Origin of the sequence: Paraburkholderia solisilvae (assembly GCF_902859875.1) — a bacterium.
GTDB lineage: Bacteria > Pseudomonadota > Gammaproteobacteria > Burkholderiales > Burkholderiaceae > Paraburkholderia > Paraburkholderia solisilvae.
The window spans coordinates 1-57,671 of the sequence record NZ_CADIKF010000045.1 but is presented as its reverse complement, the minus strand read 5'-3'; the positions used below and the strand labels follow the sequence as shown (position 1 = coordinate 57,671).

Genomic DNA, 57,671 nt, shown 5'->3' with positions numbered 1-57,671 from the left:
GCGCCGGGGCGCTTGATATGCAGGTCGCTGATCTGGGCTAGCAGCATGAAGGTCTCGAGTGTTCAGGAAAAGGGACGAAGCTCGTCGCAACGGATGTCCGCCGCTTCAGCAGGGAGTGTTGCGTAGGTTCGGTCACGATAGCGCAATCAGCGCATCCTGCGCGATCGAGATGCCGACCGCGGTGCCGCGCGCCAGTTCGACGCGGCCTGCGACATCGACGATCAGCGCATCGGGCGCCGCATCGCGGATCGTGAGCCGCGTGCGTTCGCCGAGAAATGCCGCATGCTCGACGGTGCCGCGCAACTGCGCATTCGACGGATCGGCGAGCCACGCAGCTTCGGGCCGGAAGAACAGTTCGTGCGTTTGTTCATGCACGGCTTCGGGTGCTGCTTTGTGCATGGTTTCGTGCGCGGTTTCGTACGTGGCCTGGTGCGTTTCCGCGCAGCCGTTTCGCACCGCGCGGGCGGCCGTGTGAGGCGGCGGCGCCGGCACCGCGCCGCCGCGCGTCGTGAGCATGCCGTCGCGCCATGTGCCCGCGAGGCGGTTGAGCGTGCCGATAAACTGCGCGACCGTGCGATTGGCCGGACGGTAGTAGATCTCGCGCGGCGCACCGATCTGCTCGATGCGCCCGTGGCTCATCACGACGATCCGGTCGCCGAGTTCCATCGCTTCGGCCTGATCGTGCGTCACGTAGACGGTCGTGATGCCGAGTTCGCGCAACAGCGCGTTCATCTCGCCGCGCAGTGCATCGCGCAGCCGCGCATCGAGCGCCGTCAGCGGTTCGTCGAGCAGCAGCACGCGCGGCTGCGGCGCAATCGCGCGCGCGAGCGCGACGCGCTGGCGCTGGCCGCCGGAGAGCCGGTCGACCGGCTGGTCCGCGTGCCCGGTGAGCCGCATCATCGCGAGCAGTTCGTCGACGCGCCGTCGTGTTTCGTGCGCCGGGACGCGCCGGATCTTCAATCCGTAGCCGATATTGCCGCGCACGGTCAGGTTCGGAAACAGCGCGTAGTGCTGAAACACCATGCCCACCGCGCGCCGCTCGATCGGCAGCGCCGTTACGTCGTCGTCGCCGAAACGCACGCGGCCGCCCGCGTCGGGCGCTTCGAGGCCGGCGATCAGCCGCAGCGTGGTGGTCTTGCCGCAGCCGGACGGCCCGAGGAGCACGAGCGTCTCGCCGGCGCCGATTTGCAGGTCGAGCGGTTCGAGTACGCGTGTGCCGCGAAACGTCTTCGCGCAGTTCGACAGGGTGATCGGTACGGGGGCGAGCTTCATGATGGGACGTCGTCGGAACGGGCAGGGCGCACGGGCGCCTCGCGCGATGCAATGGCTCGGCGGCGCTGGCCGGTCGCATCGACGCCGAGCCATTGCATCGCGACGAGCAGCGGCATCGTCATGATGAAAAACAGAATGGTGTACGCGCTGCCGACTTCGATGCGCATCGACGCATACGCGTCCGCGAGGCCGACCGGCAGCGTTTTGGTGTCGGGCGTATGCAGCATCCACGTGAGGTTGAATTCGCCGATCGACAGCGTCAGCACCGCGAGCGCGCCCGCGACGATGCCCGGCCGGATATTGGGCAGGACGATCGTCACGAAGCGCTGCGTGAAGCTCGCGCCGAGGCTGGCCGCGCCTTCTTCGAGCGTGCGCAGCCCGGCGCTCGCGCAGACCGCCGCGACCGCGCGCACCATAAACGGCAGCGTGAACACGACATGCCCGGCGACGATAAACGCGGCGCTCATCCGGAACGCGCTGAAGCCGCCGTACACGACCAGCAGCGCAAGCGCGGACGCGAGACCCGGCAACGCGACCGGCATCACGAGCAGTTCTTCGAGCACGCGTGCAATACGCGTATTGCTGCGTGCGAGCGCATAGCCGGCCGGTACGCCAGTGATAAGCGTGATCGCGAGCGTGGCCGCGGCCACTTCGAGCGACAGGAACACCGACGCGTGATACTGCGTCCACACTTCGCTGAGCCAGCGCAACGTGAGGCCGCTCGCGACGCCGCGAAAGTAATTGACCGTGAGCCCCGCGACGATCGACATCACGACCGGCACGATCAGAAATGCGCACAGCGCGAGCGTGACGAGCCACTGGCCCGCGGCGAGCCAGACGCGCAGCGACGGCCATGCGGCGAACGCACGGCGGCCTCGCGGCGCGGCTGAGTCCGGATGGGCGTCGGGCAGCGGGATCATTCGATGCGGCCCGTCGTCATGCACGCGCATCACGCCGTCGCCGCGACGGCTGAGCCGGTCGCGCTGCGCGCCGCCGCCAGCACCGCCCACGTGACGATACCGAGGATGATCGACAGCCCGGCGGCCGTCACCATGTTCGCGCCCAGCGTGAACTCGGTGTAGATGGTCATCGGCAGCACGTCGATGTCGGTGGCGAGCGTGAAGGCGGTGCCGAATGCGCCCATCGCGGTCGCGAAGCACACCGCGCCCGCCGCGATCAGTCCCGGCGCGAGCGCGGGCAGCACGATGTCGCACAGGATGCGCCACGGCGACGCGCCGAGCGAACGCGCGGCTTCTTCGAGCGATGCGTCGAGCTTCGTCGCCGACGCCATCACGGTGACGATCACGCGCGGAATCGAGAAGTACAGGTAGCCGACGAAGAGCCCCGCCATCGAGTACGCGAACACCCAGCGGTCGCCGGTCAGCTTCAGCGACAGCATGCCGGTCAGGCCTTGCCGGCCAGCGAGCATGATCACCATAAAGCCGACCACCACGCCCGGAAATGCGAGCGGGAAGGTCAGCAGCGCGAGCAGCGTGCGCTTGCCGGCGAACTCGCGGCGCGCGAGCAGCAGACCCGCGATGACCGACAAAACCAGCGTGGTTACGGTGACTGCCGCCGACAGCACGATGGTTTCACCGAGGCTTTGCATATAGCGCGCGTTGGTGAGCAGCGCCGCGTAGGTCGCGAACGGGTGACCGCCCGCGCTTACCTGCACGAGCACGGCGATCGGCAGCAGCCAGAACGCGATGAACACCGACAGCGCCGGTGCGACAAACGCGATGCGCCAGCGCCGCGGGAACGTGATGTCGTTCAATGCATCACCTGCAGATATTGTTCGCCGAAGCTTTGCTGCTTGCCGGCCATCGTCGCGAAGTCGACTGCTTTGGCGCGTGCATAGTCGCTGGCGGGCAGGAAGCGGCTCGCGGCCTCTCCGCTCATTCGGTTGGCGCGCACCGGGCGCAGATACGCATTCGCCCAGAGCGTCTGGCCTTCGTCGGACAGCACGAAGTCGAGCACCTTCTTGCCGTTCGCGTCGTGCGGCGCGCCCTTCACGAGGCTCATCACATACGGCACCGAAATCGTGCCTTCCTGCGGAATCACAAACTCGACGTTCGCATGGTCGTTGTACTTCGCGCGGTACGCGTCGAAGTCGTAGTCGAGCAGAATCGGAATTTCGCCGGACAGCACGCGTGCGTAGGCGGTCTGCCTGGGCACGATCGGATGGTTCGCCTTCAGCTTGCGGAACCAGTCGAGGCCCGGCTTGAAGTTGTCGAAGCTGCCGCCGAGCGCCTGGTTGACGGCGACCGCGCCCGCATACCCGACAAATGCGCTCGACGGGTCGAGGTAACCGATCATCCCCTTGTATTCGGGTTTGAGCAGATCGGCCCATGAACGCGGCACGGGCTTGCCTTCGAGCGCGTCCTTGTTGACGAAAAAGCCGAGCGTGCCCGAGTGAATCGCGAACCAGTAGCCTTGCGGGTCCTTCAGGTTCGCGGGAATGTCGTTCCAGTGCGCGGGCTTGTACGGCTGGATCACGCCCTTGTCCTTCGCCTGAAAAGCCGACGATATGCCGAGATACACGACGTCGGCGACCGGGCTCTTCTGTTCGGCGATCAGCTGTGCGATGGCCTGGCCAGAGTTCTTGTTGTCGAACGGCACGCGGATGCCGGTCTTTTGCTGGATCGCCTTGATCTGGCTGGCCCAGTCCGCCCACTCGGGCGGGCAGTTGTAGCAGATCGCCGTTTCGTCGGCGTGCGCGAGCGCGAGCGGTGCTGCGGCGAGCATGCCGAACATGGCGGCGGCTGCGAGCGCGGCGCGGAGAACGGCGGCGGTGCGTTGTACGAGGCGGTGCAGTTGCGTGTGCGGTGGCGTGTTGTTGTTGATCGTTTGACGCGTTGGGCGGGGCGGATGCACAGCGATCTCCAGGGCGTTGTGAAAGTTGTCGAGCGTGACGCGAAGTGCGGTGTGTCGGGCCGGCCGGGTGAATCGGTTCGGTGGCTGCATCGGGCGTTGTCCGGCGGTGCATGCGTCGCCGGACATGGGCGCGATACGGAGTCCCCTGATCGTGAATCGCTAATCCGGCAAATGCGCGGTCTGGGTTGTCGGATCCGCGGCTGAATACGGGCTGGATGGCGCGGCCGGGTGCGTCGCGCCCTCGTTCACCTCACGTGCGCGCGGGACCAGCGGCGCCTGCGCGCCGTTCGAGATCGCGGCGATCGTCGCGCCTTCGCGCAGCGTGTGCGGCAAGGTCAGCGATAAAGACGCGTCCGCGTAGCTGCCGTCGATGCGCGCGATCAGCCGGCGCCACGCCGCGCAGCCGATCTCGCGGTTCGGCGAGCAGATGCTCGACAGCGGCGGCGCGAGCAGTTCGCCCATCGCGAGGCCATCGAAGCCGAGAATCGACATGTCGCGCGGCACATCGAGATGTGCGCGGCGCAAGCCGCGCATCACGACCATCGCGAGCAGGTCGTTGCTGCAGAAGAGGGCGGTGGGGCGCTGGCTGCCGGTCAGATGCGCGAGCACCGACGGCGCGAGCTCGTCCGCGTTGAAATCGATTTCCAGTGCCGGCGCCGGCGCGAGTCCGGCCTGTTGCATCGCTTGTGTGTAGCCGACGTGGCGCAACCTTGCGCGATCCGACGCGGCGAGCGTGCCGGCCAGCATCAGGATGTGCCGGTGACCGTGCGCGATCAGCATGCGCACGCCCTCGAAGGCGGCGAGCCGGTTGTCGACCGAGACCGACGGACGGCGCACCGTGTCGTTGTGCATCAGCACGTACAGCATGCCGGAGCGGTCGAGGTCGTCGAGCAGCGCGTGGGTGTCCGCATCGGCGACGGTCAGGATCAGGCCTTCGACGCGCTGCTCGCGCAGCGTTTCGATCGCGTGGCGTTCGCGTTCGGTGTCGTATTGGGTCGTCATCAGCATCAGCCGGAAGCCTTGCGCGGCGGCGAGCTCGTCGATCCCTTGCAGGCATTCGGCGAATACCGGATTGGCGATGGTGGGCAGCACGACGCCGATCAGACGGCTGCGCTCGCCGCGCAGCTGGCGGCCAAGCGGACTCGGACGAAAGTCGAGCGCTTCGATGGACTGGCGGACTTTTTCGAGCGTGACCGGGTTGACGGTATGGGGCGCGTTGATGGCGCGCGACACGGTTGCGATCGAAAAGCCCGCATGCGCGGCGACATCCTTGATGGTGGGCGTCATCGTGTCGGCACGGTTCGTGTAAACGTTTTCGGCGACGACGATTATGGGTAACGGATGTGACCAAACGGTGACGTACAAATGGCTGACAAGCTGTTTAGGTGCGGCTCGCCGGGCGATGGTAGAATCCCGTCCGCCCTGCCGGGGTGATGAAATTGGTAAACATAGCGGACTTAAATGATTGAGTGCCTGGTCGGAAACGGCCGGTGCAGAACCCCTCAAATTCGGCGAAACCCCTGGCCGGCTGCAAAAGCCGCCGCGGCAACGCCGAGCCAAGCCCGCCGCCGCTCACAAGGCGAACGCGCGGAAGGTGTAGAGACTAGACGGGGGGCGCCTAAGGCGGCGCGCAGCATGGCCGATGCTCACGAGCAGAATCGGCGCTGCGGCGCGCGGCGATGGCGAAGGCATAGTCCAGCGCACGAACGGCCATACCGCCCTGGTATGTGTCGGCGTCGAAAGACGTGGTGTGAAGAAAATCCGCCGCTTAACGGCTTGCCGGTTCGAGTCCGGTCCCCGGCACCAGTTGGCTACCAAAGGTCCTTGGAATCAACCTAAAAGACCGCTCAGTCAAGGAGTTGTGGGGTTCTGCTTGCCAGCGTTCACCGATACTTCCCATTGACTGCAAGCATTTTTTTGGGGGCATCTTTGGGGGCATTTCTCGATGATTGGGGCATGTCGATGCCTCTCCACACTTACTTATGCATTGCGACTCTGCGATGGCGAGTTATCTCGCTCCGCATTGGACCTGTAAGTCATACGTCTCAGGCGTGACACTCACGAGCGCTTGAATGGAGGCGGTGCCACGCCCAATGTGCGTGGTTTCTCGAGCGTTCACAAAAGGAAAAGAAACAAGATGACGACTTACACCGCAAACAATCCTGTCCCGATGTCGGCACTGCCGACGACGTCGGGCGTCAAACAGCAATTTCTCGTCGCCGCGACCAATGATGGGCCGTCGACGTATGCGCCCGACGGACTCGCCGCGGCTCCGATCTTCGGCCTCGGCGGTCAGCAACTGCAGGGCAATGAGATTGTCGAAGAGGGCATCGCAACGCTTGTTTCGTTCGTCGGTCCGCTTCTGAATTCGGGCGCCCTCTGTTGGGTATTGCTGTCGTGCGATGGCGGTGCGCAGCAGGTCGGCACAGCCACGCAGACTCAGCAGGCAGCGACATACGAGCAAGCTCTTATCGCGAGCGCCGGCGCTTTCAGGCTATCGTTTGCATCGCCTAATCTGGTCCTCAAGCCTTACCGTGGGACTCAGGTACTTCTCCCCGGCATAGGGGTTGTTACTCTTCCGGCCAGTTTGACGCTGGCGCCTTCTGGTCTTACTGCTTCGACGTTGTACTTTATTTACTTGACGGTGGCCGACGGTACCCCAACGCTCGTAGCATCCACCACGACGCACACAACTGATCCGACAGGGGTCGAAGTGATGAGCGGCGACAACACAAAGCTGCTCGTTGGCATGGAGTTCGCAACGTCGCCAACGGCATGGGCTGGCCTCTGCCGCTCATGGCGAAATGATCTGGGGTACGCGTCTGTAGTCCCGTTGACTGTTAGCACAGGGACGGCTAGTGAGACGTATGTGGAAATATCGGCAACGCTCAGAGTTCCGTTTCTAATTTGGGCCGGGGAAAGCATCAGGGCGGGCATGAGTGGATCGACATTTTCCACGAACGCGAACGTCTCCTCGATTAGCGCGATGGCCCTGGACGGAGCCGTCGTGGATGGGTATTCCGTTAATACTCCTACAATAGCGGGAGGAGCAAACTCCCTACCGGCAGCAGTCAGTACGCTTATCAGTGGCGTGACCGAGGGTTTTCATTTCGTGACACTTTTCGGCGCATCCGGCAACGGCGCGTTTTCGGTTGAATGGGTTGGCAGCGGAAACATAGGTTTCAGAACCACGACGAATGTCAGCATCGCTCCGCACGCTTAAGGCAGCAAGCAAAAACGGCCTCGCTGCACGGCGAGGCCTATAGAGGAAAAGCGGTCGCTCCACTTGGATTTACCCCCGTACTTTCTGACACCGTCTCACACTAAGCTTGAATCGGTTCTACGTCGGAACTCGCGCGGCGAGCGGTATTTCAGCGCACCATGTGGGTGCCTTTCGTTGTAGTGTTCGAACGCGACAGCCAGATTGCGTACAGCGGTCACCGCATCAGGCTTGGGCATGAACGCAACACAACATAGTCGCGCTTCATCGTCTTCACGAAGCTTTCTGCCATGCCGTTGCTCTACGGGCTGCATGCGGGTGTCGTTAGCGGCTTCAGACCAATGTCCGAGGCGAACGCGCGAGTCTTTTCGGTAATGTAACCCGAACCGCTGTCGCTGAGCTATTCGATTTGCGCAGGTGCTCGCTGTCCGTTGCCAAAGCGCTCCTCGGCGGCTGTCAGCATGACGTCACGAACAACACGCCGCTATGCCCGCTAGTCGTCGCTGCCCAACTTATGGCCTCGCGGTCGCAGCAATCGAGCGCGAACGTCCCACGCAGCGGCTCGCCCTTGCCACAATGGAATTCGAGGGGAGTTTGCCAGCGCGAACGATCATCTCTCGCCTCACTGCGGCGAAGCGTTCTGCGTCGCACTTTTAACCACAGGGCAGCCAGCAGCGGCATTTGACAATTCTGCGTGCAGTTCTCGCACATCTTCGTTGTCACCTGAGAGCCGATTTTTGGGATCGGTACCGATTCGCATTAGGATATCGGTGAATGCGTCTACACACATCTCGTATGCAAATATTCTCTTATATATGTTGGTCGGGATGCCGGAATAATCACTATTTGAATATTTCGGACACTCGTCAGACAAGTCAGACGTCGAATATTTCATCCTCGTTAGATAAAAATCAACGACACATTCATCCACAGAGCTAAGCAGAGGAAGCAGGCGATTTTGAGAAACATCATTTACGTCATCTCTTAGCGACTGGAGTTCGGGACTTAAATCTTGTACTCGCATCACTTGCCTTGTATCTGCCACGTAGCTTGTTGCCACTAGCGAAGATACGGCTTGCGCTGCAGCTTCGTCGTACATTTTTGCCGTTTGAAGCAGGTTCTCTTTCGGAAGTCCGGTTGATATTTCTTGCTGAAACTTCGTTGCGTAGCCAGCGAAGAGCATCAGATCACGGTTGACTGCACTAATTGCCGTTCGACGCTCAGAGATACGCGAGATGGCGTGCTCGCGTTTGGTCGTTAGATAGTTCACGCCAAACGTGACCGCAGCCCCTAGAAGACCGGTCAAGACAAAGGCAAGAAATATCCCAAACACCGGGTGATGACTCCAGTGCTTTTTGTCAGTCTTACACGAACAAGGCGCGCTCATGAGCAGATTCCCAGGGAGAAGACGTGAGTGACGCCAAAAGCTGCCTTTTTCACCAGGCATGCTCATAACTACATCAACCAAATTCTTTTGAATGTGGCTTATCCCACTTCTGCTTCGTTACTTCCGGTCGATGCAGCCGTCTTTCGTGGAGGGGGCGGGTGCGCCTGCGCCTGCGCAGGCATAGACTCGGACGGAAGTGGGTTGAAGAACCACGTGCCTTGTCAGTATTCTTGGAGGACAACCAGTCGGCATAGCCGACGCGTGGCACGATGACCACCGATCGTTTTTACGGCCGGGTCGGTGAAATCGCTTCATAAGCGGGTGCTCGTTCGCGTTGACCGAGCATGATGAACGACAGTGCCTTGTCTTCTGATTCATTCCATTCGTGCCACAGGCCGGCGATCGCGAAAGGCAACCATCGGCCATACCGATTTTCCAAGCGCACAGCCTTTCCCTTTCGTAGTTCGGCTCGAAGAACGATTTGCACAGAACCAGGCAGAACTGCAGGTGCTTCGCTTTCATGTGCCGCTAAAGCCGCGGCAGGCCGCCGACGCGGTAACGTCGCCACCTCACGGTGGCGCATGTCTAGGCCCCTTTCCGTCGATGATCCGCCGCGTTGCACGTCGATCATCGTTTGCTGTCGGAGCGCAACCGGCTACCCGTCGCCATACACGCGGATACACAAAATTGTTCCGCTCAAAGTGAGCGTGTGTCTAATTACACACTAGACGACTAGGGGTGACGATGAATTCATCGCTGCTCAGGCACGACGAAGAGCACCCTGAAATCCGCCGGTCTGCAATGACTGGCGGTTTTTTCAAACCGAAGATGCCGTCAGCGGAATCACCTCGAAGGAAGAGTGAAATGGAATTTCCCATCGCAGTTCATAAGGACGATGGGAGCGTCTACGGCGTGACCGTTCCGGATATTCCGGGCGTCCACTCGTGGGGCGACACCATCGATGATGCGATCAGAAACGCGAGGGAGGCGATTGTCGGTCACGTTTCGACGCTGGTTGAACTCGGCGAAGATGTCGGCTTTACGTGTTCAACCGTGGAAGAACTGGTCGCGAGGTCTGAATATGCAGGCGCGATATGGGCACTGGTCGAAGTCGATCTGACCAGGCTCGATTCAAAGCCGGAGCGAATCAATATCAGCCTGCCGCGGTTCGTGCTGCACAAGATCGATGCATACGTCGCGGCGCGACACGAAACGCGCAGTGGTTTTCTCGCGCGCGCCGCGCTGGAGGCCTTGGCGCACTCATAACGCTTGCGCCTGTCTCGACGCCCGCTTCGGCGGGTTTTTCATTTTCGGGCCGTTCGATCCGGCACGCCGTTTCCCCTCCCCGCCGTCGTCCCTAAAAACGACACCCCCTCAAGACCCGCGACATTCTGCCGTTATCAACAGACAAGCACTGACAGGTCGCCGTTTTGCGGCGGCACGCGGTATCCGGACACTTACTTTTCCGACTTCCCCTTATGTCGACTCCGATCAGCGGCAGTACCGGCACCAGCTTGCTCAATTCGCTGCTTTCTCCCAGCACGCACGGCCATACCGCCAAGGCCAAGCCCGGGCAGGCTGGCGCGTTGTCCGACGCCTCGCTGCCGACTACGCCCGATGCGGCAACCGCCGCGCTCCAGGCCGCGGTCGCGAGTGTCAACCAGCTTACGCAAGCTTTCGATCAGGCGTTCCAGGGCGCATCGACCGTCGATCCGACGACCGGGCTGAGCGAGTTGTCATCGAACGCCAGCAGCCAATTGGACTCCGCGCTGACCCGCTTCCTCGAACAAAGCGGCTTTAGCCAACAGCAAGCCGAGGCGGCCGCGACAGGCTTCGCCACGCAACTGGCCAACGGCGGCGGCGGCCCGGTCGAACTGGACGCGAGCTACGACGACGCGAATACCTTCGCCACGTCGATGTCCGCCAGCTACGGTGCGACGACCATGTCGGCATCCTCGGTGGCGCTCAATGAGCGCTCCGGCTCGGTTCAAATCCAGTTCGATCCGACCTCCGGCAAGCTGTCGATTTCGCTTCAGGAGCAGCAGGTTTCCGCGGTGACGTCGGTCACTCAAATTACGAGCGCAAATCCGTTGACGCAGGCGCAACTGGCGCTGCAGCCGCTGACCCAGCCACTCGGCATTCTGAATCTGCTGCCAAGCGACAGCCACGGCCACGACTCCAGCAATGACGGCAACGGCGCGGGCAGTAACAACGGCCAGAATGCTTCCGGGCAGTCCAGTGGCAACCCTGCGAATGCGTCGTCCAACGACGACACGTCGACCGTCGCCGACGCACTCACCCTGTTGAACGGCCTGCTCGCCGGATTGGGCGTGCCGAAGCTGCACAGCACGCAGGACGCGCTGGACCAGTTGAGCCGCATGGCCAACGCGGCACAACAGAATGGCGCGCAACCCGCCGACGATTCAACGGACGGCACGCAGGATCCGTCCGCGCTCGCTGTCAGCATCGGCTTTACGCAGACGCTGTCCATCTCGCTGCTCGATCTGAACGGTCACGGCACGACGCTCTTCAAACGGCCCGATGGCAGCACCGGCGCCATGTCGTTCGAGCAGACGCACGTCGAGGCATAAACAGGCGTGATGCGCGCGGTACGCCGGGGTCGTGCCGCGCGAAGTCTGATTCACCGAACGAACGCGATTCGTCGAATTCGATTACCCCGCGAGGCGTTGTCATCATCGGCTTGACGCCTGGGTCTGCGGCGCCTGCTCGAGATGCGTTGGCATCGGCGCGTCGGAACCCGCCGCATGGGCGAGCGGCTGCTCTCGCCACGCATCCTCCATTCGTCTAAAGTATCCGCTCCGTCGTATCGTCGCGCCGATCGCGCGTGCAGGCGACCGATCGGCATAACCATTCCAAACCCGGTGGAGGAGTGCAAACCATGCAACTGATCGGCATGATGGATTCGCCGTACGTCCGTCGCGTCGCGATTTCGCTCGCGATATACGGCATCCCGTACGAGCATCGCCCGCTGTCGGTGTTTCGCCACTTCGACGAATTTGCGCGGATCAATCCGGCGGTCAAGGCGCCGACGCTGATTCTCGACGACGGCACGATGCTGGTCGATTCATCGCTGATCCTCGACTATCTGGAGCGCCAGGCCGCACCCGAGCGGCGGTTGATGCCCGACGACCTTGCCGCGCGCGCCAAAGCGCTGCACCTGATCGGCTGCGCGCTCGCTGCGTGCGAAAAGACGATGCAACGCGTCTACGAAGACATGCTGCGGCCGGCGGAAAAGCGTCATGAGCCGTGGGTCGAGCGCGTGCAGGCGCAGTTGCGCGGCGCCTATGATCTGCTGGAAGCCGCCGTCGCCACGCACAAAGGCGCAGGCTGGCTGCTCGGGGAGCGCATGATGCAGCCCGACATCGCGGTCGCCATCGCGTGGCGCTTTACGCAGTACATGCTGCCGAACGTGGTCGATCCGGCCCGTTATCCGGCGCTCGTCGCGTTTTCCGCGCGCGCGGAGGCGACCCAGGTGTTCGTCGACACGCCGCTCGAATAGCCGCCCGCGCGGTCGGCGGCCAGTGCCGGCCCAAGCCTGAGCCGCCGTGGCCGTGCGCCGGGATTGTTATCGCTGGTTGACAAGTGACTTCGTTTTCCTGCCATTTATCCGCGAGAGGCCTATCTCTAAAATTGCTTCCATTGATACGTAGGTCGGCGGTGCGCGTCGAACAGGCCGCGCCGCACTTTGGGAGCAGTGATGAAATCCTTGATCGAGCGGCAGATCTACCATCCGGCGGTGGTGCTGCCGATGCTGTCGCTGATGCAATTGATGGTGTCGACGGACTTCAACCTCGGGCAGGTTGGCGTGCTGGTCGCGACCAACGGCGCGCGTGCCGCGCTGCAGCGGTCCCGCGAGTTGATGTGCCATGTGATTTGCCACGGCGAAGAAGCGGCGCATTAACAGGTCGACGGTCACTCAAGAGCATTGCATTAATTTAAAGACCGCAATCAGCAATCAACATTGGCGCGCCCGCAGCGGGTGAGCGCCGATCAACCAACCGGGCGCACAAGGCGCCCGGTTTTCATTTCGCCAACGCTTTCAGCGTAAGCGGTTGCCGCGCGCGCAGGGCTTTGCGATCGAGCTGGCGTAACATGATCGATCTTCGACCGCGCTTTGGGAGATCGGCCATGCCACAGCACTTCGACGCCATCGTGATCGGCACCGGCCAGGGCGGCTCGCCGCTTGCCGTGCGCCTCGGCAAGAGCGGCCGCAAGACGGCCGTCGTCGAGCGCGAGCTGTTCGGCGGCACCTGCGTGAACGTTGGCTGCACACCGACCAAGGCGTACGTCGCGAGCGCGCGCACCGCATATGTGGCGCGTCACGCATCGAACTACGGCGTGCAGGTGACGGGCGAAGTGAAGGTCGATCTCGCTCAGGTGAAGGCGCGCAAGGATCGCATCATCGGCCAGTCGCGCACCGGCGTCGAGAAGTGGCTGCGCAGTGCGCAGAACGTTTCGGTGTTCACCGGCCATGCGCGCTTTACCGGCGCGCACACCATTGCAATCTCGGATCCCGACGGCCGCATTAGCACCGAGCTGAGTGCGGATGAATTCTTCCTCAATACCGGCACGCGCCCGGTTATTCCGACGCTCGACGGACTCGAGCGAATCCGCTATCTGACCAACTCGACGCTGCTCGATCTGACCGAACTCCCCGAGCATCTGGCGATCGTCGGCGGCAGCTATATCGCGCTCGAATTCGCGCAGATGTTTCGCCGCTTCGGCAGCCGGGTCACGGTGCTCGTGCGCGGCGACCGGATACTGTCGCGCGAAGACGCGGACTTCTCGCAAGCCGTGCAGCAGGTGCTCGCGCGCGAAGGCGTGGTGTTTCGTTTCAACTCCGCGCCCGCACGCGTCGAGCCTTTGTCCGGCGACGGTTCATCGGCGGTGAGGGTCAGTTGCGCGTCGGGCGAGCCGGTGGAGGCGTCGCATCTGCTGTTCGCCACCGGCCGCCGGCCGAATACCGACGATCTCGGCCTCGACGCCGCGGGCGTCGAAACGAATGCGCAGGGCATCATCCCGGTCGACGCGCAGTTGCGCACGAATGCGCCCGGTGTCTGGGCGGTCGGCGATATCAACGGGCGCGGCGCTTTCACGCATACGTCGTACGACGATTTTCAGATCGTCGCGGCAAACCTGCTCGACGGCGGCACGCGCAGCGTCGATGACCGGATCATGGCTTATGCGGTATTTGTCGACCCGCCGCTCGCGCGCGTCGGCCTATCGGAAACGGACGTTCGCCAATCCGGCCGCGCGGCGCTGATCGCGACCATGCCGATGACGCGCGTCGGCCGCGCACGCGAGCGCAGCGAAACCGACGGTTTCATGAAAGTGCTGGTCGATGCGCAAACGAAGCAGATTCTCGGCGCGGCCATCCTCGGCATCGAGGGCGACGAAGCGATTCATACGTTTATCGACATCATGACGGCGCGCGCACCGTATCCGACGCTGCAATACGCGATGCATATCCATCCGACCATCAGCGAACTCGTGCCGACGCTGCTGGACAGTTTGAAGCCGCTCGAATGAAGGAACCCGGGCGCGGCATGAAACCCGCTTCGACACCCGCTGCTGTAAACCACCCGCCCGCCGGCACCACCGGCAATCTGTTCAGTGCTGTCAAACATGGCCCGCTCGAGCAGGTCGACGTGCTTGCCGGGTGCGGCAATGTGACGATCGAGCGGATCGTGTCGATGGCGCACGCGAGTCCGGCTGGGTTCTGGTACGACAGCCCGCGCGACGAATGGGTCGTGCTGCTGAGCGGCGCCGCGGCGCTCGAATTCGAACACGCCGACGCGCCGTACGAGATGCGGCCCGGCGACTATATGCTGATCGCGGCGCATCGCCGTCATCGCGTCGCATGGACGCATCCGGATCAGCCGTCCGTCTGGCTGGCCGTTCACTATTCAGCCGAGGTCGACAAGCAGCCGGATGATCGCGGATAATCGGCCGCAGCGCGGGCGGCGCATGGCGCGGGCTTGTCGCGCGCGCCGCCGTGATCCAACCGAGATCGAGGGAACCGGCAGATGGGCAAAGGACGTATCGAAGCGTTCAGCGACGGCGTGATTGCGATCATCATCACGATCATGGTGCTCGAGCTCAAGGTGCCCGAAGGTTTCGACCTGGCATCGCTGCGGCCTGTCGGGCCGGTATTTTGCGCGTACGTGCTCAGCTTTATCTATGTCGGCATCTACTGGAACAACCACCATCACCTGTTCCATATCGTGCAGAAGGTCAACGGCGCGACGCTGTGGGCGAATCTGCATCTGCTTTTCTGGCTGTCGCTGTTGCCGGCGGTGACGCACTGGCTCGGCGAGAGCCATATGGCCGCGTGGCCGACCGCGCTCTATGGTGTCGTGCTGCTGATGGCGGCGTTTGCGTACTTTATCCTCGTTCATACGATGTTGCGCCAGCATGGTCCTGATTCGGCGCTGGCGCGCGCGCTCGGCCGCGACCGGAAGGGCAAGCTGTCGGTCGTGGTGTACCTGGCGGGTGTGGTGCTCGCGTTTGTCTTGCCGTGGGTTTCGGCGGCGCTCTACACGTTGATGGCGGCGATCTGGCTGGTGCCGGACCGGCGCATCGAACACATGCTCAACGAGTGACGCGCAGATGACATCGTTTTCGTTCGCTTCATCGTCGTTGGCCGCTGCGAGCGCGGTCCGCATCGGACTGATCTCCGACACGCATAACCTCGTGCGGCCTGAAGCGTTGCGCCATCTCGAAGGCTGCGACGCGATCGTGCACGCGGGTGACATCTGCGAGCCGGCGGTGCTCGACGCGTTGCGCGAGATCGCGCCGCTCACCGCGGTGCGCGGCAACAACGACACCGGCGCATGGGCCGCGGCCTTGCCGACTCACGCGACGCTGCACGTAGGCGACGTGACGATTCTCGTCGTGCACGATATCGCCGATGTCGGCAAATATGCGCAGCGCGACGGCGTGCGCGTGGTCGTCACCGGACATTCGCATAAGCCGCTTATCGACGAGCGCGGCGGCGTGCTGTACGTGAACCCGGGCAGTGCCGGGCCGCGGCGCTTCAAGCTGCCGATCTCCGCCGGTCTGCTGCTGATCGACGGGGCGCAGGTTCATGCGACGCTGCATACGCTCACCGCTTGATCCTCACCGCCTGATCGATATCGCCGGTTTGTGCCGCGACCGTTCGATTGCAGTCCGCGGCACGTCCCTTGCTAAATCAACTGGAAAGGAAATGACGGATGCGCATGCGCCGCTCGCCGGGCGCGCATACGCATTGCCGGTTCATTGATCAACTGCGCTCCATCGATGATCGACGCGCAAAGGGAGGAGCCGTGATCCAGCGATCCATTACTCTGTTTCTGGCCGGACTGGTGGCCGCGGGCGCGATCGGCGTGACGATCGATGCAAGCGATGCCGCCGCGCAGGGCGCGCCGCAATCCGTGACGCAAACACGTGTCGACGTGGTTCAGATGGGCGGCGGATTTCGTGCGTCGAAGCTGAGCGGCGCGACCGTGTACAACAGCGATAAGGATCGCATCGGCACGATCGACGATCTGATTCTGTCGCCGTCCGATCGGAACGCGTTTGTGATCCTGTCGGTCGGCGGCTTCCTCGGCATGGGCAAGCACTACGTGGCCGTGCCGTTCAGCAACCTGCAGATCAGCGACAAGCAGGTCGTGCTGCCCAATGCGACGAAGCAATCGATCGAGGCGTTGCCGGAATTCAAATACGCGCCGGATTGAATGCGGGCGGCTTCCATCGTTTCACCGCGCGAACGATCGCGCGAATGATCGCGAAGCAGGGCGGCCGCGATGACCCGCAAGCCGCCCTGTGCCCGTGACCGGAAATGGATCGGCTTTATGCCCGAACCGCGGCTGTCGCCGCGTATGCTTCCTCGAGCTCTTCCGCTTCGCGATGGCCGCGCAGCACCGCATGCGCTTCCGCGCGGTTCGCGACACACGGGGCCGAGCCGAGCAGCGGCTTGCGCGCGGTCTCACGCAGCGCGACCACCGAGACGACGCCGATCAGCGATGCGCCCATCAGATAGTACGCGGGCATCATCAGATTGCCGGTGTGCTCGACGAGCCACGCGGCGACGAGCGGCGTCGTGCCGCCGAACAACGACACCGACACGTTGAAGCCGATCGCGAGCGCGCCGTAGCGGATCTTCGTCGGGAACAGCGCCGGCAGCGCGGACGGCATCACGCCGGTGAACGTCGAGAGCAGCGCGCCGAGTATCAGCAGACCCGCGAAGACCGGCAGCACCGTGCCCATGCGAATCAGCAGCAGCGCGGGCGCCGCCAGCACGAACAGACCCACGCAGCCGAACAGCATTACCGGCTTGCGGCCGATCGTGTCGGACAGGCGTCCGGCGTAGAGCGTCATCGGCATCATCAGCACCATCACGAGCAGCACGAGGAAGAGTCCGTGCGCTTCGTTGAAGTGCAGCGTCGCCGACAGGTAGCTCGGCAGATACGACAGCGCCATATAGTCGGTCACATTGAAGATCAGCACGAGGCCGACGCACAACAGCAACGGTTTCCATTGCTGCGTGAGCAGGTCGCGCAGCGTTTGCTTCGGCCGCGCTTTTTCTTCGGCGTCGCGCGCTTGCGCTTCTTTCCTGAACGCCGGCGTTTCTTCGAGCTTCAGGCGAATGTACAGGCCGACGAGGCCGAGCGGCCCGGCGATCATGAACGGCACGCGCCAGCCCCACGAGAGCAGCGCATCCTGCGATAGCGTCGCGGTCAGGATGGCGACCGTGCCCGCGCCGAGGATATAGCCGACCAGCGTGCCGAACTCGAGGAAGCTGCCCATGAAGCCGCGCCGGCGGTCGGTCGAGAATTCGGCGATGAAAGTCGCCGCGCCGCCGTACTCGCCGCCGGTCGAAAAGCCCTGCACGAGACGCGCGATCAGCAGCAGCGCCGGCGCCATGATGCCGATCGACGTATAGCTTGGAATCAGGCCGATCGCGAATGTGCCGACGGCCATCATGATCATCGTCATCGCGAGTACGCGCTGGCGGCCGATGCGGTCGCCGAGCGGCCCGAACACCATGCCGCCGATCGGCCGCACGAGGAACGCCGCGGCGAACGTGCCGAACGTTGCGATCAGTTGCGCCGACGGACTGCTGGACGGGAAGAACACTTTGCCGAGCGTGACGGCGATATAGCTGTACACGCCGAAGTCGAACCATTCCATCGCGTTGCCGAGCGCCATGGCGCCGACTGCACGTTTGAGAAGGCTGTTGTCGACGATCGTGATGTCGTCGAGCGAGAGACGGTTGTCGTTGTTGTTGTGTCGCCAGAAGCCGTTGCTGAAAGCGGTCAAGGTCAAAATCTCCAATGACTGCGGCCGAACGCAGAGGCGCTCCGCCACGGTTGCCGGGAAGTGCGGTGTCGTCGACGACCGGTGGTGGCCGGATCAAGTCCGGCGCGGCGGATCCGGCTGGCGGAGCCGCCGCGGGCGCAAAAAAAGTCAGCGCCTGTGCATCGCGGGTCGTCGCGACAGTGCACTGGGTCGGGTACTGCTGCAGGTTTGCATCTGCTTCGCGCTGAAGGCGCGAACCCGCGTAGCGGGCGCAGATGCAGGATTGGCGAGGGCGAACCCGTGATAACCGGATTGCTCGCGCCGGGTTGAAGCCCCGGATGCGGGCTTTGAGGCCAGGCTCGAAAGCCCAGGCTTTGAAGCGAACGCTCGACGTGAACAGCACCGATGCGGCGAGCGGGCGCGCAAACGGCTGCCAGTTCAGCGATGAACGGCGAAATGAAGGTGAATTGCTGTTAGAACGATGAACATGATAGCACGATGACGGAGGATCGCGCAAACCGCTCGCCCAGCAAGGCACGCCGGGGAGGGCGGAATCCCTTGCCTGACGGGGGATTCGGCTATTTTCGAGATGGATTTTCGGGTGGATTCCGGGTGGGGCTCCCGGGCGGATTCCCGCGCAGCGCGAGGTACGGGGATTCGGGAAAAAAAAGCCAAAAAAAATCCGCGCGAAAAACGCGCGGATCGTGTCAGCGGGAGGAGGGTTTCAGCGCGGCGCGTTTGCCGTTCTGTCGGCTAGCGCGGCGCCGCGTCGACCGGCCTCAGCCTTGCGACGGCGGCACGTACCCGGACGCCTGATCGGCGCCTTCGCCGAAGAAGAACTTCTCGGTCTGCTTCATCAGGTACTGGCGCGCGCGCGGGTCCGCCATGTTCAGGCGGTTCTCGTTGATCAGCATCGTCTGCTGCTTGAGCCACGCCTGCCAGGCTTCCTTCGATACGCTTTCGTAAATCCGCTTGCCGAGTTCGCCGGGCAGCGGCGGAAAATCGAGACCTTCGGCTTCCTTGCCGAGCTTCGAGCATTGAACCATGCGAGCCATACTGTGCTTCTCCTGATAAATAGGGGGCGGGCGCCGCTGCGCTCAGAGCTGCTTCATCAGCACGAGCGACTTGCGTTGCCAGTTGTACAGGCGGCGGCGGTCTTCCGGCAGGTCGTCGACCGAGACCTTGACGAAGCCGCGTTTGAGAAACCAGTGTTCGGTGCGTGTTGTCAGCACGAAGATACGCGAGAGGCCGCGCGCCCGCGCGCGCTGCTCGATACGCCGCAGCAGCCGCTCGCCGTCGCCGGAGTTCTGCGCTTCGGGCGCGACGGTCAGGCACGCCATCTCGCCGATGCGCTCCTGCGGGTACGGGTAGAGCGCTGCACAGCCGAACAGTACGCCATCGTGCTCGATCACCGAGAAATGGTCGATGTCGCGCTCGATCTGGTGCCGGCCGCGCCGCACCAGCGTGCCGTCGCTCTCGAGCGGCTCGATTAGTGTCAGGATGCCGCCGACGTCGTCCGGCGTCGCTTCGCGCAGGCTCTCGAGGTTCTCGTACGAGATCATCGTGCCGACGCCGTCGTGCAGGAACAGTTCGAGCAGCAGGCTGCCGTCGAGCGCGTAGGGGATGATGTGCGCGCGCGCGACACCGCCGCGGCACGCGCGAATCGAATGCTTCAGATAGAACCCCGCGTCGCCCTGTACCTCGCCGCTTTCCTGCAGCCGGTAGGCGTCGTCGAGCGACAGTTCGCGGATCAGCTCGCCGCCTTCGACGAGACCGTCGGTCTCGGTCAGAAACACCAGCTTGTCCGCGCGCAGTGCGATCGCCGCGGCCGACGCGACATCTTCCATCGCCAGATTGAACGCTTCACCGGTGGGCGAAAAGCCGAGCGGCGACAGCAGTACGAGCTTGCGGCTCGCCAGCGAATGGCGGATCGACTCGGCATCGATCTTGCGCACCACGCCGGTATGCTGGAAATCGACGCCGTCCAGAATGCCGACCGGCCGCGCCGTCACGAAGTTGCCGGACACGACGCTGATGTGCGCGTGCGCCATCGGCGTGTTCGGCAAGCCTTGGCTGATTGCGGCCTCGATGTCCAGACGCACTTCGCCGGCGGCCTCCTTGGCGGATTCGAGCGCGCGCGCATCGGTGATGCGCATGCCTTGCGAGAATTCGGACTGCACGCCGTGCAGGCTCATCTGCTCTTCGACCTGCGGACGCGAGCCGTGCACCAGCACGATCTGAATGCCCATTGCCTGCAACAGCGCGATATCGGACACCAGCGCGTTGAGCAGCCCCTGATGCACCACTTCGCCGCCGAAGCCGACGACGAACGTCTTGTTATGGAACGCGTGGATGTAAGGGGCGACCGAGCGCATCCAGTCGACGAATTGCGCGTGCTGCGCGGGACTTGCGATCGCGCCACCGGACGACGCCGGCGCGCTCGCGGGTGCGGGGATGAGGTCGGTTTGGGAATTCATGCCCGGGATTATAATGCGCCCCCATGTCGAATGTACCCAAAAGTCCTGACGCGAATGACGTGAAAACCACGCCTGAGCGAGGGCCCGAGAAGTCGCCCGGCTCCGCCGCCGCGCGTGGTGTGGCCGTGCACAACAGCGGTGCCGGGCGGCGTGAGGCGGCGCGTGAGTTGCCGCATGACGCGCCGCGTGGCGCACACGGCGTGCAGCGCGGCGGCGTGCCGAAAGCGCCGCACACACCGCGCCCGCCGCGTGCGCCGCGCGTGGTCGAACCGAATCCGATCCCACCCATCACGTTCCCCGAAGCGTTGCCGGTGTCCGGCCGGCGCGACGAGATCGCGCGCGCGATTGCCGGGCATCAGGTGGTGATCGTGAGCGGTGAGACCGGTTCCGGCAAGACGACGCAGCTGCCGAAAATCTGCCTGTCGCTCGGGCGCGGCCTCGGTGCCGGCGGCAGCGGGCTGATCGGCCATACGCAGCCGCGCCGCATCGCCGCGTCGGCGACCGGCCGGCGCATCGCAGAGGAACTCGGTACGCCATTCGGCGAGGTGGTCGGCTACAAGGTGCGCTTCACCGACAATCTCGCGCCGGGCGCGTCGGTCAAACTGATGACGGACGGCATTCTGCTCGCCGAGACGCAGACCGATCCGCTGCTCAAGGCGTACGACACGCTGATCATCGACGAAGCGCACGAGCGCAGCCTGAACATCGATTTCCTGCTCGGCTATCTGAAGGAAATCCTGCCGAAGCGGCCGGACCTGAAGCTGATCGTCACGTCCGCGACCATCGACGCCGAGCGCTTCGCGCGCCATTTCGGCAGCGAGGACAAGCCCGCGCCGGTGATCGAAGTCAGCGGCCGGCTGTATCCGGTCGAAATGCGCTACCGGCCGGTTGCCGAAGACAGTGTGGCGGTGAAGTCCGCGCAAGGCACGCTGTCGCGCGAGCGCCCGGAGCGCGCCGAGCGCCCGAAATCGCAGCGCGAGACGGACCGCGACCTGATCGACGCGATCGTCGATGCCGCCGACGAGCTGTGCCGCGAAGGCCCCGGCGACGTGCTCGTGTTCCTGCCCGGCGAGCGGGAGATTCGCGACGCCGCCGAGGCGCTGCGCAAGCACCATCCGCCGCATACGGAAATCCTGCCGCTGTTCGCGCGACTTTCCGCGGCCGAGCAGGAGCGCGTGTTCCGGCCGTCGAATGCGCGCCGCATCGTGCTCGCGACGAACGTCGCGGAAACCTCGCTGACGGTGCCCGGCATCCGCTATGTGATCGATACGGGCCTCGCGCGCGTGAAGCGCTATTCGTATCGCAACAAGGTCGAGCAGTTGCAGGTCGAGCCGATTTCGCAGGCGGCGGCAAACCAGCGCGCGGGCCGGTGCGGGCGCGTCGCGGACGGCATTTGCATCCGACTTTACGAGGCCGCCGATTTCGCCGCGCGCGCGCGCTTCACCGACCCGGAAATCCTGCGCTCGTCGCTCGCGGCGGTCATTCTGCGCATGAAGTCGCTGCATCTGACGGCGATCGAGACGTTTCCGTTTATCGAGCCGCCGCCCGGCCGCGCGGTCGCGGACGGCTATCAGTTGCTCAACGAGCTGGGCGCGGTCGACGACGACAATGCGCTCACGCCGCTTGGCCGCGAACTCGCGCGATTGCCGCTCGATCCGCGCGTCGGCCGGATGATTCTCGCCGCGCGCGACCAGCAGGCGCTGCGCGAAGTGCTGATCATCGCGAGCGCGCTGTCCGTGCAGGACCCGCGCGACCGGCCGATCGACGCGCAGGAACAGGCCGATCAGGCGCATCGCCGCTTTGCCGACGAGCGCTCGGAGTTTATGCAGTGGCCGAAGATCTGGGCGTGGTTCGAAGAAGCGGTGACGCACAAGAAGTCGAACCGGCAGCTGGCCGACGCGTGCCGTGCGAACTTCCTGTCGCATCTGCGGCTGCGCGAATGGCGCGACGTCCACTCGCAATTGCTGACGGTCGTGCGCGAGCACGGCTGGCGCCTGAACGAGTCGGACGCGACGTTCGAGCAGATCCATCTCGCGCTGTTGACCGGTCTGCTCGGCAATATCGGCCTGAAGGCCGACGACGAGCCGTACTACCTCGGCGCGCGCAGCATCAAGTTCTATCTATGGCCGGGCTCCGCGCTCGCGAAGAAAGCGGGGCGCTGGGTGATGGCCGCGGAGCTCGTCGAAACGAGCCGGCTGTACGCGCGCGGCATCGCGAAGATCGAGCCGGAGTGGATCGAAAAGGTCGGCGCGCATCTGCTGAAGAAGTCGCTGTCGGAGCCGCACTGGGAGAAGCGCGCGGCGCAGGTGAGCGCGTTCGAGCGCGCGATGCTGTACGGCCTGCCGATCTACCACCGGCGGCGTGTGAGCTTCGGCAAGCAGGATCCGGCGCGCGCGCGGGAGCTGTTTATTCGCGGCGCGCTGGTGGAGGGCGAGTTCGAGACGAAGCTCGCGTTCTTTGCGCACAACCGCCGGCTGCTCGCGGACATCGAACAGCTCGAGCACAAGTCGCGCCGCCAGGACGTGCTGGTCGACGACGATCTGATCTTCGCGTTCTACGACCAGGTGATTCCGCAAGGCATGCATACCGGCGCCGCGTTCGAGCACTGGTACCGCGACGAGTTGAAGAAGAGCGGCCAGCCGGAGGAGAAACTGCGGCTGCTGTATCTGTCGCGCGACGATCTGATGCGTCACGAAGCGGCCGGCGTGACCACCGACCTGTTCCCGAAGCGGCTGACGATGGCCGGCATCGAGATGGCGCTCACCTATCACTTCGAGCCCGGCTCGCCGCGCGACGGCGTCACGCTCGCGGTGCCGCTCTATGCGCTCAATCAGGTCGATGCGCGGCGCGCCGAATGGCTCGTGCCCGGCATGCTGAAGGAGAAGGCGCAACTGCTGCTGAAGTCGCTGCCGCAGAAGCTGCGCCGGCATGTGGTGCCGTTGCCGCAGTATGCGGCGGCTTTTGCCGAACGCGCCGGCGAAGGCGCGCGCTTCGCGGCGAGCGGCCTTGTCGATGCGCTGATCGCCGACGTCCGGAGCGAGACGCAGGTCGCGTTGAAGCAGTCGGACTTCAAGCTGGAGACCTTGCCCGCGCACCTGTTTATGAACTTCAAGGTGATCGACGAGCATGGCCGGCAACTGGCGATGGGGCGCAACCTCGCGCAGTTGCGCGCCGAGCTGGGTGGCGAAGCGCAGCAGCAGTTCCAGAAGCTTGCGGCGAGTGCGACGCTGGTCGATCAGGCCGGCGATGCGTTGGGCCGCGGTGCGGATGCGCGCGGGCAGGGCGCGGCGGGCGGGACTGGTGCGTCTCGTGCGACTGGTGCTGCCGGTGCATCCGGCGCTTCCGGGACGGCGGCTGCGGCACGCGGTGGCGGCCCGCAGGTGCCGCTGACGGCGCCGCAGAACGCGGGCGCCGCGCCGGCCACCGCGCTCTATGACAACCTGACGACGTGGAACTTCGGCAAGCTGCCCGAACTGCTTGAAATTCGCCGACGCGGGCAGACGCTGTTCGGCTATCCGGCGCTCGTCGATCGCGGCACGCATTGCGACGTCGAAGTGTTCGATGCGCCGGACGAAGCGGCGCGCATCCATCGTGCCGGGTTGCGACGGCTGTTTGCGCTGCAATTGCGCGAGCCGATCAAATACCTCGAAAAGAATGTGCCGGGCCTGCGCGAAATGGCGATGCATTTCATGGCGCGCGCGACGCAGGAAGAACTGCGCGATCAACTGATCGACACGGCGCTCGACCGCGCGTGTCTGCAGGAGCCGCTGCCCGACGACGACGCGAGCTTTCATGCGCGCCGCGACGAAGGCCGCAGCCGGTTGACGCTGCTCGCACAGGAAATTGCGCGGCTGGTCGGGCAGATTCTCACCGAGTACGCGACGGTGCAGAAGAAGCTCGCGCAGGCGAAACCGTTCGCGGCCGCTTATGCGGATCTGCAAAGCCAGCTCGATGCATTGATCGGCAAGCGCTTCGTGGTCGATACGCCGTACGCGCAACTGACGCATTTTCCGCGCTACCTGAAGGCGATCAGTTTGCGCGTCGACAAGCTGAAGGCTGGCCCGGCGCGCGATGCGCGGCAGTTTGCGGAATTCCAGCCGTTGTCGCAGCACTATCAGCGTGCGCTTGCGCAGCGAGGCGGCGTGGGCGATGCGCGGCTGGCGGAGTTCCGCTGGCTGCTCGAAGAACTGCGCGTGTCGCTGTTCGCGCAGGAATTGCGCACGCCGATGCCGGTCTCGGTAAAGCGGCTGCACAAGGTGTGGGAATCGATGCAGCGCTGATCGGGTGGTGCGGGTGCGCAGCGCGTTGCGCATTCATCGACGCGCCGGACAGCCGAAGCGGGGCGCAAGAAAGAACGCGATGCCGTCGGACTGGAACGCCGGCATCGCGCCAAAAAATGCAGGCGCCTCGCGACGGGTCTGCATTCTTCCCGCAAGCCGTCTCGCGCGCGCGGCGCGGTGCGGTGTGCTTACCAGTGCGTGCCGGCGCCAAGCGCTGCGCCTACCTCGCCGCGCGAGCTGGCCGTGCCTTGCATCCGGTACGCCCACGTGCCGGTTTCCGACAGCTGCGACACGCCGAACGCAAATGCGGACTGGCCGCCGTATGTGCCGCCCGCCATCGCGAACATCCCGTGACCCGGCATCACCGCTTGCGGCAACGCGGCGACCGCGAGCGCGGCGGCCGTGCCGCCGTATGCGTCGCGACGCACCGAGCGGACCTTGTCGTCGGTATAGCGGTTTGCGGCGCCGAGCGTCCCCGTCATGCTTTGCATCAACTGGTTCAGGTTGACGGCGTCGGTTCCTGCCACGGCGGGTGCAACATGCGTGAGGTGCCGCTCGTTGCCGGCCGCGCCGATCGATACGCTGTTTGCGCGGTCGGCGACCGAACCGTAGCCCAGCGCGACCGCGTTGGCGGCGCTTGCGTGGCTTGCCGCGCCGAGCGCGAGCGCATGACTGCCGGTTGCCTGCGCGTCGGCGCCGAGCGCGGCCGCTTGCGTGCCGCTCGCCCGTGCGTTCATGCCGAGGGCGATTGCATCCGCGCTGCTTGCCTGCGCGCTTGTGCCGAGCGCAAGGGCGCCCGTGCCGTTCGCCTGCGCGCTTGTGCCGAGCGCAAGGGCGCCCGTGCCGTTCGCCTGCGCGTTGGTGCCGAACGCAAGGGCGTCCGTGCCGCTCGCCTGCGCGCTTGTGCCGAGCGCAAGCGTGCTCGTGCCGTTCGCCTGCGCGTTCGCGCCGAGCGCGATTGCGTCCTTGCTGTCCGCTCGCGAGTTCGCGCCGACGGCGATTGCATTGGCGCCGGCCGCTCGCGTATTCGCGCCGATTGCGAGGGCATTCTCCTCATCGGCCCGCGCATTCGCGCCGACGGCCAGCGCTTGGGCGGCGTTTGCATGCGCATTCGCACCAGCGGCGACCGAATGGGCGCCTGCAGCGACGGCCGCTTCGCTGGCGGGGTCTCCCGTGGCGCCGAAGAACGCGCTGCCGCCGTTGCCCTCGGTATTGCCGATCGCGCTGGCGAGCATCGCCGACAGCTGGCCGAGGTTGACCGCGTCGTGCGCATCGAGTGCGTCCGCGACATGGTGGATGCGCGTGCCGCCGTCGTCCGGGTCGCCGGCGAGCGTGACGCTGTTGCGGTCGAGCGAGCCGTCCGCGAGCGTCTCGTACGCCAGCGTGCCGGCGAGTTGCGCGGTTGCCGCGTCGATCTTGCTGTCGAGCGCCTTCAACTGCGCGACGTTGACCGCATCGAAGTCGGCCGCACCCGCGGCGACGCCCGTGATGGTTCGCGTGCCGACGTTGACTTCGCCGAGCGAGCTTTGCGGCGCCGTCAGGCCGTACGCGAGGTAGCCCGCCTGCGCGCCGACCAGCGTTGCGGAACCGGCGCCGAGGGCGATGCTGTTCTCATGCATCGCGAGCGCGTTCTGGCCGAGCGCGAGCGACGCCGGACCGCCGGCGTTGGCGAACCCGCCGAGTGCGAGCGCGCCGGCTCCCGACGCGTTCGCCTCGTGGCCGGCGGCGAGCGCGTCGCGATTCGTCGCAAGCGCATTGCCGCCGAGCGCCACTGCACCGATACCGTCGGCCTTCGACGCCGCGCCGAACGCGGACGACGTGTCACCCGTCGCGGCCGAGTACGCGCCTACCGCGGTCGAAAACAGCTCCGCGTGGGCTTGCACGCCGCCCGCGAACGCGCCGGGCGCGCTGGCCGCCGCCTGTCCGCCGAAGGCGATCGCGTCATGGCCGTTCGCCGTCGCGCCGGCGCCGATTGCCAGCGCGTCGTAGCCGAATGCGGTGGCGCTGCCGCCGAGCGCGACGCCGCCCCAGTCCATCGCCCCCGCGCCATAGCCGATCGCGACCGCATGCATGCCGAGCGCGTGCGCGCCCGCACCGGCGGCGACCGCCTTGCTGCCCGCCGACACGGTCACGCCATCGGTGCCGTTTTGCAGCCCGTCGGCGTCGAAGTAGTACTGCGCGGCCGGAATGCTCGCGCGCGCCGATGGCGCGGCCGTCAACGCGATGAGGCTGGCTAGCGCGAAGTGGGCAAACATCAGAATGACGGGCGGGCATCGGTACGCGTGCGATACACCTGACCTGATTCCCGGTGATGGCGATGCGAGTGACCGGGTTTTAATCGTGCGCTTCAAATCGGATTGATTCATTTCGTTATTGCCTCCAAAGCGCCAGGCAACACGCGAGCGGCGCGCGGACGGGTTTAGCGCGGCGCGTACTCGCAAAGGAACTGGCGGGTAATCGGGAACAACGATTTTCCGGCGATCATGCCGGCGGGCGGTATGAGTAAACTCTTAAAATCGCTTTAGCCAATCGTTATAGGACGGTCCTTTTAATTCTAAAATGCTTGAAATCATTTTCGGACGATTATCCCGGTAACCGAAAACGGATAAAGAAAATCTGCTTTAAATCGGCGAGATCACTGTAGGAGCCGCGCGCTTGAGTCGGAAATCATCGTCCTGGGCCGTGTTTTTCTGATGTTCAGGCGTTGTGCCCAAGGTGTTGCAGTCGCGCGCCGCGCACCGCAAATTCATGCGCACCGTCAACCGTTCGGCACCGCAAACGTTCTACAATGGCGGCTGTCTTCGGTTGTGAGTCTTCATGCGCAAATTTTCCCTTTCCGGCTTGACCAGCACCTTTTCAGCAGGCGCGGCGCTTGCCGCGGCAGCAGTCCTTTTCTCCCCGGCAGTCCACGCGAACAACGTGATCGTGCTCAATTCGGGCGAAGCGACGCTGAGCCTGATCGACGAGGCGTCGCGGCAGGTCATCGAGACCGTGCCGACCGGCAAGGAGCCGCACCACCTGATGGCGACGCCGGACAACGCGTCGCTGATCGTCGCGAACTCGGTGTCGAACAATCTGCTGTTCGTCGACCCGAAGTCGGGCAAGGTGCAGCGCTGGGTCGAAGGCATTGAAGACCCTTACCAGATCGGTTTTTCGCCGGACCGCAAGTGGCTCGTCACGACCGGCCTGCGGCTGGACCGGCTCGACATCTATCACTACGACGGTCATAACGTCGTGCTCGCGCAGCGCCTGCCGCTCGCGGTGATGCCGAGCCACATGGCGTTCTCGGCGGACAGCAAAACGGTATTCGTCACGCTGCAGGTGTCGGGCGAACTCGCAGCGGTCGATCTGCCGACGCAGACGGTGAAATGGAAAATGAAGGTCGGCAAGGTGCCGGCGGGCCTCTGGATGACGCCTGGCGAGAAATACCTGCTGGTCGGCATGACCGGCGCCGATTACGTCGCGGTAGTGGACTGGCGCGACCAGAAGGTCGTGAAGACCATCCCGACCGGCAAGGGCGCGCACAACTTCCGCTCGCTCGCGGACGGCCGCCACGTGGCGGTGTCCAATCGCGTCGCGAACACGATCAGCATCATCGACGAAGACTCGCTCACGAACGTCGGCGATATCACCGGCCTGATGCCCGGCCCCGACGACATGGAACTTTCCGCGGACAAACGCTATCTGTGGGTAACGTTCCGGTTTGCGAAGCACATCGGCATCATCGATCTGTCGCAGCGCAAGCTGATCCAGACGATCGCGGTCGGGCGTTCTCCGCATGGCATCTATTTCTACGATCGCGCGCCGGTTACCGCGCCGAACGGCGCCTGACGCCGGTGTGAAGTCAGGCAGCGGCGCGACGGCGCGGACCAGCGGCGGGATAGTCCGCGGATTTAACGGCAGGTAAACGGTTTCGACGAACAGCAAGCATCATGTTCCATCTGATCTTCTCTACGCTCGATAGCGCCGTCTCAGCGCTGCAAACCGCGCTGTACGAAAGCGTCGTGCAGCCGCTGCTGTTCCGCTTCGGCCTGATGGACTACGACGAAGACACGTACGACAGCCTGTACTGGGTGATCGTCGGCGTGTTCGAGGTGCTCGCGATGTACGCGGTCCTGCGGCCGCTCGAAGTATTGCGTCCGGTCGAACAGTGGCAGGACCGCAAGGCGGTGCGCGTGGACGTGCTGTACACGTGGATCGCGAAGCTCGGCATCCTGAATCTGTTCTTCTTCTTCGCGCTGCAGCCGTTCTTCGACGCCGCTCAAGGGTGGCTGCGCCTGCGCGGTATCGCGAATCTCGAAATCGACAACGTGTGGCCGGGCGTCACGACCATTCCGATCGTGACGTTCGTGATCTATCTGCTGGCGCTCGATTTCGCGGGCTACTGGTATCACCGCTGGGAGCATCGCTTCGGCGTGTGGTGGGAACTGCATGCGGTGCATCACAGCCAGCGTCAGATGTCGCTGTGGTCCGACGACCGCAACCATCTGCTCGACGATCTGCTGCAGGCGTGCTTCTTCGCGCTGATCGCGCTTGTTATCGGCGTGCCGCCTTCGCAGTTCGTCGTGCTGGTCGCGATCACGAATCTCGCGCAAAGCGTGCAGCACGCCAACATTCGCCTCTATTACGGCTGGCTCGGCGAACGGCTGCTGGTGAGCCCGACGTTCCATCGCCGCCATCATGCGATCGGCTACGGCCATGAAGGGCTCAAGTACGGCTGCAACTTCGGCGTCCTGTTCCCGTGGTGGGATATGCTGTTTCGCAGCGCGTCGTGGAGCCGCGAGATGGAGCCGACCGGTATTCGCGACCAGCTCGATGGCCACCGCTACGGCGACGGCTTTTTCGCGCAGCACTGGCTTGCCTTCGTGCGCATCGGACGGCGGCTTGCGCCGAAACGGCGCGAGGCGGGCAACGACGCCGCGGCGTTGTGAGCGGTTCGCCTGCCGAAAGCGGCAGGCTTTTCGCAAGTCAAGTTCGGGCGAAAGCGCACTATCCACATCCTCGCGCACGCCGCCCCCCGCCAGTCGCACCAAAACCCTTCGCGCAAACGCTGCGCGCCCCGCCGCATACGATCCGGCACCGTCAGTTACCGTCGGCCTGGCGCGTGGTTTATCCTGTCCACGTGTGCACTGTTTCTTTTCCCAACATTTCTTTCACCGGCACCCATTCGCATGAATGACCTGTTGCGCTCGTTCGGACGCGCGCTCGCCAGCGTGTTCCACCCGCGCATGCTCTGGCTGACCTTCGCGCCGTTCTTCGCGGCGGTGGTGGTCTGGGGCGCGATTCTGTGGTTTTCGTGGCAGACGCTGATCGGCGCGACGCGCAGCTGGCTCGAAGGCTGGTCGTTTTCGACCACGCTCTATCGGCTGTTCGACTGGCTCGGGTTTTCGTCGCTGCACGCGGCAGTCGCGCCGTTTATCGTGGTTGCGATCGCGATTCCGTTGATCGTCGTCACCGTGTTGCTGCTGATCGCGACGCTGTCGATGCCGGCCGTCATCAAGCATCTGTCCGCGCGGCAGTTCGCCAGTCTCGAAATGCGGCGCGGCGGCAGCTGGTACGGCAGCCTGATGCATTCGCTGTGGACCACATTCGTGTGTCTGGTCGTGCTCGTGATCACGCTGCCGCTGTGGCTGATTCCGCCGTTTTTCGCGCTGATTCCGCCGCTGCTGTGGGGCTGGCTGACCTATCGCGTGATGACCTACGACGCGCTCGCGCTGCATGCGAGCAGCGACGAGCGGCGCATTCTCGTGCGGCGGCACCGGCTGCCGCTGCTGCTGATCGGCGTCGCGAGCGGCCTGCTCGGTTCGCTGCCGACGCTGCTGTGGGCGTCGTCGGTCTGGCTGATCGTGCTGTTTCCCGTGATGACCGCGGCGACCATCTGGATCTACGCGTTCATTCTCGTGTTTTCGGCGCTATGGTTTGGCTTCTACTGTCTGCGCGCGCTGCAGCGTTTGCGCGCGGAACAGCATGGGCCGCACGGCACGGCGCCGGTTCTGTACTGATTCTGCAATTCGATTCGGGCATCTCACTTCAGCGAGGCGGCAATGGCATTGGGCGTGATCATCATCGGCGACGAAATCCTGTCGGGCAGACGGGTCGATAAACATCTGCCGAAGGTCATCGAACTTCTGAACGCACGCGGCCTGTCGCTCGGATGGGCCGAGTATATCGGCGACGATCCGCAGCGGATCACCGCGACGCTGCGTCGCACGTTCGCGAGCGGCGACATCGTGTTCTCGACCGGCGGAATCGGCGCGACACCCGACGATCACACGCGCCAGTGCGCGGCGGCGGCGCTGGCCGTGCCGCTCGAACTGCATCCGCAGGCCGCGACGCTGATTCGCGAACGGATCCGCGAGATGCATCCGGCCGATGCGCCGCAACCCGTCGACTACGACTCGCCGGAGAATCTGCATCGGCTCAACATGGGCACGTATCCGCGCGGCGCGTCGATCATCCCGAACGGCTACAACAAGATTCCGGGCTTTTCGGTCGCCGATCATCATTTCGTGCCGGGCTTTCCGGTGATGGCGTGGCCGATGATCGAATGGGTGCTCGATACGAAGTACGCTCATCTGCATCACGCGACGCCGCATGCGGAAAAATCGCTGCTGGTGTTCGAGCTGCCGGAGTCGACGGTGACGCCGCTGATGGAAAAGATCGAGCATGACTTCCCGGGCGTGCGCGTGTTCAGCTTGCCGAGCGTCGGCGACGCGGAGCGGGGCGGCGTCTACGCGCGGCGCCACATCGATCTGGGCGTGAAGGGTGAACCCGAAGCGGTCGCGGCTGCGTTCGTCAAGCTGCGCGAGGGTGTGCACCTGCTTGGTGGCGATATCGTCGAACTGGACGCGGCGACGCCGGCAAAGCCGCGCGGGTAACACGGGGCGGGCGGCAGGGAATGCGCGCGTGCTGGCGTGTTGTTAGCGCGACAGGCGTGTGAGCGCCGGCTGCACACGCCCGCTACGCGCGATCAAGAGCGTCAGACGCAACTCGCGAACGTGAAGCCAAAAGCTCGCGCGTAAAAACTCAAGCGCCGATCCACGGCAACCCACGGAAGCACCAACCCGACACGGTTTTCCGGTGCCCCTGGCTGTCCTTATCTCCTTCGAACCCTTCGAGCAGATCCAGCATGTTCGTGAACCCCGCCTGCGTCGCGGCAACGGCCGCGAGCTTCGAGCGCGCGGCGCTGCGGCACAGCAGCAGCACGGGCGTATCCGGCGTCGCGACCTGGCGCAGCTGATCGAGGAATTCGGCGTTCGGCACCGCGCCCGGGTAGCGCGTCCACTCGATATGCGCGTACTGGCCATCGCCGACCAGCGGCCGGCCGACCCAATCGAGTTCCGCGCGTGTCCGCACGTCGACCAGACGTACGCGCGGATCGAGTTCGAGAAGCTCGAATGCCTCCGCGGGGCTCAACGCGCCTGCATAGGGCAGCTGATTGTCGACGCGGCGCTTCTCGGCCTGCGCGTATAACTGTTCGAGCGTGGTCATGACAGCATGTCTCCTTTGGACCAAAGAAACATTCTAGCGCGCCGCGCACCGCACGCGTATGCACGGGGTAGGACCGAACGTGATTCAGCGCGGGCGCCGCAAATGCGCCAGAAAGGTGCAAAATTGCATGGTTGCACCAAATAAAGGATTTAAGCGGCTGCGCACATTAAGATTGCACAATCGTGGTGCGATCCGGTTCGCGGGTTGTCATCGCCATTCGCGCAAAACGTGCGACGATTCACGGCAACGGCGCGCCAAGCGGCGTCGCGGTGCGTGGTGAATGATCGGGTGGCATGGAAGCTGCTTTAACCGTGCCGTTCGATTTGACCCGCATCAGTATTAAAGCTCTCGAAGCCTGTAGACGCGGGCGATTGGGTCAGCTAGATTGGGCGGCGGCTGAAACCCGCCGAATTCGTTAATCAGGAGATAGGTTATGAGTAAATCCGTGGCCGACGTCATGCAACTCGTCAAGGACGAGGACGTCAAGTTTGTCGACTTCCGCTTCACCGACACGCGCGGCAAGGAACAGCACGTCTCGGTGCCGGTGTCGGCATTCGACGACGACAAGTTCGAAAGCGGCCATGCGTTCGACGGTTCCTCGATTGCCGGCTGGAAGGGCATCGAAGCGTCGGACATGCTGCTCGTGCCGGATCCGGACACCGCTTTCGTCGACCCGTTCTACGAAGAGTCGACGCTCGTGCTGACCTGCGACGTGATCGAACCGTCGGATGGCAAGGGCTACGAACGTGACCCGCGCTCGCTCGCGAAGCGCGCCGAAGCGTACCTGAAGAGCACGGGTCTGGGCGACACGGCGTTCTTCGGCCCGGAACCCGAGTTTTTCATTTTCGACTCGGTGCAGTGGAGCACCGATATGTCGGGCTGCTTCGTGAAGATCGGCTCGGAAGAAGCGCCGTGGTCGTCGGGCAAGGAATTCGAAGGCGGCAACACCGGTCACCGTCCGGGTCCGAAGGGCGGCTACTTCCCGGTCGCGCCGGTCGACACGTTCCAGGACATGCGCTCGGAAATGTGTCTGCTACTCGAGCAGATCGGCATTCCGGTTGAAGTGCACCACCACGAAGTGGCAGGCCAGGGCCAGAATGAAATCGGCACGAAGTTCTCGACGCTCGTGCAGCGCGCCGACTGGACGCAAAAGCTGAAGTACATCGTGCACAACGTCGCGCACACGTACGGCAAGACGGCGACCTTCATGCCGAAGCCGGTGGTCGGCGACAACGGCTCGGGCATGCACGTGCACCAGTCGATCTGGAAGGACGGCCAGAACCTGTTCGCGGGCAACGGCTACGCCGGCCTGTCGGAATTCGCGCTGTTCTACATCGGCGGGATCATCAAGCACGCACGCGCGCTGAACGCCATCTCGAACCCGACGACGAACTCGTACAAGCGTCTCGTGCCGCACTTCGAAGCACCGGTGAAGCTCGCTTACTCGGCGCGCAACCGTTCGGCATCGATCCGTATTCCGCACGTGAGCAATCCGAAGGGCCGCCGTATCGAAACGCGCTTCCCGGATCCGATGGCGAACCCGTACCTGCTGTTCTCGGCGCTGATGATGGCGGGTCTCGACGGCGTGCAGAACAAGATTCACCCGGGCGAAGCCGCCGACAAGAACCTGTACGACCTGCCGCCGGAAGAGGATGCAAAGATCCCGACCGTGTGTGCCGGCCTCGACCAGGCGCTTGAATCGCTCGACAAGGACCGTGAGTTCCTGACGCGCGGCGGCGTGTTCACCGATTCGATGCTCGACGCTTACCTCGAACTGAAGGAAGCCGAACTGCAACGCGTGCGTATGACCACGCACCCGGTCGAATTCGAACTGTACTACTCGCTGTAAGCGGCGATGCGCTTCGCCGCGGTTGGCGAAGCGCGCGTCCCACGCTCGCGATCAGCAGGACCCAAGGGACGGCACCGCCGTCCCTTTTTTGTTGGACCACGCGCAACGTTTGCGGCGCACGAGGCGTGCGCTTCGTCATCGTCTCATTACCGCCGGACTGCAAGATGGTACTGAAGAATCTGATCAAGGCAAGGAAAGGGCACGGCCACGGCGAGCCGTTGTCGGACGACGTGCAGCTTGTCGAGTCCGGTTTGCTGCCGGGCTTCGAAGCGCTGCCGACGGTCGTGCTGGTATTGGAAAAGCGCACGCTGCGCGTGGCGTTTGCGAATCCTTCGGCGGAGTCGATGCTTGAAATGTCGCGCCGGCAGCTCACGCAGATGGCATGGCATGAAATGTTTTCGAATGCCGACGAGCTGATGGAGACGATCACGGCGATCGCCGATCATCGCTTCAACGCGACGCATCTCGATGCGGTGCTCGAACGTCCGGGGCATGAGCCGTTGCATGTGCATGCGGTGGTCGGCTTCCTCGAAAGCGCGCAGGAGTACGTGCTGCTCGAGCTGTTCGAAAACGAGCGGCATTTGCGCACCGACCGCGAGGAGCGCATTCACGATCTGACCGCGGTCAACAAGCAACTGATCCGCAATCTCGCGCACGAGATCAAGAATCCGCTGGGCGGTATCCGCGGCGCCGCGCAACTGCTCGAGTTCGAGCTCGGTGCGCGCGAGCGCGACGAACTGCGCGAGTACACGCAGGTGGTGATCAAGGAGTCGGACCGGCTGCAGACGCTGGTCGACCGGCTGCTCGAGCCGCACCGGCATCCACATATCGTCGGCGACGTGAATATTCACGAGGTCTGCGAACGCGTGCGCGCGGTGATTCTCGCGGAGTTTCCGCGCGGTCTCACCGTCGTGCGCGACTATGACGTCAGCGTGCCGGATCTGCGCGGCGATAAGGAACAACTGATCCAGGCGGTGCTGAACATCGTGCGCAACGCGGCGGAAGCGTTGCGCGAGCGCATTTCACAGGGTGACGCGCGCATCGAATTGCAAACGCGTATTGCGCGCAAGGTCACGATTGCGAAACGGCTGTGCAAGTTGGCACTGGACTTGCATATCATCGATAACGGTCCGGGTATTCCGGAAGAAATTCGCGATCGCATCTTCTATCCGCTCGTGTCGGGGCGCGAGGACGGCAGCGGTCTCGGATTGACGCTCGCGCAGACTTTCGTGCAACAGCATGAAGGGCTGATCGAAGTGGACAGCCGGCCGGGCCATACCGAGTTTCAGATTTTGCTGCCGCTCGACTGCTAACCCCGAATGCGCCGCAAGCGTCATGCGCATCGTTGCTCAATGTGGCGCGCACCACAAGACTTCTGACGACCTATATGAAGCCGATCTGGATAGTAGACGACGACCAATCGATCCGTTGGGTGCTTGAAAAAGCGCTCGCGCGCGAGAACTTCGCGACGCGCAGTTTTGCGAATGTGCGCGAGGCAGCGGGCGCACTCGAGCACGACAGTCCGCAAGTGCTCGTTTCCGATATCCGCATGCCGGGCGGCTCCGGGCTCGAGCTGCTGCAGACCGTGCGGGACCGCGTGCCCGGTTTGCCGGTGATCATCATGACGGCGTTCTCGGATCTCGACAGTGCGGTCGCCGCGTTTCAGGGCGGTGCGTTCGAGTATCTCGCGAAGCCGTTCGACGTCGACAAGGCGGTCGAACTGATCCGGCGCGCCGTCGATGAAAGCGTGCGCGGCGAGCATACGTGGGACGATCGCCCGGCCGAAGCGCCGGAGATGCTCGGTCAGGCGCCGGCGATGCAGGATATGTTTCGCGCGATCGGCCGGCTGTCGCATTCGGCCGCGACCGTGCTCATTACCGGCGAATCAGGCACCGGTAAGGAACTCGTCGCGCGTGCATTGCACCGACATAGCCCACGCGCGAGCGGCCCGTTCATTGCGTTGAACACCGCGGCGATCCCGAAAGATCTATTGGAATCCGAACTGTTCGGCCACGAGCGCGGCGCGTTCACGGGCGCGCAGGCGATGCGCCAGGGGCGGTTCGAGCAGGCGGAGAACGGCACGCTGTTTCTCGACGAAATCGGCGATATGCCATTCGACTTGCAGACGCGACTTTTGCGCGTGCTTTCGGACGGGCAGTTTTATCGGGTCGGCGGACATAACCCGCTGCGCGCGAATGTGCGCGTGATCGCGGCGACGCATCAGAATCTGGAATCGCGCGTGAGGCAGGGACTGTTTCGCGAGGACTTGTATCACCGGCTCAATGTGATCCGGCTGCGCTTGCCGGCGTTGCGCGAGCGCAGCGAAGACATTCCGCTGCTGACGCGGCATTTTCTGCAGAAAAGCGCGCGCGATCTCGGTGTCGAGCCGAAACGCGTGTCGGATGAGGCGCTCGCCTATCTGACGTCGCTGCCGTTTCCGGGCAACGTGCGGCAGCTCGAGAATCTTGCGAACTGGCTGACGGTGATGGCGCCGGCGCAGACGATCGAGATCAAGGATTTGCCGCCGGATCTCGTGTCGACACAACAGACACCGCTCGATGCGGTCAACGGCGCGGCATCGACCAGCGGTGCATCGTCCGACGCGGTCGCGCTGAATGGTGTTGCGGCGCATGGTGCATCGGTGCCCGCGGGTGGGCTGGCAGCGCCCGCGGTGTCGGGTACGTCGGCGGGCGCGAGTGCCTGGGAAGGCGGCTTGCGCACCGAAGTCGCGCGGATGCTGCGCGAAAATGCGGCCGATTTGATGGACGAGTTGTCGCGCCGCTTCGAAGCCGCGGTGATTCGCGAGGCGCTCGATTTCACGCGCGGGCGGAAGGTGGAAGCGGCGGAGCGGTTAGGTATCGGCCGCAATACGATCACGCGCAAGATTCAGGAGCTGAATCTGGAGCCTTGATGACGCGCTGTGCGTGCCGCGGCGATTTTGCCGCGGCGTCGCATTTGCTTGAGATAGTGAGTGAAAAAACGGCTTGATGGTTTGCACCACCATCAAGCTGTTTTTTATTGGGTCAACGCGACGACCGGCGCATGATCGGAAGGCTGATCCCATTTGCGCGGCGTCTTGTCGACGTCGCAATGCGTGCAGCTTTCGGCCAGCGGCTTCGACAGAAGAATGTGATCGATGCGCAGGCCCGCATTGCGGCGAAACGCAAGCATCCGATAGTCCCACCACGTGAAGGTCTTCTCCGGTTGCTCGAAGAGACGGAACGAATCGACGAGGCCGAGTTCGATCAGGCGTGCAAACCCGGCGCGCTCTTCCGGCGACACGAGATTCTGGCCTTCCCACGCTTTCGGATCATGCACGTCGCGATCTTCCGGCGCGATGTTGTAGTCGCCGAGCAGCGCGAGCTTCGGATACTGCGCGAGTTCGCTTTGCAACCAGTCGTGCATCGCGTCGAGCCAGCGCAGCTTGTACGCGAACTTGTCGGTGCCCGGCGCCTGGCCGTTCGGGAAGTACGCGCTGATGATGCGCACGCCGTCGATCGTTGCGGCGATCACGCGCTGCTGTGCATCTTCAAAGCCGGGGATATTGCGCACGACGGTAGCTTCGTCCACCTGCAGACCGTTGCGCACGAGAATGCCGACGCCGTTGTACGTCTTCTGACCGGCGAACCAGCTGCGATAGCCCTTTTCCTCGAGGTCGGCGCGCGGGAATTTCTCGTCGGGGAGTTTGAGTTCCTGAAGGCAGAGCACATCGGTCTGGCTCAGTTCGAGCCAGTCGATCACGTGCTGCTGGCGGACCTTCAGTGAGTTGACGTTCCAGGTGGCGATCTTCATTCCTGTTTCTCGTTGGTGTGGGAGGCGGCGAGGTGTGACGCGCGATCAAACGTACGCGAATCTTACCGCGAACAGGTTGACTGTCAGGATCTTCGCAACGCCTGCACTGTTGCGCAGGTAGCGGATTTGAAATTTGCGAACGATCGCCGGTGATGCCGTCGATTGCGGCGAAGGAAGGAGTGCAGGCGCGATGAGCGTGGCGCGCTTGGTCAGCGCGCGGGAACTCAACGCGTCATCGAACGCACACGAAAAATCTGAAATAAATTTGACCGACTATAGAGTCGTTCAGTACAATCCGGTTCCTCTGACGCGGGGTGGAGCAGTCTGGCAGCTCGTCGGGCTCATAACCCGAAGGTCGTAGGTTCAAATCCTACCCCCGCAACCAAGTACATCAAGGCTTCCAGCCGGTCTAGATGCCCAGTGAAACTTGTCCTGCTTTGCGTTTGGGCAAACTGAGGACAATCCCGGCGCAGTTTGCGCGTACCACGTCGGCGTCTGCGGCGGCTACACGGACAAGCGCGCTGGTCGGTCCAGGCGGACCTCGCCGATAATCTCAAGCAACCCGCAGATCACTCAGAATCTGCTCCGCGAGAAAATCGCACGGCGGTCGCTTCGACCTCGCGCTGCGCGCCAGTATCACTTCCAGTTCCGCAAGCGGCGGCAATCCGTCAGCCTCTCCCAATTGCACGAGATAAGTCGGCACGCTGCACCGCGCGAGCGGTGCAACAGCCAGGCCCGCTTCGACCATGCTAAACAATCCGAGCAGACTAGGACTTTCATAGGACGTCCGGTAGCGGATGCCCACCTGCTGCAGCGCGGCCGTCGCGTGCGCTCGCGCGGCACTGCCTTGCTCAAACACCGCAATTGGAAGCGGTCGCTCTTTCCACACCTGCCGCTTGCCGCGCGCCGCGGCCCAGACCATCGGCTCGAAGCGGATAAATTCGCCCGATACACCGCGGGCCTTCGTAATACAGGCGAGGTCGAGCGTATTGTCCTTGAGCAGCGGGATCAGCCCGCTGCTCGGCAGCCCGATTACGCGAATTTCCACCCGCGGGTGAGCAGCCGCGAATTTGCGCAACACAGACGGCAGCAACGACGACGCATAGTCGTCAGGGACACCGACCGTGACGCGTCCCCGCATGTCGGGGCGGACCACCGACGCCCACGCTTCTTCGCGCATGGCAAGCATCTGCCGGCCATAGTCGGCGAGCGTCCTGCCTTCCTGGGTCAGCACGACATCGCGTGTGGTGCGCGCGAATAGCGGCTTGCCGAGCGCTTCCTCGATCGCCTTGATCTGCATGCTGACCGCCGACGGCGAGCGATGCACCGATTCCGCGGCGCGCACAAACGACCCGGTATCCGCGACCGCCACGACCATCTCCAGCACATCGAGATCGAGCTTTTTCATAAATAAGAAAATCTGAATAATGAACTCAGTTTAATCCGTTTTACTTGCTCGACAGACCATCCGATACTGGAGTCGCATTCGATACCTGACCAGCAGGAGCGTGGCGCAGCAAATGGGAACGATGGTCGAATTCTTGACGGTAGGCGGCATGCTGGCGGTAACGCCGGGCCCGAATATGGTCTACGTGATGTCGCGCTCGGTGGGGCAGGGTCCGAAGGCCGGTCTGATATCGCTGGCCGGCGTGATGCTCGGGTACCTGTTCTATATGTTCGGCGCCGCGTTTGGGATTACCGCGCTGTTTGTCGCGATTCCCGGCGCATGTCGCGTGCTCGCGGCCTGTGGTGCGCTCTATCTGCTCTATCTGGCCTGGCAGGCGATCAGGCCCGGTGGCCGTTCGCCGCTGCAAATCAGGCAGGTTCAGGCGCAAGGACCGCGGCGACTGTTTGCCATGGGCGCGGCGACAAGCCTGCTGAATCCGAAACTCGCGCTGATTTTTCTGTCGCTACTGCCGCAGTTCATTGATTACCAGATGGGCAGTGTGCTGCGACAGTCGTTGGCGCTCGGCGGCGCGCTGATCGTTGCGTTTGCGTCCGTCAACGCATTGGTCGCCGTGTCGTCGGGCAGTGTGGCGGGCGTGATCGCCCGGCATCCAGGTTGGCTGCTCGCCCAGCGTTGGTTGATGGGCACGATGCTTATCCTGCTCGGCGCGAAAATGGGTATCGACGCATGGCATTGGACCCCGCCGATGTAACGTTGCCGGCTGCCCTCGCGAGACGGTTTTATTGCGACGGGGGAGCGGGGGCGAGGAGCAGGGTCGAGCATAGGGCGCGCCGGTGTCGCGGCGCATCAAGCTAGTGTTTCGTGACGTTGACGTCCGTAGCCAGACCGGCGCTGGCGTTTTGCGCGTCGCTTCGCCGGCCTGCCATCCGAACCAGCCGGCCGATTACCTGTCCCGCTCGGACGCCTCCGATAAATTCAATATCAAGCGTGGCGTCGAGCTCGGCGTGATGGGCAATGTTCTCCAATATTCCGATAAGCGTCGTGCGGTCTTCGGACGAAATGTGCTCGTTCGTGATCGCGCGAGCCAATGCAGCGAGTCGAGCGAACTGTTCGACATGCCGATGTCCGGCGATCAGCGCGCTATCGACGATACGCTCGAGCAGCGCGACGCGGGCATCGTGTTGCGATTGCATAGGGGACTGCGGCGTCTGGTTGATCGTCATCGTCTGATCTCCTTGGGCGAAATACGAACCCGCCGATTGAGGCGGGTGGGCGGGCACATGGCAGGGTGGGAAGACCGTTCCACCACCGGTGAGCGCGAAGCTCCCCCGACAAGGCCCGCCCAAAGGACGAACGATGCGGCGCAGTGTCTTGAACCGCGCTGAGTGGGGACCGGGCTTCCCAACCCGAGCTGCCTTTGTTTCGGCAGCGGGCGCAGTATATCGCGTCGCTACGTGATCCTTATCAATTGACCAGGATAAAACAAGCTCGGGCAGGTGAGGAGTTTAGCGGGTTTGTATCGCCCAATCTACTGCTGCTTGTGCGTGCAACGCGGTGGTGTCGAAAACAGGCAGCGCAGTGTCGTCCTGTTTGATCAGCAGCGTGATCTCCGTGCATCCGAGAATCACCGCCTGAGCGCCCCGTGCCGCCATGTCGTCGATCGCGCGCTGATAAATCCCGCGCGATTGCGCGTCGGTCACGCCGTGACACAGCTCTTCGTAGATGATGCGATGCACGTCGCGACGCCCACCGTCGTCAGGCACGAGCGTGTCGAGTCCGAACCGCTCGCGCAAGCGCCCCGCGTAAAAGGTCTGCTCCATCGTGTAGCGGGTGCCGAGCAGGCCGACCCGCTCGATACCCGCCGCGCGCAACGCTTCGCCGGTCGGATCGGCGATATGCAGAAACGGCACGCCGATCGCCGCTTCGATCGATTCATACACGCGATGCATCGTATTGGTCGCGAGCAGCACGAGATCGGCGCCGCCGCGCTCGAGGCGCCGCGCGGCATCGGCCATCTGTTCGCCGAGCCGGTCCCACGCGCCGGCACGCTGGCCCGCCTCGATGTCGGCGAAATCCACGGTCAACATCAGGCTGCGCGCGTTGTGATGGCCGCCCAGTCGCGCTTTCGCGTAACGGTTCAGCAGCCGGTAGTACTCGGTCGACGACTCCCAGCTCATGCCGCCGATCACGCCAATTGTTTTCATCGTTATCCGCATCATCACGTCACTGACTGCGGCGAGTATAGGCCCGGCCGCGCACGATCGAGCGGTACGCATCGAGCGCTTTTCGCCGGTACACGAGTGCGAAAATTCACGCGTCGTCACTTGATTAAACCACTGTATTTTTGTACAGTATCCGCATCTTGAGCCCGCCCGCTGTTCCTTCGCCGCCGGTCGAAGCGCCGCTTGTTGCGGCGCTTGCCGCGCCGCTCGCGTCGTCTGTTCGCAAGATCATTCATTGCGACTGCGACTGCTTTTACGCGTCGGTCGAAATGCGGGACGACCCATCGTTGCGCGGGCGTCCGCTGGCGGTCGGTGGGCGGCCGGAACATCGCGGCGTGGTCGCCACCTGCAATTACGAAGCGCGGCGTTTCGGCGTGCATTCGGCCATGTCATCGGCGCTTGCCTTGCGCAAGTGCCCCGATCTGCTGATTTTGCCGCCGGCGATGGAGAAGTACCGCGTCGCGTCGCGCCAGATCATGGCCATCTATCGCGACTACACGCCGGAGGTCGAACCGCTGTCGCTCGACGAAGCGTATCTGGATGTCACCCACACGGATCGCTGCAAGGGCAGTGCAACGTTGATGGCCGAGGAAATCCGCGCGCGCGTGCGCGAGACGGTCGGCGTGACGGTCTCGGCCGGCGTTGCGCCGAACAAGTTCGTCGCCAAGATCGCATCGGACTGGAACAAGCCGGATGGTCTTTACGTGGTGCGGCCACCGGAAGTCGATGCGTTCGTTGCCGCGTTGCCGGTGCGCAAGATTTTCGGCGTCGGCAAGGTGACGGCGGCGAAGCTCGAAAAGCTCGGGCTGTCCACCTGCGCGCAGCTGCGCGAATGGCCGCTGGTCGATTTGCATCGGCAATTCGGCGTGTTCGGCAAGCGGCTGTACGAACTGTCGCGCGGCATCGATGAGCGCCCGGTGCATGCCCATCTGGAGCGCAAGTCGATCAGCGTCGAAACGACCTATGTGACCGACTTGCGCACGCTCGACGAATGCTCGAACGAATTGCGCGGCCTCGCTGAGCAACTGGATGCGCGCATTGCGCGTGCACAGGCGGCCGCGGCGGTGCGCAAGCTGTACGTGAAAATCCGCTTCGCGGATTTCCAGCGCACCACGGTCGAATGCGTCGGCACCGTCACGCACTTGCCCACCTTGCTCGCGTTGCTGGAAAAGGGCTTCGCGCGGCGCAGCAAGCCGGTGCGGCTCCTCGGCGTCGGCGTGCGCCTCGAGGAGGACACCATCGCAAAGCATGGTCAGTTCGACCTGTTCGAGCACGAACATGCGCACGACGATGAACTTGCAGCCGACGTCGAACACGCACCGGCTGACGAAACACTCGAAGCCGATATGCATTCCGGCTCGGTCCGGTTGCTAGACGACGATCCACCGGCGCCTGCGCAATAAATCCGGTCCAGTCTCCCCCTGCTTTTTTGCCACCGATAGAATCAGTGAGAATTGGTGAGAATCAAGAAAGCAGTGGGCTTGAGACCGGAGGAAGCATGGACCTGATCATCCGTGGCGCCGTTTTGCCGCGCAGCGCCGCGCGCGGCGACGGGCCGGTCGATATCGGCATCGACGCGGCGCGCATTGTCGCGGTCGAGCCGCATCTCGCCGCGCAGGCGCGCGAGGAGATCAACGCGGACGGCTTGCTCGTCGCACCGCCGTTCGTCGACGCGCATTTCCATATGGACGCGACGCTGTCGTACGGTTTGCCGCGCGTCAATGCATCCGGCACGCTGCTCGAGGGCATCGCGCTGTGGGGTGAACTGAAGCCGCACCTCACGCAAGAGGCATTGGTCGAGCGCGCATTGCAGTATTGCGACTGGGCAGTCGCGCGCGGGTTGCTTGCGATTCGCGCGCATGTCGACGTCTGCGATGAACGGCTGCTCGCGGTCGAGGCGCTGCTCGAGGTGCGCCGCCGCGTCGCGTCTTACATGGATGTGCAACTGGTCGCGTTTCCGCAGGACGGCTTGCTGCGCCGCGCACGCGCGTTCGACAACCTGAAGCGCGCAATCGAGCTCGGCGTCGACGTCGTCGGCGGCATTCCGCATTTCGAGCGCACCATGGCCGATGGCGCCGAATCGGTGCGTCTGCTGTGCGAATTTGCCGCGCAGAAGGGCCTGCGCGTCGATATGCATTGCGACGAGTCGGACGACCCGCTATCGCGCCACATCGAGACACTCGCCGCACACACGCATCGTCTCGGCTTGCACGGCCGTGTCGCGGGTTCGCATCTGACGTCGATGCATTCGATGGATAACTACTACGTCAGCAAGCTGCTGCCGCTCATGCTCGAAGCAGGCGTCGCGGCAATCGCGAATCCGCTGATCAACATCACGTTGCAAGGCCGTTCCGATACCTATCCGAAGCGGCGCGGCATGACGCGCGTACCGGAGATGCTCGCGGCCGGCATCGACGTCGCGTTCGGCCATGACTGCGTGATGGACCCGTGGTACAGCCTCGGTTCCGGCGATATGCTGGAAGTGGCGCATATGGGGCTCCACGTCGCGCAAATGACGGGCGTCGACGCGATGCGCGCCTGCTTCGACGCGGTCACGTTCAACGCCGCGCGCATTCTCGGTCTCGAAGGCTACGGCATTGCGCCGGGCTGCGCGGCCAACTGCGTGGTGCTGGATGCACGCGATGAAGTCGAGGCGATCCGCCTGCGCGCGGCGCGTCTGGCGGTGGTGAGCCGCGGCAAGGTGGTCAGCCGGTCACCGGCGGTGCGTGCGGCGTTGGCGCTCGATGGCCGTCCGCAGCAGGTCGACTTCAAACTGCATCGCACATAAAAAACCGGTGCATGCAGAAGCGTCTGTCATGCACCGGTTTTAGCGCGGCGTCAGCGGGGAAAACTGAAATTGCTCAATGCGCCATTGGTTGCGCCATGCCGTTATGACGCAGCAGCGCGTCGATATTCGGCTCGCGTCCGCGGAACGCCTTGAACGACTCCATTGCGGGCCGGCTGCCGCCCACTTCGAGAATCTCGCGGCGATAGCGCGTGCCGGTATCCGTATCGAGCACGCTGCCGTCCGACGCTTGCGCGGCCTCTTCGAACGCCGCATACGCATCCGCGGACAGCACTTCCGCCCACTTGTAGCTGTAGTACCCGGCCGCATAACCGCCCGCGAAAATATGGCTGAACGTATTCGGCCAACGCGAGAATGATGCTTGCGGAATCACATGGAACTGTTCGTTGATCTCGCGTGCGAGATCGTTCGCGCTCTTCGCGCCGGACGGATCGAAGTCGACGTGCAGCTTCATGTCGAACATCGAGAAGACGATCTGCCGCAGCGTGCCGAGGCCGCTCTGGAAATTCTTCGCGGCGAGCATCTTGTCGAACAGCTCGCGCGGCAGCGGGGCCGCCGTGTCGACATGCGAGGTCATGTCGCGCAGCACGTCCCATTCCCAGCAGAAGTTTTCCATGAACTGCGACGGCAGCTCGACCGCATCCCATTCGACGCCGTTGATGCCGGAGACGCCGAGCTCGTCGACGCGCGTGAGCATATGGTGCAGCCCATGGCCGAACTCGTGGAACAGCGTGATCACTTCGTCATGCGTGAAGCACGCGGGCTTGCCGCCGACCGGCGCCGAGAAGTTGCACGTGAGATACGCGACCGGCGTCTGCAGCGGGCCATGCACGGGCTTGCGGCGCGTGCGTGCGTCGTCCATCCATGCGCCGCCGCGCTTGCCTTCACGCGCATAGAGATCGAGGTAGAACTGCGCGACCAGTCCGCCATCCGAATTCTCGACGCGGAAGAAGCGCACTTCGGGATGCCACGTTGTCGCTTCATCGGGCCGGATGCGTACGCCGAAAAGCGTCTCGGTGACCTTGAAGAGGCCCTTCAGCACGGCTTGCTCAGGGAAGTATTGCTTTACCTCGTTTTCCGAGAACGAGTAGCGCTTCTGGCGCAACCGTTCGGACGCGAATGCCATGTCCCACGGTTGCATGTCGGTGAGGCCGAGCTCGCTTGCGGCGAATTCGCGCAACTCCTTCCAGTCCTGCTCCGCATGCGGCCGCGCGCGCGTCGCGAGGTCTTCGAGGAAGGCCATCACCTGGGCCGGCGATTCGGCCATCTTCGGCGCGAGCGACACTTCCGCAAAGTTGCGATAGCCGAGCATCTGCGCTTCTTCCGCGCGCAGCTTCAGGTGTGCGGCGACGTTGGCGGTGTTGTCCCAGTCGGGGTTGCCTTTGCCATACTGCGGACCGAGCTCGGACGCGCGTGTCACATACGCGCGATACATCGTTTCGCGCATCGGCCGGTGCTCCGCGTATTGCATCACCGGGAAGTACGACGGGAAATGCAGCGTGAACTTCCAGCCGGTCTTGCCGTCGCGCTCGGCGGCTTCGCGTGCAGCGGCGATCACGTCTTCCGGCAGGCCCGCGAGTTCTTCCGGCGCTTCGGCGAGGTACGCATAGGCGTTGGTCGCATCGAGCACATGATCCGAAAATGCCTTCGACAATCCGGCCTGGCGCTCCTGCAATTCCGCGAAGCGCGGCTTCTGATCTTCCGGCAGTTCAGCACCGGACAGACGGAAGTCGCGCAACGCGTTTTCGAGGATTTTTTTGCGTTCACCGGTCAGCGTCGCGTAATCGCCGCTGCGGGAGATCGCCTTGTACTTTTCGTACAGCGCAAGGTTCTGGCCGACGCTGGACCAGAACTCGGTCACACGCGGCAGGTTCTCGCCGTAGACGGCACGCAGTTCCGGCGTGTCCGCGACCGCGTTCAGGTGACCGATTACCCCCCACGCACGCGACAGCGGCTCGGTGGAGCGTTCGACGGTTTCGACGATATCGGCCCACGACGCGGGCGTCGCCGGTTCCCTTGCGCGTTCGACTGCGGCGGTTGCGTTCGCCAGCAGCACATCGAGCGCGGGTGTCACGTGTTCGGGGCGGATCTCGCCGAAGCGCGGCAGATCGGTGAAATCGAGGAGCGGGTTGTCGGATGTTGGTTGGGTCGTGGACATGGTGCTTCCTGTCTGTCGCGTCATGTTGGAGAGACTGAAACTTGCGCTTGAAGGGGCGTGCAGTCGCGCCCCGTTATTCGACTATGGGGGCGACGTTGGCCGTTTCCACCCCCGTGCGGGACAAAGAGCGGAAAGACAGCCGAATCATGACGGGCCGCCGCCCGAACCAAACCCAAGGATACGCAAATTTGCGCTGCAACGTGACGAAGCGCTGGCGCTGCTACGTGCGCTGCGACACGGTGCTGCGGCGATAACATGGGCATGCGGCGGTGTGCGCGTGTCTCATGCTTCGCTGCCTCGCAACGTCGGTCGCATCGCGTATCGCGAATCGTGCGTCGCGTATCGTGTATCGTGCGTCGCAGCGACTCCTCGCGCTCGGCGCGCGAGTCTTGCATTCGCTCGACGCGCCGGTGTCTCATGGTTCGCGTTATCGCATGCCGGCCGCGCGCTCGGCCGCTTCGATCGTATTGACGAGCAGCATCGTGATCGTCATCGGCCCGACGCCGCCTGGCACCGGCGTCAGGTAACCGGCCACTTCCTTCACGCCGGCGAAGTCGACGTCGCCGCACAGCTTGCCGGCCTCGTCGCGATTCATGCCGACGTCGATCACCGCGGCGCCCGCTTTCACCATGCCGGCGGTCAGGATGTTGCGCAGGCCGGTCGCGACGACCACGACGTCCGCCTCACGCGTATGCGCGGCGAGATCGCGCGTCTTGCTATGGCAGATCGTGACGGTCGCGCCGGCGTCGAGCAGCAAAAGCGCCATCGGCTTGCCGACGATGTTCGAGCGGCCGATCACGACCGCATTCGCACCCTTCAACGCGATGCCGTACGCGTCGAACATTTTCATGATGCCGTACGGCGTGCACGGGCGGAACAGCGGTTTGCCGGTCATCAGCGCGCCCGCGTTCGCGACATGGAAGCCGTCGACGTCTTTCTCCGGCGCGATCGCTTCGATCACCTTGTGGCTGTCGATATGCGCGGGCAGCGGCAATTGCACGAGAATGCCGTGGATCTTCGGATCGCGGTTCAGCGCGTCGATGCGCGCAAGCAGATCCGCTTCGGTCATCGTGGACGGATACCGGTCGTACGACGAGTAAAGGCCGTTGTCCTCGCAGGCCTTGACCTTGTTGCGGACATAGACCTCGCTTGCCGGATTGTCGCCGACCAGCACGACCGCGAGGCCCGGCTGATGGCCGCGGGCGGTGAGGGCGGCGGCGCGCGTCGCGACGTCCGCGCGCAGGGTCTTCGAAAGGGCGGTGCCGTCGATCAGTTTGGCTGTCATGGTCGGTCGAGAATGGGCAGTTCGGAATGAGCGGGGGCGCGATGCGACGGTTTGTGCAGCGCGTTCGCGCCGGCATCGCGGCGGCGTCTCTGCGGGCTTCGGCGAGCGGGAAGCGGCGTTGGAACCACGGAACGAATCGCTGCAGGAAGCGCTGAACGAAGCGGCCAGACGAAAGCGGCGGCGCGAAAACACGGCGGCACGAAATGCGCGCGGCGCAGAAATAACTGCGCCGCGATCCCAAGGGTGAATTATACCGCCGCTGCCCGTTGTGCCGCGAGCGCACGGCCGACAGGCCGCAGCCGAAAAGCGACCGCGCGTCGGCATGCGAGGCGCGTGCGCTTCCGGCAGCCCGCGGCCCGAAAGCGCTCGCGCGTCCGCACGCCACGCGCGAGCTATGCGCTCATGGCTGCGCCGGTTGCCATGACGCATCCGGATCGAACGAACGGATCGCGTCGGCCGCGCTCGCCGTGCGCGGCCCGAGATCCTTCTGATACACCTGTCCGTCCTGGTTGACGATAAAGCTCATCACCCCGGTCTTGCCGTATTCGGCCGGCCACGCGACGAGTGCGAAGCCGTTCTTCAGCACGCCGTCCGCCAGATAGCTCTGCGCGCCACCCTGTGCGTGCGATCCTTGCGCGGTCAGAATCCGGAAGTGATAGCCGTGATATGCCTCGCCTGGCGTAATCTGATGTTGCATCGTCGCGGCGAGCGGACCGAGCGGGCTTTCGGCTTCGCCGGGCGCGGTGTGCCAGTAGAGGCCGTCGTGCTGACCGGGCGAACTGATGAACCGCTGTGCATAGTGTTGCGTCAGGTTCCGGTAGTCGTTCTGCGCGTCGACATAAGCCTGCGACGTCAGAACCGCGGAGCGCTCGTTGCGGCCGATACGGCGCGTGAGCATTTCGTCGGTGGCGGCGGGCGTATCGAAACGCCAGCCGCCGGCGACCTTCTCGAGCGGGATCGGCAGCGTCCAGCCGCCGTCGCCGACTTCCAGATGCGCGCTTGCGCGGCCGTTGTGCGGCGTCGGGTCGTCGACGATCCGATGGCCTTTTGCCCATTCGCCGAGAAAGGCGTAGATGTCGTCCTGGCCGATGTCGGTGGTCGGGATGAAACGCGGATAGTGGTCGCCGAGCACGTGCTTCATCGCCGCGTGATCGTTCGTTGCGAGCGCATTCACGAATGCGTTGGCGGCTGCGTCGGTAGTCGGATAAACGGCTTGCGCATGTGCGCCGGGCGCGAAGAAGAGTAGCGCGGCGGCAATCAGCGTAGCGGCTGGGCCGCGCACCATGCCGGATGCGATGCGGTGTGCCGAATGCGGCACGAGCTTGTCTGCCGGGCGGGATGCGCGCAGCGCGCGCGATGCAGGATAGCGGTTCATATTGGGCTCCTTGTCGAATGTTCAGCGGCCGCGGCCGAAATGGCGTCCACCGCCGCCGCCGAAACCGCCGGGCCGTTGTCCGCCGCCCTGAAATCCGCCGCCGCCTTCGAAGCCGCCGCCACGCTGTCCGCCGCCGTTCGCACCAAACCGGTTCGCGCCCGCCTGTTCACCCGCGCCGCCGGCGCCGACGCGCCCGCCGCTGTTATTCGCGAACGACTGGCGGCTCGCCTGTCCGCGCTGCATGTCCGCGCGCGCGGTGCCCGCGTCGCCGGCGCCGCGCAGCGCGTTGTCGCGGTTCAGGTTTTGCGCGCTATTGCGAATCTGGCTGGCATTCGCGCCGCCGCTGCGGATGTCCTGCAGGCGCTGGTTTGCGGTGCCGCCCAGGTTTTGCCCGGTGCGATTCTCCAATGCCTGTTGCGCCTGCTGACGCGATGCATCGCGGCCGCGATACGCATCGCGCTGTGCAGCCAGGTTCGCCTGATTGAAGTTCGCGTTGTTGCGATTCAGATTCGCGTTCGTGCGATTGATGCTCTCGTTGCGATTCCAGTTGGCAGTGGTGCTGTTCGCGTTGATCCTATTGTTGACGTTGATGTTGTTATAGCGATTGACGTTGATGTTCACGTCATGCGTATTCCAGTTGAAATTGCCCCATAGCGCATTCGCGACCGCGACGCCGGTGCCGAACGCGAGGCCCGCCGCGAAGCCGGTTGCGATCGCATAGCCGGGCGGCGGCGGCACGTAGACCGGCGGATACGCGGGGTAGGGCCACGCGCCGTATACGACGGTCGGGTTATACGTCGGCACATACACTACTTGCGGATTGGCCGGCACGATCTGGATCGTGCTCTGCTCGACGATCACCTTCTGCTGCTCGGTGGTTTTCAGGTTGCCCGCTTGCTGAGCCTGCTTGCGCAAGCGTTGCACCGAGTCCATCACATCGTTCGGCTGCGCGAGAAATGCGTTGCCCAATTGCGTGACCCAGTCGGGTTTGGAAGCCATCGTCGCGAGCACTTGCGGAAACGCGACGAGCGATTGCACGCTCGGATCCCATGATTGCGAGGCGACCGCCTGCACCGCGGCATCGCCCTGCTTTTGCGGGTTGGCCTTCGACCATTGCGCGGCGTCCTGAACCTGTTGCGGAAAGGTCGCGGCCATCAGCACCTGCGCGAGCAGCGCGTCGGGGTAGAGCGCGATCGGCGCGGTCAGCGAATCGAGTTGCTGGCTCGATATCTGTGCCGCGCTTTGAGCGAGCGCGATGCGAGGCGTGGTGATGCCGACCACGAGCGGCGCGCCGGCGAGCGCCACGCACATGAGCAGCACGCGTTGACGGGTGCGGGAACGTTTCATGTTCATGTCCTCCTTGCTGCGTGACGAGGAAGAGGCGTACCAGGAAGCGCACGAAGCGGTGCACGAAGAAGCGGACTGTGGAGCGTGCTGTGAAGCGCGCTGTGAAGCGGACTGTGGAGCAGGCCTTGAAACGAAAGGCGACGCGACAATGGGGTTGTCGAAAACGTGGTCGAAACAGGCGAGCGTGGTGCGGCGTGGCGCCGGTCAATCATGAGGGATTCCTGACGATGAAGGAATACCTGAAATTAGGGGGCAAAGGCATGACTGTCAATTGATACGGCACCATGTTTTACCTTTGACCGTTTATTTTGAATGGCGATGAATGGTGCATTGCCGATATTTATTGCGCATTCGTCAAGATGCCGGTGAGAGGGCGCGTTATATTTGGATCGCTAATGAATCGATACGCGTGAGCGTCGAATTCCCAGGTTCTCGCGTCGAGTCGCGATAGGCCGCGTCGAAGTGTGCTGAAGGGCAGCGAAGGGAGGGCAAGGGCATCGAGCGAAGAGACGGACGCACGGCACAAAAGAAGAAAGCGGGCTCAAGGCCCGCTTTCTTTCCGCAAAGATGCGAAAACGCGTGGCGCGCGGCGCTACTGCGTCTGCTGAGGCTTGTTCGACAATGCGAGCCGCAGCAGATCAGCGACGGTGTTCACATTGAGCTTTTCCATGATGTTCGCGCGGTGCGCTTCGACCGTTTTGATGCTGATGCCGAGGTCGTCGGCAATCTGCTTGTTCAGCCGGCCGGCGATGATGCGCTCGAGCACCTGATGTTCGCGCGCGGTCAGCTTCGACAGACGCTCGGCGGCCGCACGCTGCTGCTGCACGCTGGAGCTTTCGCTGCGCGCCTTGTCGAGCATCCGCTCGACCAGCTTGCGCAGTTCCGCTTCGTCGAACGGCTTCTCGATGAAGTCCATCGCACCCTTCTTCATCGTCGACACCGCCATCGGCACATCGCCGTGGCCGGTCACGAAGATGATCGGCAGCGACGCGTTGTCGGCGATCAACCGTTCCTGCAATTCGAGCCCGCTCATGCCGGACATCCGCACGTCGAGAATCAGGCATGCGATCTGTCCCGGGTGCTGGTGCGGCTGCCATGCTTCGATGAACTGCTCGGCGCTCGAGAAGCACTGCACGCGATAACCGTTCGCTTCCAGCAGCCAGCGCAGCGAGTCTCGCACCGCCTCGTCGTCGTCGACGACAAACACGGTTTCCTGTGTGGTGACTGGGGTGTTCATAGCTCTCCCGTAACGGTTTGTGGTGTCGGCGCCTCGTGCCCGCCGTTGCTCGGGCCGTCGGGTTCGCCGATGGGCAGACTGCAATGGAAAGTGGCGCCGGTGATGTGGCCGTCGGCTTCGACGTTGTTGACCACCCACAGACGGCCTCGGTGAGACTCGATGATCGACCGGCAAATATTGAGGCCCATGCCCATGCCGTCCGACTTCGTGCTGTAAAACGGTTCGAACAGATGCTCGGCGGTCGCCTCGTCGACCCCCGGGCCCTGGTCGACGACGCTGATGCACACGTTGCCCGCGTCCAGCCGCGCGATCACGCGAATCACCGGATCGACCGCATCGGGCCGCGCATCGTGCATCGCTTCGGCGCCGTTCTTCAGCAGGTTCACGAGCACCTGCTCGATCAGCACCGGATCGACGTAAATGACGGGCAGCCGCGAGCGAATATCGGTGACGATGCGAATGCGCCGCTTGCGTGCCTCGAGCTCGGCCAGTCCGACCGCATCCGCGACGATATCGGCGACGCGGGTGGCCTGGCGTTTCGGTTCGCTGCGTTTCACGAATTCGCGGATCCGCTTGATGATCATGCCGGCCCGCACCGCCTGCTGCGCGGTCTTTTCGAGTACCGGCAGCAGATTGTCGGGTGTCCGCCCAGATTTAACCAGCGCAACCGCGCCAGAGCAATAGTTGTTGATTGCCGCGAGCGGCTGGTTCAGTTCGTGCGCGAGCGACGACGCCATTTCGCCCATCGTCATCAGGCGGCTCGTGAACTGCAGCTTCTCGTCCTGCTGGCGCGCGAGTTCCTGCGCCTGCTTGCGCGTCGTGATGTCGGTTGCGATCTGCATCTGCGCGAGATGGCCGTCGACCCACTGAATGTACTGGCGCCGCACCTCGAACCACTTTTGTATGCTCTGCACATACACTTCCTGCGCGTCGGCGGTGCTTTCGGTCAGCGCGGCGGCGGGCAGCCCGGCATAGGTGTCGACCATGTCGATCGAGTCGGACGACGCCTGCGCGCTGTCGAATCCGCCGCCGCCCGCGAGTTCCAGGTGGCCGTCCGGGCGAATGCCGAACAGGTGCCGGTAGTAGCGGTTCGCGAACAGCAGTTCGGCTTCGTCGGCGGCGAGCACCGACACCGCGGCGTCGAGACTTTCGAGCACCGTCGTGAAGCGTTCGTGCGCGGCGGCGAGCTCTTCGCGCGCGCGCTTCGGTTCGGTGATGTCGGTCATCGACGACATCCAGCCGGTCTGCCGTCCCGAACTGTCGATCAGCGGCGACACATAGAGGCGCGCATGGAAGAGCGACCCGTCCTTGCGCCGCACACGCAATTCGAAGCCCGACGACGGCGCCTTGCCGCGCAGCGTCATGTCGATCTGGCGCTGCATCTCCGGATACGCGTCGCGCGGCCAGTACGGGAAGGGCGCCGTCTTGCCGACGAGGTCGATCTCGTCCCAGCCGGTCATCCGGCAGAACGCCGGGTTCACGTGCGTGATGCGGCCGTGCATGTCGAGTACGCGCATGCCGATCAGCACGGAGTTTTCCATCGCGCGCCGGAAGAACGCTTCCGCATAGAGCGCCTGCTGCGCCTCGAAGCGCTGCCGCGTGTGCTTCCACAAGCTCCACAGGCTCCACAGCACGAAGCACGACAGGCCCGCGACCAGCCACACAAGCGTGTTGTTCGTGAAGTTGGTCATCTGCGGATATGCGTAGACGCGCACCGAAATGCCCTGGCCCGGCGGATCGAGCGGCAGGTCGTAGTACGCGTCGCGCGGCAGGCGCGGGCGTGTCGACGTGGTGGCGAGCTCGCGGTTGTCGCTGTCGACGATCGAGATCTTGTACTTCGCGGAGAGCTCGGGCGGGATGTCGCGCTTCAACATGCCTTCGATCGAGAACACCGCGGCGATGCTGCCGAGAAATTCGCGGTCGCGATAGACCGGCGTTTGCAGCGTGATGTAGCCGTTGCCGAGATCGTCGTAAAGGAGTGGCGAATAGACCTGGCGCCGCGTATTGCGTGCTTCGGTGAACGCGGCCTTCACGGCCTCGTCCATCTGCTGGTCATTCGGTTTCGCGAGACGCTGGCCGAGCACCGGCAGCGGCGTGTTCGGCCAGCGCGGCTGCAGCTCGGACGTGTACCAGTTCATGTAGAGGATCTCGGGATGCCCCTGCATGATGTCGGCGGTGGAAACCTGGAACGAATGCGGGTCCGCGCGGCCCGTGACCAGGTCGCGCGCGAGCGCCTGGATCTGCTCCTGCGCGCCGGTCATGGACAGACGGATCTGCTGCTGCGCCCACGCGACGTTGCGATAGAGCGTGTCCTCCTGCTGCTGCTGCTCGCGCCGGTTGAGACTCCACAAGATGAGGCTCATCACGACGAGGAACACCAGGATGGACAGCAGTGGCGTCAGCAAATAGGAATTCGACCACCATGGTCCGTGGTGCCAGCGGGACGGCGACGTATCCGCCGGCGAACCGGACGGCCGCGCCGAGCGTGCAAAAAGCCGTTCGGTCAACATGGGTCGCATTGTAGCGCAGCGGGTCCGCACGAAATCGCGCAGAAAAGCGGCGAAAGTCACATTAACAGGAGCAAACTACCCGAGGTACCTGCGAATTGGCAGTCAGATCAGGGTGCGCCGCAACAATTTTCCGCATTATGAGAAAGCATCTCGCAATTCGAAAATTTTGTTGCGCGGACGTCGGGGGCATCATTAAAATCGCCCGAAACTGCCGCGGCCGTACTTCCGTACTTCGTCCGCGTCGTCCACTCACGAGCGTGCCTCTATATCCAGGAGACGAGCATGTCCGCTGTACCCGACGAAGTTCTGAAGTATGTCGCTGACTCGAAAGATGACAGCGATCCGCAAGAAACGGCTGAATGGCTCGAAGCGCTGGATGGCGTGATTTCTGCTGTAGGTCCGAATCGCGCTCACTACCTGATCGAAAAGCAGATCGAATTCGCGCGCGTGCACGGCGAACACCTGCCGTTCTCCGCGAACACCCCGTACATCAATACGATCCCGGTCGTGAATCAGGCGAAGATTCCGGGCGACCAGGACATCGAACACCGCATCCGCTCGTACACCCGCTGGAACGCCATGGCGATGGTGCTGCGCGCCGGCAAGGACACCAACGTCGGCGGCCATATCGCGTCGTTCGCTTCGGCCGCGACCTTGTATGACGTCGGCTTCAACCATTTCTGGCACGCGCCGAGCGCCGAACATGGCGGCGATCTCGTGTTCGTGCAGGGCCACTCGTCGCCGGGTGTCTACTCGCGTGCGTTCCTGCTCGGCCGCCTGTCGGACAAGCAGGTCGACAACTTCCGTCAGGAAGTGGGCGGCGAGGGCATCTCGTCGTATCCGCACCCGTGGCTGATGCCGGACTTCTGGCAATTCCCGACGGTGTCGATGGGTCTCGGTCCGATCATGGCGATCTACCAGGCGCGCTTCATGAAGTATCTGCATGCGCGCGGCATCGCGAAGACCGAGGGCCGCAAGGTGTGGGCGTTCCTCGGCGACGGCGAAACCGACGAACCGGAATCGCTCGGCGCAATCGGCATGGCCGGCCGCGAGCGTCTCGACAACCTCGTGTTCGTGATCAACTGCAACCTGCAGCGCCTCGACGGCCCGGTGCGCGGCAACGGCAAGATCATCCAGGAACTCGAAAGCGAGTTCCGCGGCGCCGGCTGGAATGTGATCAAGGTAGTCTGGGGAAGCCGCTGGGATGCGCTCTTCGTACGCGACAAGTCGGGCGCGCTGATGCGCCGGATGATGGAAGTGGTCGACGGCGAGTATCAGACGTACAAGTCCGAGTCGGGCGCATTCGTGCGCGAGCATTTCTTCAACACGCCGGAACTGAAGGCGCTGGTCGCCGACTGGTCCGATGAAGATATCTGGAACCTGAACCGCGGCGGTCACGACCCGCACAAGATTTTCGCGGCCTACAAGGCGGCGACCGAGACCAAGGGCCAGCCGACCGTGATCCTCGCGAAGACGATCAAGGGTTACGGGATGGGCGAAGCCGGTCAGGCGATGAACATCACGCACCAGCAGAAGAAGATGCAGGTGGAGGCGCTGAAGCACTTCCGCGACCAGTTCCGCCTGCCGATCTCCGACGAGGAGATCGCGCATGTGCCGTATCTGAAGTTCGAAGAAGGCTCGAAGGAACTCGAATACATGCGCGCGCGCCGCCAGGAGCTGGGCGGCTATCTGCCGGCGCGCCGTCAGAAGGCGGAGTCGCTGCCGGTGCCGGAACTGGCGGTGTTCGAGCCGTTGCTCAAGGGCACCGGCGAAGGCCGCGAGATTTCGACGACGATGGCGTTCGTGCGGATCCTGAACATCCTGCTGAAGGACAAGGCGCTCGGCAAACGCGTCGTGCCGATCGTGCCGGACGAGTCGCGTACGTTCGGCATGGAAGGTCTCTTCCGCCAGATCGGCATCTGGAATCAGGACGGCCAGAAGTATGTGCCGGAAGACTCCGACCAGTTGATGTTCTACAAGGAATCCGAAACCGGCCAGATCCTGCAGGAAGGGATCAACGAAGCCGGCGGCATGTCGGACTGGATCGCAGCCGCGACGTCGTACTCGACGCACGGCGAGATCATGATCCCGTTCTACATTTACTACTCGATGTTCGGCTTCCAGCGGGTCGGCGATCTCGCGTGGGCGGCTGGCGACATGCGCTCGCGCGGCTTTCTGCTGGGCGGCACCGCGGGCCGTACGACGCTGAACGGCGAAGGCCTGCAGCATGAAGACGGTCACTCGCTGCTGTGGGCGTCGTCGATTCCGAACTGCATCAACTACGACCCGACCTTCGGCTACGAACTCGCGGTGATCATTCAGGACGGCCTGCGCCGCATGGTGCAGGAGCAGGAAGACGTGTTCTATTACCTCACGGTGATGAACGAGAACTACGAGCACCCGGCGATGCCGCAGGGCGACGGCGTGGCGGCGGACATCATCAAGGGCATGTACGCGTTCCGCAAGGCTGAAGCCGACGCCAAAGCGCCGCGCGTGCAGCTGATGGGCGCGGGCACGATCTTCAATGAAGTGATTGCCGCGGCCGATCTGCTGAAGAACGACTGGGGCGTCGCCGCCGACCTGTGGAGCGTGCCGAGCTTTACCGAGCTCGCGCGCGAAGGCCACGAAGTGCAGCGCTGGAACCTGTTGCATCCGACCGAAGCAAAGAAGCTCTCGCACGTCGAGAAGCTGCTGAAGGATGCGAAGGGCCCGGTGATCGCGTCGACCGACTATGTGCGCGCGCTGACCGAGCAGATCCGTGCATTCGTGCCGCAACGTTTCGTGGTGCTCGGCACCGACGGCTTCGGCCGTTCGGATACGCGCGAAAGGCTGCGCCACTTCTTCGAAGTCGACCGCTACTGGGTGACCGTGGCAGCGCTCAATGCGCTCGCCGATGAGGATACGATTGAGCGCAAGGTCGTGGCCGACGCGCTGAAGAAGTACAACCTGGATCCGTCCAAACCCAATCCGATGACCGTCTAACTCGTCGCCCCCCGGCGACGCCGCGCGCACTCCGTTCTCGATGTCGGGCGGAGTGCGCTCGGCCCTGGAGACACACAACAAATGAGCCAAGCGATCGAAGTCAAGGTGCCGGACATCGGCGATTACAAGGACATCCCTGTAATCGAGGTGCTGGTGAAAGCGGGTGACACCGTTGAAAAAGAGCAGTCGCTGATCACGCTGGAATCCGATAAGGCGACGATGGACGTGCCGAGCCCAACGGCCGGTACGGTGAAGGAAGTGAAGGTCAGGCAGGGCGATACGGTGTCGGAAGGCACGCTGATCATCCTGCTCGATGGCGAAGGCGCCGGTGCAGCGCCTGCTGCCGCGGCGAAGCCGGCGCAAGCCAATGGCGCCGCGCGACCGGCCGCTGCCGCC

At 63.8% G+C, this 57,671-nt stretch carries 46 protein-coding genes, 1 tRNA gene and 1 pseudogene (1 of these 48 running past the window's edge); 25 read left to right on the top strand and 23 right to left on the bottom strand.

Features of this window, described 5'->3' with window-relative positions:
• From HV675_RS24015 to HV675_RS23990, 6 genes are all read right to left on the bottom strand, one after another.
• Positions 1 to 47, bottom strand: partial view of a phosphodiesterase gene (locus tag HV675_RS24015; protein WP_175113859.1) — the 5' portion only. It extends 781 nt beyond the left edge of the window; only the first 47 of its 828 coding nucleotides appear in the window; its start codon is at positions 45 to 47; its stop codon lies beyond the left edge, outside the window.
• A gap of 85 nt (positions 48 to 132) precedes the next feature.
• Positions 133 to 1,272, bottom strand: a complete 1,140-nt coding sequence (locus tag HV675_RS24010; RefSeq protein WP_175113857.1) for an ABC transporter ATP-binding protein — start codon at positions 1,270 to 1,272, stop codon at positions 133 to 135.
• Positions 1,269 to 2,192, bottom strand: a complete 924-nt coding sequence (locus tag HV675_RS24005; RefSeq protein WP_377700669.1) for an ABC transporter permease — start codon at positions 2,190 to 2,192, stop codon at positions 1,269 to 1,271. The genes HV675_RS24010 and HV675_RS24005 overlap by 4 nt, the downstream gene beginning before the upstream one ends.
• Before the next feature lie 29 nt (positions 2,193 to 2,221).
• Positions 2,222 to 3,046, bottom strand: a complete 825-nt coding sequence (locus HV675_RS24000) for an ABC transporter permease (protein WP_175113856.1) — start codon at positions 3,044 to 3,046, stop codon at positions 2,222 to 2,224.
• Positions 3,043 to 4,026, bottom strand: a complete 984-nt coding sequence (locus HV675_RS23995) for an ABC transporter substrate-binding protein (protein WP_246270508.1) — start codon at positions 4,024 to 4,026, stop codon at positions 3,043 to 3,045. The genes HV675_RS24000 and HV675_RS23995 overlap by 4 nt, the downstream gene beginning before the upstream one ends.
• A 279-nt stretch (positions 4,027 to 4,305) precedes the next feature.
• Positions 4,306 to 5,433: a LacI family DNA-binding transcriptional regulator gene (locus HV675_RS23990; protein WP_175113854.1), complete on the bottom strand. Its 1,128-nt coding sequence runs from the start codon at positions 5,431 to 5,433 to the stop codon at positions 4,306 to 4,308.
• A gap of 850 nt (positions 5,434 to 6,283) precedes the next feature.
• On the opposite strand from HV675_RS23990, the gene HV675_RS23985 reads away from it, so the two are divergent.
• Positions 6,284 to 7,369, top strand: a complete 1,086-nt coding sequence (locus HV675_RS23985) for a hypothetical protein (protein WP_175113852.1) — start codon at positions 6,284 to 6,286, stop codon at positions 7,367 to 7,369.
• A gap of 95 nt (positions 7,370 to 7,464) precedes the next feature.
• On the opposite strand, the pseudogene HV675_RS23980 reads toward HV675_RS23985, so the two are convergent.
• Both HV675_RS23980 and HV675_RS23975 read right to left on the bottom strand, forming a co-directional pair.
• A pseudogene (locus HV675_RS23980) lies at positions 7,465 to 7,951 on the bottom strand (integrase core domain-containing protein); the annotation flags it as partial.
• A gap of 37 nt (positions 7,952 to 7,988) precedes the next feature.
• Positions 7,989 to 8,753: a hypothetical protein gene (locus HV675_RS23975; RefSeq protein ID WP_175113850.1), complete on the bottom strand. Its 765-nt coding sequence runs from the start codon at positions 8,751 to 8,753 to the stop codon at positions 7,989 to 7,991.
• Between the two features lie 864 nt (positions 8,754 to 9,617).
• On the opposite strand from HV675_RS23975, the gene HV675_RS23970 reads away from it, so the two are divergent.
• The 9 genes from HV675_RS23970 (at position 9,618) to HV675_RS23930 (ending at position 16,492) form a co-directional block, all read left to right on the top strand.
• Positions 9,618 to 10,019 (top strand): type II toxin-antitoxin system HicB family antitoxin, encoded by a 402-nt coding sequence (locus HV675_RS23970; protein WP_175113871.1) that lies wholly within the window; start codon positions 9,618 to 9,620, stop codon positions 10,017 to 10,019.
• Positions 10,020 to 10,231: 212 nt separating this feature from the next.
• Positions 10,232 to 11,344, top strand: a complete 1,113-nt coding sequence (locus tag HV675_RS23965; RefSeq protein ID WP_175113848.1) for a hypothetical protein — start codon at positions 10,232 to 10,234, stop codon at positions 11,342 to 11,344.
• A 308-nt stretch (positions 11,345 to 11,652) separates the two neighbouring features.
• Positions 11,653 to 12,273: a glutathione S-transferase family protein gene (locus tag HV675_RS23960; RefSeq protein WP_175113846.1), complete on the top strand. Its 621-nt coding sequence runs from the start codon at positions 11,653 to 11,655 to the stop codon at positions 12,271 to 12,273.
• 198 nt (positions 12,274 to 12,471) lie between these two features.
• Positions 12,472 to 12,675, top strand: coding sequence for a hypothetical protein (locus HV675_RS23955; RefSeq protein WP_175113844.1), 204 nt, complete (start codon positions 12,472 to 12,474; stop codon positions 12,673 to 12,675).
• A gap of 227 nt (positions 12,676 to 12,902) precedes the next feature.
• The gene (locus tag HV675_RS23950; protein WP_175113842.1) at positions 12,903 to 14,303 is read left to right on the top strand and encodes an FAD-containing oxidoreductase; all 1,401 of its coding nucleotides are present in this window, start codon (positions 12,903 to 12,905) and stop codon (positions 14,301 to 14,303) included.
• Positions 14,304 to 14,320: 17 nt separating this feature from the next.
• Positions 14,321 to 14,719: a cupin domain-containing protein gene (locus tag HV675_RS23945; protein ID WP_175113840.1), complete on the top strand. Its 399-nt coding sequence runs from the start codon at positions 14,321 to 14,323 to the stop codon at positions 14,717 to 14,719.
• 81 nt (positions 14,720 to 14,800) lie between these two features.
• Positions 14,801 to 15,376, top strand: a complete 576-nt coding sequence (locus HV675_RS23940; protein ID WP_175113838.1) for a TMEM175 family protein — start codon at positions 14,801 to 14,803, stop codon at positions 15,374 to 15,376.
• Between the two features lie 7 nt (positions 15,377 to 15,383).
• On the top strand, positions 15,384 to 15,890 hold the full coding sequence (locus HV675_RS23935) for a metallophosphoesterase family protein (protein WP_175113836.1): 507 nt from the start codon (positions 15,384 to 15,386) through the stop codon (positions 15,888 to 15,890).
• A 212-nt stretch (positions 15,891 to 16,102) separates the two neighbouring features.
• Positions 16,103 to 16,492 (top strand): PRC-barrel domain-containing protein, encoded by a 390-nt coding sequence (locus HV675_RS23930; RefSeq protein ID WP_377700670.1) that lies wholly within the window; start codon positions 16,103 to 16,105, stop codon positions 16,490 to 16,492.
• Positions 16,493 to 16,607: 115 nt separating this feature from the next.
• Here the strand turns inward: HV675_RS23930 and proP are convergent, their stop codons facing one another.
• The 3 genes from proP to argA form a co-directional block, all read right to left on the bottom strand.
• Entirely contained in the window at positions 16,608 to 18,077 is a 1,470-nt protein-coding gene (gene proP / locus HV675_RS23925) for a glycine betaine/L-proline transporter ProP (protein WP_175113834.1), read from the bottom strand.
• Between the two features lie 758 nt (positions 18,078 to 18,835).
• Positions 18,836 to 19,111 (bottom strand): oxidative damage protection protein, encoded by a 276-nt coding sequence (locus tag HV675_RS23920; RefSeq protein WP_175113833.1) that lies wholly within the window; start codon positions 19,109 to 19,111, stop codon positions 18,836 to 18,838.
• 42 nt (positions 19,112 to 19,153) lie between these two features.
• Entirely contained in the window at positions 19,154 to 20,533 is a 1,380-nt protein-coding gene (argA, locus tag HV675_RS23915) for an amino-acid N-acetyltransferase (protein ID WP_175113831.1), read from the bottom strand.
• A 23-nt stretch (positions 20,534 to 20,556) separates the two neighbouring features.
• On the opposite strand from argA, the gene hrpA reads away from it, so the two are divergent.
• Positions 20,557 to 24,813, top strand: a complete 4,257-nt coding sequence (hrpA, locus tag HV675_RS23910) for an ATP-dependent RNA helicase HrpA (protein WP_175113829.1) — start codon at positions 20,557 to 20,559, stop codon at positions 24,811 to 24,813.
• A gap of 188 nt (positions 24,814 to 25,001) precedes the next feature.
• Here the strand turns inward: hrpA and HV675_RS23905 are convergent, their stop codons facing one another.
• The gene (locus tag HV675_RS23905) at positions 25,002 to 27,068 is read right to left on the bottom strand and encodes a YadA family autotransporter adhesin (protein WP_175113827.1); all 2,067 of its coding nucleotides are present in this window, start codon (positions 27,066 to 27,068) and stop codon (positions 25,002 to 25,004) included.
• 562 nt (positions 27,069 to 27,630) lie between these two features.
• Between HV675_RS23905 and HV675_RS23900 the strand changes: the two genes are divergently transcribed.
• From HV675_RS23900 to HV675_RS23885, 4 genes are all read left to right on the top strand, one after another.
• On the top strand, positions 27,631 to 28,644 hold the full coding sequence (locus tag HV675_RS23900; RefSeq protein ID WP_175113825.1) for a YVTN family beta-propeller repeat protein: 1,014 nt from the start codon (positions 27,631 to 27,633) through the stop codon (positions 28,642 to 28,644).
• A 101-nt stretch (positions 28,645 to 28,745) separates the two neighbouring features.
• The gene (locus HV675_RS23895) at positions 28,746 to 29,744 is read left to right on the top strand and encodes a sterol desaturase family protein (RefSeq protein WP_175113823.1); all 999 of its coding nucleotides are present in this window, start codon (positions 28,746 to 28,748) and stop codon (positions 29,742 to 29,744) included.
• 240 nt (positions 29,745 to 29,984) lie between these two features.
• Positions 29,985 to 30,815 carry an EI24 domain-containing protein gene (locus HV675_RS23890; protein WP_175113820.1) on the top strand — a complete coding sequence of 277 codons (831 nt, stop codon included), beginning with the start codon at positions 29,985 to 29,987 and terminating at the stop codon, positions 30,813 to 30,815.
• Positions 30,816 to 30,857: 42 nt separating this feature from the next.
• Entirely contained in the window at positions 30,858 to 31,691 is an 834-nt protein-coding gene (locus HV675_RS23885; protein WP_175113818.1) for a competence/damage-inducible protein A, read from the top strand.
• 148 nt (positions 31,692 to 31,839) lie between these two features.
• Here HV675_RS23885 and HV675_RS23880 read toward each other — a convergent pair whose 3' ends face one another.
• Positions 31,840 to 32,304, bottom strand: a complete 465-nt coding sequence (locus HV675_RS23880; RefSeq protein WP_175113816.1) for a rhodanese-like domain-containing protein — start codon at positions 32,302 to 32,304, stop codon at positions 31,840 to 31,842.
• Between the two features lie 433 nt (positions 32,305 to 32,737).
• Here HV675_RS23880 and glnA point away from each other — a divergent pair, with 433 nt between their 5' ends.
• The 3 genes from glnA (at position 32,738) to ntrC (ending at position 37,064) form a co-directional block, all read left to right on the top strand.
• Positions 32,738 to 34,153, top strand: coding sequence for a type I glutamate--ammonia ligase (glnA, locus tag HV675_RS23875; RefSeq protein ID WP_175113814.1), 1,416 nt, complete (start codon positions 32,738 to 32,740; stop codon positions 34,151 to 34,153).
• A gap of 164 nt (positions 34,154 to 34,317) precedes the next feature.
• The gene (glnL, locus tag HV675_RS23870) at positions 34,318 to 35,466 is read left to right on the top strand and encodes a nitrogen regulation protein NR(II) (RefSeq protein ID WP_175113813.1); all 1,149 of its coding nucleotides are present in this window, start codon (positions 34,318 to 34,320) and stop codon (positions 35,464 to 35,466) included.
• 74 nt (positions 35,467 to 35,540) lie between these two features.
• Complete coding sequence (gene ntrC / locus HV675_RS23865) at positions 35,541 to 37,064, top strand: nitrogen regulation protein NR(I) (RefSeq protein WP_175113811.1); 1,524 nt, start codon at positions 35,541 to 35,543, stop codon at positions 37,062 to 37,064.
• A 104-nt stretch (positions 37,065 to 37,168) separates the two neighbouring features.
• Here ntrC and xth read toward each other — a convergent pair whose 3' ends face one another.
• Positions 37,169 to 37,945 carry an exodeoxyribonuclease III gene (xth, locus tag HV675_RS23860; protein ID WP_175113809.1) on the bottom strand — a complete coding sequence of 259 codons (777 nt, stop codon included), beginning with the start codon at positions 37,943 to 37,945 and terminating at the stop codon, positions 37,169 to 37,171.
• A gap of 308 nt (positions 37,946 to 38,253) precedes the next feature.
• Between xth and HV675_RS23855 the strand changes: the two genes are divergently transcribed.
• Positions 38,254 to 38,330: transfer RNA gene (locus HV675_RS23855), tRNA-Met, on the top strand.
• A 168-nt stretch (positions 38,331 to 38,498) separates the two neighbouring features.
• Here HV675_RS23855 and HV675_RS23850 read toward each other — a convergent pair.
• Positions 38,499 to 39,353, bottom strand: coding sequence for a LysR substrate-binding domain-containing protein (locus HV675_RS23850; RefSeq protein WP_175113807.1), 855 nt, complete (start codon positions 39,351 to 39,353; stop codon positions 38,499 to 38,501).
• A gap of 112 nt (positions 39,354 to 39,465) precedes the next feature.
• Here HV675_RS23850 and HV675_RS23845 point away from each other — a divergent pair, with 112 nt between their 5' ends.
• The gene (locus HV675_RS23845) at positions 39,466 to 40,104 is read left to right on the top strand and encodes a LysE family translocator (RefSeq protein WP_175113805.1); all 639 of its coding nucleotides are present in this window, start codon (positions 39,466 to 39,468) and stop codon (positions 40,102 to 40,104) included.
• A 100-nt stretch (positions 40,105 to 40,204) separates the two neighbouring features.
• Here HV675_RS23845 and HV675_RS23840 read toward each other — a convergent pair whose 3' ends face one another.
• Positions 40,205 to 40,576 carry a hypothetical protein gene (locus tag HV675_RS23840; RefSeq protein ID WP_175113803.1) on the bottom strand — a complete coding sequence of 124 codons (372 nt, stop codon included), beginning with the start codon at positions 40,574 to 40,576 and terminating at the stop codon, positions 40,205 to 40,207.
• A gap of 282 nt (positions 40,577 to 40,858) precedes the next feature.
• Positions 40,859 to 41,557 carry an aspartate/glutamate racemase family protein gene (locus HV675_RS23835; RefSeq protein WP_175113801.1) on the bottom strand — a complete coding sequence of 233 codons (699 nt, stop codon included), beginning with the start codon at positions 41,555 to 41,557 and terminating at the stop codon, positions 40,859 to 40,861.
• A gap of 158 nt (positions 41,558 to 41,715) precedes the next feature.
• Here HV675_RS23835 and dinB point away from each other — a divergent pair, with 158 nt between their 5' ends.
• Positions 41,716 to 42,978 carry a DNA polymerase IV gene (dinB, locus tag HV675_RS23830; protein ID WP_246270503.1) on the top strand — a complete coding sequence of 421 codons (1,263 nt, stop codon included), beginning with the start codon at positions 41,716 to 41,718 and terminating at the stop codon, positions 42,976 to 42,978.
• A gap of 95 nt (positions 42,979 to 43,073) precedes the next feature.
• Entirely contained in the window at positions 43,074 to 44,363 is a 1,290-nt protein-coding gene (locus tag HV675_RS23825; protein ID WP_175113799.1) for an amidohydrolase family protein, read from the top strand.
• Positions 44,364 to 44,436: 73 nt separating this feature from the next.
• On the opposite strand, the gene HV675_RS23820 is transcribed toward HV675_RS23825, so the two are convergent.
• From HV675_RS23820 to HV675_RS23805, 4 genes are all read right to left on the bottom strand, one after another.
• Entirely contained in the window at positions 44,437 to 46,539 is a 2,103-nt protein-coding gene (locus HV675_RS23820) for a M3 family metallopeptidase (RefSeq protein ID WP_175113797.1), read from the bottom strand.
• A 427-nt stretch (positions 46,540 to 46,966) separates the two neighbouring features.
• Positions 46,967 to 47,824, bottom strand: a complete 858-nt coding sequence (folD, locus tag HV675_RS23815) for a bifunctional methylenetetrahydrofolate dehydrogenase/methenyltetrahydrofolate cyclohydrolase FolD (RefSeq protein WP_175113795.1) — start codon at positions 47,822 to 47,824, stop codon at positions 46,967 to 46,969.
• Between the two features lie 400 nt (positions 47,825 to 48,224).
• Positions 48,225 to 49,199, bottom strand: coding sequence for a DUF2950 domain-containing protein (locus HV675_RS23810; protein WP_175113793.1), 975 nt, complete (start codon positions 49,197 to 49,199; stop codon positions 48,225 to 48,227).
• A 21-nt stretch (positions 49,200 to 49,220) separates the two neighbouring features.
• Complete coding sequence (locus HV675_RS23805; protein WP_175113791.1) at positions 49,221 to 50,546, bottom strand: DUF3300 domain-containing protein; 1,326 nt, start codon at positions 50,544 to 50,546, stop codon at positions 49,221 to 49,223.
• Here HV675_RS23805 and HV675_RS23800 point away from each other — a divergent pair.
• On the top strand, positions 50,545 to 50,760 hold the full coding sequence (locus HV675_RS23800) for a hypothetical protein (RefSeq protein ID WP_175113789.1): 216 nt from the start codon (positions 50,545 to 50,547) through the stop codon (positions 50,758 to 50,760). The two genes, HV675_RS23805 and HV675_RS23800, sit on opposite strands and share 2 nt — an antisense overlap.
• 378 nt (positions 50,761 to 51,138) lie before the next feature.
• Here HV675_RS23800 and fixJ read toward each other — a convergent pair whose 3' ends face one another.
• A complete protein-coding gene (gene fixJ / locus HV675_RS23795) occupies positions 51,139 to 51,783 on the bottom strand; it encodes an oxygen response regulator transcription factor FixJ (protein WP_175113787.1) in 645 nt (214 codons plus the stop codon).
• Complete coding sequence (fixL, locus tag HV675_RS23790; RefSeq protein WP_217478237.1) at positions 51,780 to 54,293, bottom strand: oxygen sensor histidine kinase FixL; 2,514 nt, start codon at positions 54,291 to 54,293, stop codon at positions 51,780 to 51,782. Before fixL ends, fixJ begins: the two co-directional genes overlap by 4 nt.
• A gap of 282 nt (positions 54,294 to 54,575) precedes the next feature.
• Between fixL and aceE the strand changes: the two genes are divergently transcribed.
• Together aceE and HV675_RS23780 are read left to right on the top strand one after the other, a co-directional pair.
• Entirely contained in the window at positions 54,576 to 57,275 is a 2,700-nt protein-coding gene (gene aceE / locus HV675_RS23785; protein ID WP_175113783.1) for a pyruvate dehydrogenase (acetyl-transferring), homodimeric type, read from the top strand.
• A gap of 81 nt (positions 57,276 to 57,356) precedes the next feature.
• Positions 57,357 to 57,671: biotin/lipoyl-containing protein (locus tag HV675_RS23780; protein WP_175113781.1), on the top strand; the 315-nt coding region annotated here is incomplete at its 3' end.

What these genes read in the sequence shown, in the direction of transcription:
- HV675_RS24010 (WP_175113857.1), bottom strand. Translation starts at nt 1,272, where the DNA reads ATGAAGCTCGCCCCCGTACCGATCACCCTGTCGAACTGCGCGAAGACG.
- HV675_RS24005 (WP_377700669.1), bottom strand. Translation starts at nt 2,192, where the DNA reads ATGATCCCGCTGCCCGACGCCCATCCGGACTCAGCCGCGCCGCGAGGC.
- HV675_RS23995 (WP_246270508.1), bottom strand. Translation starts at nt 4,026, where the DNA reads ATGTTCGGCATGCTCGCCGCAGCACCGCTCGCGCTCGCGCACGCCGAC.
- HV675_RS23990 (WP_175113854.1), bottom strand. Translation starts at nt 5,433, where the DNA reads ATGACGCCCACCATCAAGGATGTCGCCGCGCATGCGGGCTTTTCGATC.
- HV675_RS23985 (WP_175113852.1), top strand. Translation starts at nt 6,284, where the DNA reads ATGACGACTTACACCGCAAACAATCCTGTCCCGATGTCGGCACTGCCG.
- HV675_RS23975 (WP_175113850.1), bottom strand. Translation starts at nt 8,753, where the DNA reads ATGAGCGCGCCTTGTTCGTGTAAGACTGACAAAAAGCACTGGAGTCAT.
- HV675_RS23970 (WP_175113871.1), top strand. Translation starts at nt 9,618, where the DNA reads ATGGAATTTCCCATCGCAGTTCATAAGGACGATGGGAGCGTCTACGGC.
- HV675_RS23965 (WP_175113848.1), top strand. Translation starts at nt 10,232, where the DNA reads ATGTCGACTCCGATCAGCGGCAGTACCGGCACCAGCTTGCTCAATTCG.
- HV675_RS23960 (WP_175113846.1), top strand. Translation starts at nt 11,653, where the DNA reads ATGCAACTGATCGGCATGATGGATTCGCCGTACGTCCGTCGCGTCGCG.
- HV675_RS23955 (WP_175113844.1), top strand. Translation starts at nt 12,472, where the DNA reads ATGAAATCCTTGATCGAGCGGCAGATCTACCATCCGGCGGTGGTGCTG.
- HV675_RS23950 (WP_175113842.1), top strand. Translation starts at nt 12,903, where the DNA reads ATGCCACAGCACTTCGACGCCATCGTGATCGGCACCGGCCAGGGCGGC.
- HV675_RS23945 (WP_175113840.1), top strand. Translation starts at nt 14,321, where the DNA reads ATGAAACCCGCTTCGACACCCGCTGCTGTAAACCACCCGCCCGCCGGC.
- HV675_RS23940 (WP_175113838.1), top strand. Translation starts at nt 14,801, where the DNA reads ATGGGCAAAGGACGTATCGAAGCGTTCAGCGACGGCGTGATTGCGATC.
- HV675_RS23935 (WP_175113836.1), top strand. Translation starts at nt 15,384, where the DNA reads ATGACATCGTTTTCGTTCGCTTCATCGTCGTTGGCCGCTGCGAGCGCG.
- HV675_RS23920 (WP_175113833.1), bottom strand. Translation starts at nt 19,111, where the DNA reads ATGGCTCGCATGGTTCAATGCTCGAAGCTCGGCAAGGAAGCCGAAGGT.
- argA (WP_175113831.1), bottom strand. Translation starts at nt 20,533, where the DNA reads ATGAATTCCCAAACCGACCTCATCCCCGCACCCGCGAGCGCGCCGGCG.
- hrpA (WP_175113829.1), top strand. Translation starts at nt 20,557, where the DNA reads ATGTCGAATGTACCCAAAAGTCCTGACGCGAATGACGTGAAAACCACG.
- HV675_RS23905 (WP_175113827.1), bottom strand. Translation starts at nt 27,068, where the DNA reads ATGTTTGCCCACTTCGCGCTAGCCAGCCTCATCGCGTTGACGGCCGCG.
- HV675_RS23900 (WP_175113825.1), top strand. Translation starts at nt 27,631, where the DNA reads ATGCGCAAATTTTCCCTTTCCGGCTTGACCAGCACCTTTTCAGCAGGC.
- HV675_RS23895 (WP_175113823.1), top strand. Translation starts at nt 28,746, where the DNA reads ATGTTCCATCTGATCTTCTCTACGCTCGATAGCGCCGTCTCAGCGCTG.
- HV675_RS23890 (WP_175113820.1), top strand. Translation starts at nt 29,985, where the DNA reads ATGAATGACCTGTTGCGCTCGTTCGGACGCGCGCTCGCCAGCGTGTTC.
- HV675_RS23885 (WP_175113818.1), top strand. Translation starts at nt 30,858, where the DNA reads ATGGCATTGGGCGTGATCATCATCGGCGACGAAATCCTGTCGGGCAGA.
- HV675_RS23880 (WP_175113816.1), bottom strand. Translation starts at nt 32,304, where the DNA reads ATGACCACGCTCGAACAGTTATACGCGCAGGCCGAGAAGCGCCGCGTC.
- glnA (WP_175113814.1), top strand. Translation starts at nt 32,738, where the DNA reads ATGAGTAAATCCGTGGCCGACGTCATGCAACTCGTCAAGGACGAGGAC.
- glnL (WP_175113813.1), top strand. Translation starts at nt 34,318, where the DNA reads ATGGTACTGAAGAATCTGATCAAGGCAAGGAAAGGGCACGGCCACGGC.
- ntrC (WP_175113811.1), top strand. Translation starts at nt 35,541, where the DNA reads ATGAAGCCGATCTGGATAGTAGACGACGACCAATCGATCCGTTGGGTG.
- xth (WP_175113809.1), bottom strand. Translation starts at nt 37,945, where the DNA reads ATGAAGATCGCCACCTGGAACGTCAACTCACTGAAGGTCCGCCAGCAG.
- HV675_RS23850 (WP_175113807.1), bottom strand. Translation starts at nt 39,353, where the DNA reads ATGAAAAAGCTCGATCTCGATGTGCTGGAGATGGTCGTGGCGGTCGCG.
- HV675_RS23845 (WP_175113805.1), top strand. Translation starts at nt 39,466, where the DNA reads ATGGGAACGATGGTCGAATTCTTGACGGTAGGCGGCATGCTGGCGGTA.
- HV675_RS23840 (WP_175113803.1), bottom strand. Translation starts at nt 40,576, where the DNA reads ATGACGATCAACCAGACGCCGCAGTCCCCTATGCAATCGCAACACGAT.
- HV675_RS23835 (WP_175113801.1), bottom strand. Translation starts at nt 41,557, where the DNA reads ATGAAAACAATTGGCGTGATCGGCGGCATGAGCTGGGAGTCGTCGACC.
- HV675_RS23825 (WP_175113799.1), top strand. Translation starts at nt 43,074, where the DNA reads ATGGACCTGATCATCCGTGGCGCCGTTTTGCCGCGCAGCGCCGCGCGC.
- HV675_RS23820 (WP_175113797.1), bottom strand. Translation starts at nt 46,539, where the DNA reads ATGTCCACGACCCAACCAACATCCGACAACCCGCTCCTCGATTTCACC.
- folD (WP_175113795.1), bottom strand. Translation starts at nt 47,824, where the DNA reads ATGACAGCCAAACTGATCGACGGCACCGCCCTTTCGAAGACCCTGCGC.
- HV675_RS23810 (WP_175113793.1), bottom strand. Translation starts at nt 49,199, where the DNA reads ATGAACCGCTATCCTGCATCGCGCGCGCTGCGCGCATCCCGCCCGGCA.
- HV675_RS23800 (WP_175113789.1), top strand. Translation starts at nt 50,545, where the DNA reads ATGTTCATGTCCTCCTTGCTGCGTGACGAGGAAGAGGCGTACCAGGAA.
- HV675_RS23805 (WP_175113791.1), bottom strand. Translation starts at nt 50,546, where the DNA reads ATGAAACGTTCCCGCACCCGTCAACGCGTGCTGCTCATGTGCGTGGCG.
- fixJ (WP_175113787.1), bottom strand. Translation starts at nt 51,783, where the DNA reads ATGAACACCCCAGTCACCACACAGGAAACCGTGTTTGTCGTCGACGAC.
- fixL (WP_217478237.1), bottom strand. Translation starts at nt 54,293, where the DNA reads ATGTTGACCGAACGGCTTTTTGCACGCTCGGCGCGGCCGTCCGGTTCG.
- aceE (WP_175113783.1), top strand. Translation starts at nt 54,576, where the DNA reads ATGTCCGCTGTACCCGACGAAGTTCTGAAGTATGTCGCTGACTCGAAA.